Source organism: Achromobacter sp. ACM05, assembly GCF_019218915.1.
Taxonomy (GTDB): Bacteria; Pseudomonadota; Gammaproteobacteria; order Burkholderiales; family Burkholderiaceae_B; genus Achromobacter; species Achromobacter animicus.
This window is the reverse complement of record NZ_JAHUWQ010000001.1, coordinates 169,146-226,816: the sequence shown is the minus strand read 5'-3', so window position 1 is coordinate 226,816 and position 57,671 is coordinate 169,146. Positions and strand designations below refer to the sequence as shown.

The following is a 57,671-nucleotide window of genomic DNA, read 5'->3' as shown; positions in this document are numbered from 1 at the left end:
CGTTCTGGCAAGAGGCGCGCGACGCTGGTGGGGGCATCCGATGTTGGAGTAGACATGAATGCCCCCCTTACGCCCGCCGTCCGCGCGGCGCTTGAATCCGTCCAGCTCGACGACAAATACACCCTGCAATCCGGCCGCGCGTGGATGAGCGGCATCCATGCGCTGGTGCGGCTGCCCATGATGCAGCGCGTGCGCGACGCGCAGGCAGGGCTGAACACGGCGGGCTTCGTATCGGGCTATCGGGGTTCACCGCTGGGCGGCGTCGACCAGAACATGTGGAAGGCCGCCGCCCATCTGAAGGCGCACCACGTCGAGTTCCAACCCGGCATCAACGAAGACCTGGCGGCCACGGCGGTGTGGGGCACGCAGCAGGTGAACCTTTTTCCCGGCGCAAAGTACGACGGCGTGTTCGGCATGTGGTACGGCAAGGGTCCTGGCGTGGACCGTTGCGGCGACGTCTTCAAGCATGCGAATGCAGCCGGCACCGCGCTCCACGGCGGCGTGCTGGTGGTGGCGGGCGACGACCACCCCGCCAAGTCCTCGACGCTGCCGCACCAGAGCGATCACATCCTGAAGGCCTGCATGATTCCGGTGCTGTTCCCGTCCAGCGTGCAGGAAGTGCTGGATTTCGGCCTGCATGGCTGGGCGATGAGCCGCTACGCGGGCGTGTGGGTGGGCATGAAGTGCATCACCGACATCGTGGAGGTGTCGGCATCGGTTGACGTGGACCCTCACCGCGTGCGCATCGTGCTGCCCGAGGACTTCCAGCTGCCGCCGGACGGCCTGAACATCCGGCTGCCCGACACGCCGTTGCAGCAGGAAGCGCGTCTGCTGGACTACAAGCTGTACGCCGCGCTGGCCTATGCGCGCGCCAACGGGCTGAACCGCGAACTCTGGGACGTGCCACAGCGCGATGCGCGCTTCGGCATCATGACGTCCGGCAAGGCCTACCTGGACACGCGCCAGGCGCTCTCGGACCTGGGCCTGTCCGAAGACGTGTGCCGGCGCATCGGCCTGCGTCTTTTCAAGGTGGGCATGGTGTGGCCGCTGGAGTCCGCAGGCACGCAGCGGTTCGCCGAAGGGCTGGACGAGATCCTGGTCGTGGAGGAAAAGCGCCAGGTGCTGGAGTATCAGCTGAAGGAGGAGCTGTTCAGCTGGATCGGCAGCGGCAAGAAGATTCCGCGCGTGGTGGGCAAGTTCGACGACAAGGATGGCGGCGAGTGGTCCGTGCCGCAGGGCAACTGGCTGCTGCCGGCGCATTATGAATTCTCGCCTGCGATGGTCGCCAAGGCCATCGCGGCGCGCCTGTTGCGGTTCGCGTTGCCGGACGATGTGCGCGCGGGCATCGAGGCTCGCGTGGAGTTCATCCGTGCCCGCGAAGCGGCGTTGGCGCGACCGCGCGTGGTTGAAGAGCGCAAGCCCTGGTTCTGTTCAGGCTGTCCGCACAATACGTCGACACGCCTGCCGGAAGGTTCGCGCGGCATGGCGGGCATCGGCTGCCACTACATGGTGCGATGGATGGACCGCAGCACCGACGTCTTCACGCAGATGGGCGGCGAGGGCGTGCCGTGGCTGGGGCAGGCGCCGTTCACCGAGGAAAAGCACGTGTTCGCGAACCTGGGCGACGGCACCTACTTTCATTCGGGGCTGCTGGCGATTCGGGCAGCAGTGGCGGCCAAGGCGCCGATCACGTACAAGATCCTCTTCAACGACGCGGTGGCGATGACGGGCGGGCAGCCGGTGGACGGTCCCATCAGCGTGCCGATGATCACGCGCCAGGTGGCGGCCGAGGGCATCGAGAAGATCGTGGTGGTGACGGACGATCCCGGCAAGTATGTGGACGTGACCGACCTGGCGCGGGACGTGCCCGTGCGCCATCGCGACGAACTGGACGCGGTGATGCGCGAGCTGCGCGAGCATCCCGGCGTGTCGGTGCTGATCTACGACCAGACCTGCGCAACCGAAAAGCGCCGCCGACGCAAACGCAACGCCTATCCGGACCCGGCGCGCCGCGTGGTCATCAATGAACGGGTGTGCGAGGGCTGCGGGGATTGCTCGTCGAAGTCGAACTGTCTGTCGGTGGAGCCGCTGGAGACCGAGTTCGGGCGCAAGCGCAAGATCAACCAGTCGAGCTGCAACAAGGATTTCTCCTGTCTGAAGGGCTTTTGCCCGAGCCTGGTGACGGTGGAAGGCGGCAAGCTGAAGAAGCCGCCCGCGTTGGCGCAATCGGGCGACGCGCCGGACGAGGATGTGCCTGCGCCCCGGGTGCGTAGTCTGGACGTGCCTTATGGCGTGTTCATCGCGGGGGTGGGCGGCACGGGCGTGGTGACGATCGGGCAGCTGCTGGGCATGGCGGCGCACCTTGAGGGGAAGGGCTGTTCGGTGCTGGACATGGCGGGACTGGCGCAGAAGGGCGGCGCGGTGTTTTCGCACGTGGTGTTGGCGGGCTCGCCGGACCATCTGCTGAACACGCGCGTGGCGATGGGCGAGGCGGATCTGCTGCTGGCAGGCGACTTGGTGGTGGCGACGAGCGCAGAGGCGATGGCCCGCGTGAGTCCGGGACGCACGCATGTGCTGCTGAACAGCGATACGGCGCCGACGGCGGCATTCGTGTCGAACCCGGGCTGGACATTGCCGGGGGCGAACCTGACGGCAGATCTGCAGAGCGCCTGCGGCAAGGAGAATATTGACGCGGTGGATGCCGCAGCCATGGCGGTGGTGCTGCTTGGCGATGCGATCTATTCGAATCCGCTGATGATGGGCTACGCATTCCAGAAGGGCTGGATTCCGCTGTCGCGCGAGGCGCTGCTGCGGGCGATCGAGCTGAACGGCCAACAGGTGCCGAACAATCTCGCAGCCTTTGCGTGGGGACGGCGCGCGGCGCATGAACCCGCGGCGGTGGCGCGTTTGATGGCCAATGGGGGTGTGCCTGCCGCGCAGCCGGAAGACATCATCGAAATCACGCGGCCGCGGGCGGCAAGTCCGGTGGTGGATCTAAGGAAGCCGGCCAGTGAGTTGGCGCAGATGGTGGCGGTGCGCAAGGCGTTCCTGACGCAGTATCAGGACGCGGACTATGCCAAGCAGTACACGGATCTGGTGGACAAGGTGCTGCATGCAGAGCGGGAGGCGACGGGCACGAACCGGCTGGCGGTGGCGGTGGCGCGGTATTACTTCAAGCTGATGGCGTACAAGGACGAATACGAGGTGGCTCGGTTGTATTCGGATGGGGAGTTCTTGAAGCGGGTGGGCGAGCAGTTCGAGGGGGATTGGAAACTGCGCTTTCATCTGGCGCCGCCTTTGTTTGCACGGCGGGACAAGGATGGGCATCTGGTGAAGCGGTCTTATGGGCCGGGGATGCTGAAGGTGTTTCGGGTGTTGGCAAGAATGCGGGTCTTGCGGGGGTCTCGGTTTGATCCGTTCGGGTATACGAAGGAGCGGCGGGCTGAGCGGGAATTGATCAAGGAGTATCGGGAGACTGTGACGGCGATTCTGGGGAAGTTGAATCGCGGGAATCTGGATAAGGCGGTAGCGTTGGCTAGCGTGCCGGAGGAGATCCGCGGGTACGGGCATGTGAAGGAGGCGTCGATGGTGCGGGCCGAGGCGATGCGGGAGGAGTTGTTGAAGGGGTTTACTGCGAGGGTGGTGGCGATTGGGGTTCGGGCGGCTTGATGGTGCTTTATTGGTGTTGCCGGGCAGTGAGTGCTTGGGACGCCTCCCGGAGCCGTTGTAATGCCGGGGGTGGAGTTCTTGAGACGCCTCCCGGAGCCGTTGTAATGCCGGGGGTGGAGTTCTTGAGACGCCTCCCGGAGCCGTGGTAATGCCGAGGGTGGCGTTCTTGAGACGCCCGGCGCGTCGTGGGCCTGGGGTGGGCGGGGCTACGATTGCGGTCCGGAGCCTTCGCTCCGGACTGCCCCGTGCTCATCCTCGTTGCCGCCTGCGGCGGCTGCCTTCGGATTCCGCCGGGCGCAGCTACACGCCCCGCCCACCCCAGGCCCACGCCGCACCGGGCTTTACGGTTGAAGCTTTACGGGCGCTGGGACGGATTGGGTTCTTGAGGTTCTTGCACGCATTCGTGTGGGATAGAAGCAGCTTGCGGCGCCCGTCACCGTTCGGCCGCGCGGGCGGCCTCCGGTGACTTACGCGGCGTCTTGCGTCGTAGCGATGACGCTTCGCGTGTGGCGGCATGGTTTTTGAGTTTTGCCGCCATTGGCTACTTCAGAATAGCTCCGGCCAAAAGCGTGAAACCGAATGAGTAGGACTGCACCGCCAGCGGCCCGGTCCAAGTGGGAGTAAGTGTCACGTCGGCGAGCACTACAGCAGCCCCACCGAGGCCGACACCAAGGCGGAACAGCATGTCTTCTTTCTTGCCCTCTGCTATTAGCTTGGCTTGGCCCGCAGCGCGACAGACTTCATTCGTGAATTCGTCCAAATTTCGTAGAAAGTGTTCAGCGGAGCCGCCACCGTACTTGCCGATGTATGCATGCGCCTGGAGATCGAAGCCGTCTTTTACGACTTGAACGATGGCCGTGCTTGAGAGACCCGCTCGCTCCAGGACTAATACTTCAGGACTCAGAAACTCACCGAGAAAGCGTGCGAGGCTATGCCGTATGGCCGCGTTGGTTTCGCTGTGCTTTTCTGCGGCTGCCGCTACATCAGACACACGTTGGCGAAATGCTTGATCTCTGGTCAGTTCCTGAAGCCCATCGCAGCCCAGCTTGGTAGCGCGGATTGCTTCTTCTGTCGCAATGCTTCCTCGACGCGTGCGGAGTTCCTGAACGAAGTTTGTAGCTTTGATGAGCTTATCGTTGGCCAGTTGAACTTGCGCTTGCGCAAACGCGGCGTCCGATGCGAGAAGCGCAATCATCGACGCGATTAGTAGAAGGACTCGCATGCCATCTCCTTGACTAGACGGATGTTGAGCTCGCAGGCTAGGTGCGAAGAACCTTCGGCGACATCCCCAAAATTGAGGATGTGCGAGCGGCAACTTCTGATGCACCGCAGTCATCCGGCGGCTAGGTCCTATCGACCGCGAGGGGTCGAAAGCGATCATTGGAGTTGGCTCTGTACGTCCCTATGGACGGGCCTTGGCGGGGGTGCGCTTGCGCACGCCGGGTCCTATAGCTCCGGTCTTCCAACCTCGACTCGTGCCCGTCCTCCCCATTTTGAAAGTGGGGTGCGGGTTTGTTCGCCGCTATAGGAGATTGTCCATGACGCAGCACTCCCTTACCCAAGACCCCTGGTTCGTCGACGCTAATCCCGAACTTGGCCTCGTATCCCTCTCCCAGCTCTACAACATTGAGCGCGCCTGCTATGCCATCGCGCCGATCGCTCGCCTTGTCGGCAACAGCGCCTCCGAACCCGACGCCACCGGCGCGCAGCCGCTGGACGCATGGACCGTGGCCGCGTTGTTAGGCGGCGTGCTGTGTGAGCACATGGGCATCATGACTGAGGCCATGCTGGAAACGGCACGCGCCTACGCACAGGACGCGGATTGCGCTGACCCCACGCGTATAAGCGGCTCGGGCCTGCCGCGATGTGCAACAGGCTCTTCTACGAAGACGAACGGGCCAACATTGGCTCACCCGGGCCAAAGTTGGCCCGATTTTTTTTGTTTGTTTTCAAACCGTTGAAGAATCTCGAGCCACAAATGGCCCGAACTTTCGGTGAAAAAAACACTTTCGCTGCTTTTGCGCCGTTGAGATCGCCATGTTTGGCGGTGAAGCACGCGTAAGCAGTTGATAAGAAAGAACAACGGAAAAGACGCTTCCAAGTTGGCACAACGTTTGCATTGAGGCGATAGGTCATCACCACCGACTACTGCCACACTGCGCCAAGCAAAGGAACTTATGAGCGTGAGCACGACCTTGAGTTGGGCGATCCGCCATGCTGTCCCCAATCCTACGGGCACATGCAACGCCTGCGAACGCACTGGCCTGCCAATCCTTCCGTTGCGAACGGCCTACGCGCCTAAGCCCACCGCGACATCAAAGCGGCCGCTTGCCGGCGGCGGCGATCTGGCTGCCGTGCCGTTGCGGCTCGACCAGCCGCGTACCCTACGTGAAGGGTATCTCTATGTGCTGCTCGACAAGCGAGAGTGGCAGGCTTATCAGGTGACGCCCGAAGGGGCGCTGCGTCAGTTCAACCCATTTTCCATGCCGCGGGCAGCCCCAGAGCCGCTGAGCGAAAGATGTATCCACCGCGACCACGACGTTCCGGCTTCGTTCATCAACATCGACACCAAACTGTTTAAGACCGCGTGGATAGCGTTCTCCAGCGATCCGTGGTCCGACAGCGTATTGAATCGCTATCTCCACAGTTTCGCGGGCGAAAAGTCGCCAATGGCCGTCAGGTTTTACGAGCTTGACTTGCAGACTGCGCGGAACGATCCCGCGAGTGTAGGCATCGCAATGACGGAGCAGAGCCTTCAGGTCGATCAGCACGTGCTGGAATACGCTACGCCCACGATCGGCGATTTTGTCAGCGCGCACGGATTTTGCTCGCGCAATCATCGCTTGAACGCGCTTGAAGGTTTCGTCCGGACTCAGACACAGCGCGAGCAATTGCCGAATGGCGTGTTGGCGTTGGTCCTGCCGGACCCGGTCGGGATGGTCCAGGAAATCAATCATCAGCGCCTGGGTTGGCTAAGGGAGCGGCAGGCTTATGAGGCAGACCCGCTCAACAACTACAAATTCTTCACGTCCGAAAGCCTGAAGCGCCTGCGTGAACTCTGCAAGGTGGCCGCGGACAACGCCATTGCCCACAGTCCCTATGCTTACCACAGTGGAACGGCGGGGCCGCCGGTTTTCGGCGACCCCGCTCGCGAGCGAGCCGAACAGGTCGAGCACAAGGCAGGGAAGCTGCTTGCGCGGCTCGATGAGCGATACGACGAAGTGGCGCGCGCCAGTTGGGAGAAAGCGTTCGAAGCGCACAAGGCGCGGTTGCAGACGCAAGTGGACAGGCTGGCCGAACTCTACGCAGACCAGATCCTCAACAACCCGATGTTCCGCTCGGCGGAGCAGTATGACTACGATGCGCAAAATGCGTACTCAGTATTGGGTTACATCCGCACGATGGAGCTGTGCCTGAGCGGCGGCATCACCGAAGCAACGCCTAAACCAGATTCCGAGGGCAACATTCAACCCGTCACCGGACCGTCGGCGCGCGCGTGGGAAGCCTGGGTCATGGATGGTCAGAGCATCGTCTTCAAGACCCTGCTGGCGCTCGACAAAAGCCTGATGCAAAGTCTGGTGCCCACGTTCGGCAATCAGGGCGAACTGGATTGGAACGACTTCGGGAAGCTCTACGCCCCGGTCACCAAGATCATTAACAGTAGCGACCTGGGCGACAAACTCATCTGGCCTAACGTCCAGGACGCGATCGCCAGTGTGCTGGCGGCTTACAACGGTGCGGTGAGCCGACTGGAACTGAAGGTTGATGGTGGCGTGCGCAACGTCGCCACGCGCGTGAACAGCGCATCGCTCTTGCTGTACTCGCGCACATACATGACCCAGGTCGCCGTTCAGATGAAGCTGGGTGAGTTTTACACATTGATGTGCAAGCAGATCGGGGAAGACCGAAACAGGCTTTCGGCCGCCATCGCGCAGGCGACCGGAAAGGCGCACAAGCAGGTGCGGTCGGTGCTGACTGCTGGTGTCCTCAGCCTGGCCCTGAGCGATCCGAAACTCGCGGAACAGATGGTTGAAGTGGTGTTGTGGGTCGAAGGAAACGCGAATGACTTGCGAAAGCGCTTTGGCGACGTCGTCAAGGATGCCACCCCGCAAACAGGGGAGGTTATCGGAGACGCCACGCGCCGGGCCGGCGGAGCGCTAAGCGAACTCAAAGTGCTCGCCGGCACGCTGGAGCCGGGGGCGCGCAAGGTGTTAGCTGGTCTTCAGCTTAGCGCGTCGCGGGCTGCCGACCTCGCGCGGACCGGATTGAGGGGCGCGCACAGTGCTGCCGCGATTGCCCGCGGAACGGTCGGAAGCGCTGAACTGTTAGTCGCCATAGGGGCCACATATCTGCTGTCCCACGGGCTGCGTAAATCGGTTGAAGCCGTGGATGCCACCTTTGGAGCCAAACACGTGGAAGCCGTGCTGGCGGTGTATTCGGCGTCGATCGGAGTTTTGGGGGGAAGTATTGAGGTGGTGGGACTGGCGTTGAAGGGCAGTGCCGAACAGGCGCGGAAGGTCCTGCGCGCGCCTGCGACCGGGAGCGGTGCAATCAGCCGGATCGCGAATGCTGGTAAAGCTCTGGCGCGATTTGGAGCTTTACTGAGTGCGGTATCTGGTTTCGTCGATGCAATCGCGTCATTCAAATCTGCAAGAAATGCTCGCAATTTGGGAGGCCGACCGGAGGTTGGATATTACACAGCGGCCGCGTTTTTTGGAGCGAGCGCAGCTGCGTCGGGATACGCCATTTACGCAAGCTCCGCAGCCATTCTAAGCTCGACATGGGTGCTTGGACCCGTCGGTTGGGCAATTCTTTTCGGCTTGATCGCATATATAGCCGAGAGAATCGGAGAGGAAGCAGAATCTTCGCCATTGGAGAGGTGGGTCTACTGCAGCCACTTTGGTAAATCCGATTCCGGTAAATTTACCGACGCCAGTACTGCGGTTGCTGCGTTGAATGCAGCTGTTTTGGGAATCGATGCACATGTGATTTTTGATTCTGAGATCCGCTTGGTGCATTACGAAGGGTTGGCTGCAGCCATGGGAGGCATGGAGGCTGGCCCCGCAGTTATCCCGCGCTTGAAATATCGAATAGTTCTTCCGCGATACGACTCGGTCAGGGCTGCGTACTCATGGAAACTTCAAGTCAACCGCTATCGGGGGGACGAAGTGCTCGCGTCGGGCAATTACCCTCACGATGCTGCAAAAAAGGAAGAAGTGATCCTTCCATGCAATCCGTTGGATTACCGCCCGGATAGCACCATTCCGACAGTCAAGGAAAAACTGCTGACTCTCGCTGATGAGAGTAAGTCGAGTTTCCTTGTCATCGAGGGGGATATCGAACTTTCGGTAGGGCACGATATTGATGTGGCAGTCATCAGCGTCGAGTACCTCCCCAATGTTATCGATCCCGAGATGATTGCCAAAGTGGAATGTATAGAAGCAAAGTAATGATGAAAAAAAATGCACGTTTGGATAATCCAACAAAAGGGTGGCGAGCCGACCTGCCTCTGCCGAATACATTGCCTGGTGCACCACTGCCTCTGTTAGGTCGCTGCCCGAACTTCGTGGACGATATCTATCTGGAACTTAGCGGCTCCCGCAATTTGAATCGCACAGTCATATTCATTTTTGCTTTTTCGATGTTCCTAATAGCAGTATTTATCGTAAAGATATTTTTCTTCGATCTTGGCGGCGGCGCATTTTCGAGCCACCCGTTTCTGTTCATGCTGACGACGGCCTTGTCAATTGGGACACTGGTTGCCGGAATAGGAATATTCCGCTCTGGCGCGGCCCCCCCTCGCGATGAGCCGATCCGCTTTAATCGCAAGCGTCGCAAGGTCTACGTTTATCGCTTTCACAACGGCAACCTAGTAAGCGGCAAAGGTACGGGCGTATGCCCCGTGATTTTTAACTGGGAAGATCTGCGCGCCGAAGCCTGGAGCCGAATGAGCCCAAGCCCGAGCGGCGTCCCGATTTTTGCTTGGGGCGTCGATATTGCAGTGGTTGCACAAGGTTCCAATCACGTTATTGATCGCTTCCAATTGGCCGGCAGCAATGCCGATGGGGAACATATGTGGGCCATGGCGCGCGCGTTCATGAACCAGGGACCCGGGTCGTTGCCAAAGTATTCGAACCTACCGCGTGATTGGAATAATCACATCCCGGCGTGTGATCCTGGGCTGCGACTGGCACCAAAAGTGCATTGGCCGATTGATATGGACGTTGAGTCGAAGACGGCGCCGTAGAACGCGTTTGTTCAGCTTCCGAATCTTGATCGAGTGGTCTCGCGGCATTGATCGCTTCCAATTAGCTGGCAGCAACGCCTACGGCGAACACATGTGGGCAATGGCGCGCGCGTTCATGAGCCTGGGACCGGAAGCATTACCCCAATATCCAAACCCTTCCCGTGATTGGAACAAAGATGTGCCGCTCTATCACTTGACCCTGCGTTTAGCGCCCAAGGTGGGGTGGCCGGATGATATGGACGTCGAATCGCGCACGGGACCGCAACTCGCCTTTGGTTGGCGCCGAAGTCAAAGTGCCGACGATGTGCCGTTGGAGCCACGCATCTACTGTCGCAGGGGTTGCGCCAATCGGTTGAGGCCGTGGATGGGCTCTCGGCCGAGATGCGGCGAAGATTCTCCGCGCACCGGTGACGGGTGCCGGTGCGACCACAATACGGCATCGACGTGTCGCCCGAGTTCACCAAATCGCTGATCGATGGGGACACGGGTGAAGGCCTGGCGCAGCACAAGGCCATCTATCTGGGCGCCAGACACCAACGCCAAACCAACAACCGATGCCTTACTTAGCGGCCCCTGCCGACCACCCCTTAGACAACTCCACTGCCTGCCGCCACCGCTTCATCCGCGCATCTCTCACGGACTGAGGCCACGCAGGCGTGAACGTGCGTTCAGCCTGCCACTTCGATGCAAATTCATCCGGACCCGACCAGAAGCCTACAGCCAGGCCGGCGAGGCCCGCTGCGCCGAGTGCAGTCGATTCGGGAACCCGGGGGCGGACAACCGGAACGCCCAGAATGTCAGCCTGCATCTGCATCAGCAGGTCATTGCGGGCGGCGCCGCCGTCGACGCGCAATTCCGTCAAAGCGATGCCGCTGTCCGCATTCATGCACGTCAGCAGTTCAGCGCTTTGCAGGGCGATGGATTCCAGCGTCGCACGCGCAATGTGGGCACGGGTGGTGCCGCGGGTCAGCCCGACGAGGGTCCCGCGAGCATAGGGGTCCCAATGGGGCGCGCCCAGACCAGCAAACGCCGGGACCATGAAAACGTCGTCCGTGTCCGAGACGCTGGCGGCCAGGGATTCGATTTCTTCCGAGCGCTGGATGATGCCCAGCCCGTCGCGCAGCCATTGAACCGCAGCGCCGGCTACGAAGACGCCGCCTTCCAGCATGTACGCCGGCTTCCACTTGTCGTGCCCCGCTTGAGGCAGGCCCCAGCCGACCGTGGACAGCAGGTTGTTGCGCGATTCGACGGGCTTGTCGCCCACGTTCATCAGCATGAAGCAGCCGGTGCCGTAGGTGTTCTTGGCCATGCCCGGCGTGAAGCAGGCCTGACCGAAGGTCGCGGCCTGCTGGTCACCCGCCACGCCCGCGATGGGCACGGAGCCGCCCAGCCATTCCGGCAGCGCCTCGCCGACGATGGCGCTGCTGGGCGCGATCTGCGGCAGGACGTTGCGCGGGATGTTGAGCAGCGCCAGGATGTCGTCGTTCCAGTCCTGCGTGTGCAGGTCGAACAGCATCGTGCGCGATGCATTGCTGGGGTCGGTGCTGTGGACGGCGCCGCCCGTCAGTTGCCAGATCAGCCAGGTGTCGATGGTGCCGAAGGCCAGTTCGCCGCGTTCGGCCAGGCGGCGGGCGCCGGGCACGTGGTCCAGCAGCCAGGCCAGTTTGGTGCCGGAAAAGTAGGCGTCGACGACCAGGCCCGTGCGCGCCTGCAGGAAGTCGCCGTGGCCGTCCTGGCGGAGCTGGTCGCACATCGGGGCCGTGCGGCGGTCCTGCCAGACGATGGCGCGGGCCAGCGGGCGGCCGGTGGCGCGTTCCCAGATGAGCGTGGTCTCGCGCTGGTTCGTGATGCCGATGGCGGCGATGTCTGCCGCCGCCGCGCCGGCGTTGCGCAAGGCTTCGCGGGCGACGTCGAGCTGGCTGTGCCAGATCTCGTTGGCGTCGTGCTCGACCCAGCCCGGACGCGGATAGTGCTGGCGGAATTCACGTTGGCCGACGCCGCGGACCACGCCGTCGCGGTCGAACACGATGGCCCGGGAGCTGGTCGTGCCCTGGTCCAGGGCTAGGACAAATTCATTCGTCGTCACTGTTTTTCGCGCCGTTCAGGTGTGCCCCGGCCAGCGGGTCGAGGCGTCTAAAGGAGAAAGTCGATGCCATGCACAGCAGGCCGATGACGATGAAGCCGGCAACCACATCGCTGATGGCCAGCGTTTCGGCGCCGCGCAGCGACATGCTGATGTTCAACGTGACCGCGGCCACCCCGACGCCCAGCGTGATGCCCAATTGCTGGGCCATGGCCGAAAAGCTGCTGGCGCGGCTCATCTTGGCGGGCGGGATGTCGGCATAGGTTAGCGTATTTACCCCCGTGAACTGCAACGACCGGAAGAAGCCGCCCACCAGCAGGATGGCGATCATCAGCCATACGGGCGTGGCCGGATTGAAGGCGCCGCAGACGATGATGAAACCGCCCGTCAGTAGCGCATTCAAGGTCAGCACGCGGCGAAAGCCGAAGCGTTGCACGATGGGCGTGGCCACGAACTTCATCAGCAGCGCGCCGGCGGCGCTGGCGAAAGTGATGAGGCCGGCCGAGAACGGCGAAAGGCCAAAACCCACCTGCAGCAGCATGGCCAGGAGGAACGGCGTGGCGCCGACCGCGAAGCGGCACAGGTTGCCGCCCAGCGTGGAGATGGCGAACGTGGGAATCCGCATCAGGGACAGATCGATGATGGGATGTTCGGTGCGCCGTGCGTGCACGCCGTACAGCAGTCCGCACACGATGCCCACGGCGATCAGGCCGAGCAGCATGGGCAGCGGCATCACGTCGCGGCCGATGGCCTCGAAGCCGGTGACCAGGGTGGCCAGGCAGCCGGCGCTAAGCAGAAAGCCGATCCAATCGAGCCGCGGCGTGCCGGTTTCGCGGATTTCGGTGACGTACCGCAGCACCAGGAAGATGCCCAGGAACCCGATCGGGATGTTGATCAGGAAGATCCAGTGCCACGACATGTACGTGACCATGAAACCGCCCAGCGGCGGTCCGATCACCGGTCCCAGCAGTGCCGGGATCGACAGGAAGGACATGGCCTTGAGCAGATCCTGCTTGGGGACGGTGCGCAGGAGGATGATGCGGCCCACCGGCACCATCATCGCGCCGGCCATGCCCTGGACGATCCGGGCCAATACGAGTTGGGGAAGGTCTTGCGAGATGGCGCAGGCGACGGAACTGAGGGTGAACAGGCCGATTGCGGTAATGAACACGCGCCGGGCGCCGTAGCGGTCCGCCGCCCAGCCGCTGATGGGCACGAAGACGGCGACGGCCAACAGGTACGAGGTGATGGCCACATTGAGCCGCACCGGGGTGGATCCCAGGGCCCTTGCCATGGCGGGCAGGGCGGTCGCCACGACCGTCGCGTCCAGCATCTGCATAAACAGCGCGCAGCCAACGATGAAGGGGATCATGCGCGCCGCGCGCACCGCATCCGGGGTTGACGGTGGAGCGGGATTGGCTGCGGCGGCGGATTCTGCGGACATGTCGGGCGGGCTGCGGTGGAAGCCTGACGATTGTAACGCCGGGGATATGGCCGCCGTGAAGTAAACTCGAGACATCTGCAACCTAATGAAATTGGCGTCATGGCGACCAACTACGAATCCGAGATCACCCAGTTCCTCAAGGACTTCAAGAAATCCCACCCTGGCACCGAAGAGCGCCAGCGCGAGGGACGCGCCCGCCTCTGGGACAAACCGCAGGATCAAGAGCTGCTCGAAGGCTTCCGCGCGGCACGCGTGGCGCAAAGGCCGTACGTGTATCAGGCCGACTGATACCGTTCTCGGCAAACATGGTCCAGAACCCCTCGGTGCCAGGCGATGCCCTGGCCAAGCTAGTGGAACCGTCCGTCGACAGCACGCCCGACACCATCGATAGCGTGGCGTTTGCGCGTCTGTACGGCGAGCCGCTGTTCCAGATGCCGACGGACCTGTACATCCCGCCCGATGCGCTGGAAGTCTTCCTCGAGGCGTTCGAAGGGCCGCTGGACCTGTTGCTTTACCTGATCCGCAAGCAGAACTTCAACGTTCTGGACATCCCCATGGCGGATGTCACGCGGCAATATCTGTCGTATGTGGACCAGATCCGCATCACCAATCTCGAACTGGCCGCCGAATACCTCCTGATGGCGGCCATGCTCATCGAGATCAAGTCGCGCATGCTGCTGCCGGTCAAGAAGACCGACACCGGCGAAGAGCCCGAAGATCCCCGCGCCGAACTGGTCCGCCGCCTGCTTGAGTACGAGCAGATGAAGCTGGCCGCCCAGAAGCTCGACAAGATGCCGCAACTGGGGCGCGATTTCGTCAGCAGCCAGGCCGTGGCCGACCTCAGCGTCGAGCGCGCGCTGCCCGACGTCAGCGTGGACGACCTGCGCGCGGCCTGGGCCGACATCATGAAGCGGGCCAAGCTCAACCAGCATCACCACATCACGCGCGAGCAGCTGTCCGTGCGCGATCACATGACGCACATCCTGCGCCGCCTGAACGACGTGCGTTTCATGGAATTCGGCGACCTCTTCATGGAGCGCGTCCGCGAGGGTGCACCCGCCGCGGTCGTGGTCGTGCATTTCATCGCCATGCTCGAACTGGCGCGCGAATCGCTGCTGGAAATCACGCAGGCCGAGCCCTATGCGCCCATCTACGTCCGCCTGGCGTACACCAGCGTGGCAGCCGTCGCGGCCTGATCCTGACCGGGCTCCTGCCCACCCCGGAGATTCCCTTGAAAGTCGTACACACCATCCAGGAATTGCGCGATCACCTGCGCGGACAGAACCGCGTGTCGTTCGTGCCCACCATGGGCAACCTGCATGAAGGCCACCTGTCGCTGATGAAGCTGGCGCGCCAGCATGGCGATCCCGTCGTGGCCAGCATCTTCGTGAATCGCCTGCAGTTCGGCCCGAACGAGGATTTCGACCAGTATCCGCGCACCCTGGCTGCCGACATCGAAAAGCTCGAAGCGGCACGCGACGTCTACGTGCTGTTCGCGCCGAACGAGCGCGAGATGTATCCCGAGCCGCAGAATTTCCGCATCCAGCCGCCCGATGACCTGGGCGACATCCTGGAAGGCGAGTTCCGTCCCGGGTTTTTTGCCGGTGTCAGCACCGTCGTGCTGAAACTGTTTTCCTGCGTGCAGCCGCGTGTGGCGGTGTTCGGGAAGAAGGACTACCAACAGCTCATGGTGGTGCGCAACATGTGCCGCCAGTTCCAGTTGCCCGTCGAGGTGCTGGCGCACGAAACCGTGCGGGCGGACGATGGCCTGGCGCTGTCGTCGCGCAACCGCTACCTGACTGACGGCGAGCGCGCCGAGGCGCCGGCGTTGTACGCCGAGCTTCAGGAGATCGGCCGCCGCCTGGCCCAGGGCGAGCGCGATGCTGCTGCGTTGGAGAACGACGCGGCCCAGCGGCTGACGCAGCGCGGCTGGAAGGTCGACTACGTGGCCCTGCGCCGCCAGCGCGATTTGAAGCGCCCCGAGGCCGCCGACTTGCAGGCGGGCGAACCCGTCGTCGTGCTGGCCGCGGCCAAGCTGGGCGCCACGCGACTGATCGACAATCTGGAATTGGTCTACACGGCCTGAAGCGGCGGGGCGGTGACATCCGGTCGCGCGATGCGGGGCGCTCGGTGCAAGGCGCCCGGTACAGGCGCTTAATAGGGCGATTGAGGCGAGGCGTTTTCATCAGCCCCTAGCAGAATTGCCAGCTTACGGCGGCCCGGCCGACGGGGCAGACTGTTTGCAATCCTACATTGCAAACGAGCTTCCATGCCCTTTCCTCACCCCGAACTCGACGCCGCCCTTTCAGCCCTGACCGTCCGCGAACGCCAGATTGTTGACTACGTGGCGGCTGGGCGCGCCAACAAGGTCATTGCCATCGACCTGGGCATTTCCCTGCGCACGGTCGAAGCCCACCGCGCCCGCATCTTCGCCAAACTCGGCGCCCGCAACGCCATGCAACTTGCCTGCCGGCTGTGTGCCCACGGGCAGTCCGGCGCATCGCCCGTTCCGGGCGCGCACTGGCCGTCCCGCACTATGCCGCCTTTCGTCCTCCCTGGCGCGCCGGCCCAGGCATTGCACGAGCCCGCCAGCGAATACGGCGACTGCCCGGCAAAGCCCGATGTTCCTCCCTGATGGCGATTTGGTGCCTGCGGTCTGGTGCGCACACGTAAGGCAAGCCGTGCTTCGCATCCAAAACCCTCCGCCATAGCGTGCTGCCGTGGGGGCAGCCGTATTCCGCCGTGCGTGCCCTTTCACCGGGTCCAATGGCTGCCAGCAAAAGAATTCGGGCCTGACGAACAAGGTGTTCGTCAGGCCCGGATGGGGTGCTGCGGTGTTCGCCCTGCGGCGCTCAAGCGCCGTGGGCGGACATCCCTTCGATCAAGGGCACTTGGGCGCTGCGGCGCTGGCCAGTTCGTCGATCGGGTCCAGATCCGGCTGGCGGGTCAGGTTGTAGTTCAGGTTGGGGGTCTGGCCGCCAATGGAGCGCACGCGCAGCACGTTGTTGGCTGCGACCACGAATTCCACGCGGACATTGCCTTGGCCGTCCATCAGGATGACGCGCGGCGGGCGTTCTTCGGTGGCGTCCCAGCAGCCTTGCTCGGAAACAGGCGGGCCCTTCTTGGGATCGTTGTCCAGGTAGGCGGTGCGGCCGCGCCAGCGGCCATTGGGCGCCAGCGTCAGCGTCACGCGCTGGGCCGTGCACTGCATGGCGGGCGAAAAACACGGCAGCGTGCCCATGTAGGTTTGCGGCTGCGGAACGAGGCTATGGGTGATGCCGTTGGCCGCAGGGGCAGGGGCCACGGGGGCGGGCGCCGAGCCGCCGGCGCCGCCGGAGCCACCGGCACCGCTTTCTGCGCCTTCGGGCACGGACTGGCCGTCTTCGGTGGTCTGGCCGGCAGCAACCGCCTGCTGATTCTGGTTCTGTTGACGGCGCGCGTCGGGCTTGAGCTCGATCTGCACTTGCGACGGGGCGCGGATGACGGTGCGGTAGCCGGCGCCGGAACCTTGGTACTGGGCGTCGGTCACGGTGCTTTCGGCCGGCAGGTCGTAATAGCCTTCAGCTTTCTGCTTGGCGCAGCCGGTTGCGGCGATCACGGTGCCCGCTAGCAGCAGCCCCATGACGCTGAGTTTGCGGGAGCGGGAAACGATTTCTACGCGCGCGGCCATGGCAGCTTATCCGTGAATTGAGTCTGTCTCCGATTTTACGCACTTATGCGAAGATTCGATACGTTCCCCTTAGCCGTTCCCGGGCATCCCGGCACTTTATGCACAAATTACGACACGGCCGCGCGCGGCTCCTCATTCCTTGCGCCATCGCCGGTTTGTCGGATGGGCAGGCGCGTCCGGACCGCAAGGGGCGATGACGCCGATGTGGCACGTCTTTGATCTACCCTTTGGCGTCTTCATCGGCGTGGCGGCGCTGGCGGGCCTGTTCGTGGGCAACTGGCTGACGGTGCTGACCCATCGGCTGCCGCGCATGATGGAGCGCGAATGGCAGGCGCAGTGCCTGGACGCCGCCGGCAAGCCGCGGCCCGCCGGACACTATGGCCTGCTGTCGCCGGCCTCGCAATGCCCGGCCTGCGAGGCGCCCATCGAAAGAATGGCCCGGATTCCCGTGCTCGGCTGGCTGCTGCTGCGCGGCCGGTGCGCGGCGTGCCACGCGCCCATCGGCTGGCGCTATCCCGTCATTGAACTCCTGACCTGCGCGCTGTTCGCCGCCTGCGCGCTGCGCTTTGGCGCAACGCCGATCGCGTTGGCGGCCATGGGCTTGTCGGCCATGCTGGTGGCGCTGGCATGGATCGACTTCGAAACGACGTTGCTGCCCGACGTTCTGACGCAGCCGCTGGTGTGGGCGGGCCTGCTGCTGAACCTGTTTGATGCGTTCACCAGCGTGCAGACGGCGGTGGTCGGCGCGGCAGCCGGGTATCTCTTCCTGTGGGTTATCTTTCATGTGTTCCGCCTGTTGACCGGGCGCGAAGGCATGGGGCAAGGCGACTTCAAGCTGCTGGCCGCGCTGGGCGCGTGGTTTGGTGTCGAGGCCTTGCCGATGTTGCTGCTCAGTGCGTCGCTGGTGGGCGTGCTGATCGGCGGAACGCTGACGCTCACCGGCCGCGCCAGCCGCGGCCAGCCCTTGCCCTTCGGGCCGTACCTGGCGCTGGCCGGCCTGGTCATGCTGCTGCTGGGCGGCGAACAAGGCATGTGGCAGTTCATGAACTAGGGACGGCCAGTCAGGACGGCCGGGCAGGACGGCCAGTTGGGACGGCCTGTCAGGACGGCCTGTCAGGACGATCGGCTAGCCGAGGGCCGCCGGCATCGACGGCCATGCAACGGCACTAAGCAAGAGACAAAGGAAAGGCAGCATGTTCAACATTGGTCTGACGGGCGGCATCGGCTCGGGCAAGTCCCGCGTGGCGGACATGCTGGCGGAGTGGGGCGCGGCGTTGGTCGACACCGACGAGATCGCGCGATCGCTCACCGCCGCCGGCGGCGCTGCCATGCCCGCGATCGAACACGAATTTGGACCGCAGGCGTTGACGCCCGACGGCGCGCTGGACCGCGCGTGGATGCGCACGCAGGCGTTCGCCGATCCGCAGGTGCGGCGGCGGCTGGAGGCCGTGCTGCATCCGGCCATCGGCCGCGAAACGCAGCGGCAGGCGGCGGCCGCGCGCGGATCGTATCTGGTCTTTGTGGTGCCGCTATTGGTTGAGTCCCTGGACCGTTGGCGTGACCGCGTGGATCGTATCTGCGTGGTCGATTGCGATCCCGAAACGCAGGTCGCTCGCGTGCAGCAGCGCAGCGGGCTGACGGAGCAGGACATCAGGCGTATCATGGCGGCACAGGCTGCGCGGGCACGCCGGTTGGAGGTCGCGGACGACGTCATACTCAACGACGCAACGACAACACCGGAACAGTTGCGCGCGCGGGCGTTGACCCTGCATGACCGCTGGCTGGCGCTGGCGACCACCACGGGCCGGTAAGCCAGCGGCTGCCGGCACCCCTGAAAATTCTTGGCCCGCCGGCCAACCACTTGATAGGGCCTGTAAAAAAGCGTGATCGTTTACGAATATCCCTTCAACGAGCGCATCCGTGCTTATCTGCGGCTGGAATACCTGTTCGACAGGCTCTTCTTCTTTGCTCGCGAGGGTGACTCACGCCAGCATCAGGTTGCCGTCACCTCCCTTTTCGATCTGCTCGACGCGTGCGAACGCACCGACGTGAAAGGCGCGGTCCTGCAAGACCTTGAACGCCAGCGCTTGGCGCTGGTCGGGCTGCGCGATCATCCCGGCGTGGCGCAGGACGCGCTGGAAGGCATGCTGCGCGAAATGGAAAAGGTGGCCAGTGCCCTGGCTGCCCCTGGCAAGACCGGCCAGTCGCTGCGCGAGAACGAATGGCTGACCAGCCTGCGCGGACGTCTGTCGGTGCCCGGCAGCGCCACGCAGGTCGACATGCCTTCGTACTATGCCTGGCAGAACAAGCCCGAGGCCGCGCGCTGCGCGGACCTGCAGGCGTGGGTGTCCCCCTTCATTCCCCTTTACGATGGCCTGACCCTGGCGCTGCGCCTGTTGCGCGAGTCCGGACGCAAAATCGACATCGTGGCCGAGCAGGGCGCCTACCAGCAGATGCTGGGCGGCAAGCAGTTCCAGCTGCTGCGCGTCTGGGTGGACCCCACCCACGGCGTCTTCCCCGAGATCAGCGCCAATAAGTACATGATCTGGATACGTTTTTCCACCCAGGACGGGGAGTTCAAACCCCAGCAGGTGGCCCGTGATGTGTCATTCCAGATGACCCTCTGTAGCTCTTAGGCTGAAGTTACGCAGGGTTTCGCTGCCCGGATTCCTGTTGCGGGTAGTTTCAGCATGACGGTCATCAGGGCCGAAATCGGGACGGTCTAGTAGACAATACGGCTTTCCTTCCGAGTGTGCCGGAACCGTTTCCATGTCCGATAGCCGTCCTGTATCCCCACCCTCCCGCTGGAGCCGTCGCCGCGTGGTCGGCTTGGGTCTGCTGCTCCTCGTTGTGGCGGCGATCGCGTGGTTGGTGCTCCGGCCCTCGGCCAAGCAGGGTGGTCCCGGCGGACGTGCCGGCGGCCGGCCTCCCATGGCGGCCATGGCCAACCTGCCGGTGCCGGTGCGGATCGCCACCGCCGCCCAGCAGGACATCGACATCTTCCTGCGCTCGCTGGGCACCGTCACCGCCTACAACACCGTCACCGTCCGAAGCCGCGTCAGCGGCGAACTCGTCGACGTCGCCTTCCAGGAAGGGCAGCAGGTCAAGGCCGGCGACCTGCTCGCGCAGGTGGACCCGCGTGCGTTCCAGGTGGCCTTGGACCAGGCGCGCGGCACGCAGATGCAGAACCTGGCCCAGCTGGAAAACGCCCGCCGCGACCTGCAGCGCTACCAGGCCCTCTTCAAGCAGGATTCCATTGCCCGCCAACAGGTCGACACGCAGGCCGCGCTGGTGCGCCAGTACGAAGGCACGGTCAAGAGCGATCAGGCCAATGTCGACAACGCCAAGCTGCAACTCGATTACGCGCGCATCACCGCGCCGATCAGCGGCCGTCTGGGTCTGCGCCAGGTGGACCGCGGCAATCTCGTGTCCAGCGCGGACACCAACGGTCTGGTCGTCATCACCCAGACTCAGCCGATTTCCGTCGTCTTCACCCTGCCTGAGACGCAGTTGCCCGAAGTGCGCGCGGAACTCGCCGCCGGCAAGACGTTGACGGTCGACGCCTACGACCGCGCCGACACCCGCCGCATCGCGACCGGCACGCTCGAAACGCTGGACAACCAGATCGACGTGACCACCGGCACGCTCAAGCTCAAGGCCCGCTTCGACAACGCCGACGATGCGCTTTTCCCCAACCAGTTCGTCAACGTGCGCCTGCACGTCCTGACCCGCAAAGACGTGACCGCCATTCCGACGGCGGCGGTCCAGCAGGGTTCGGCCGGCGCCTTCGTCTTCCTGGTGCAGGACGACAACACGATCGCGGTGCGCCAGGTCAAGCTGGGCGCCATCAACAGCGGCATGGTCGCCGTGAACGAAGGCTTGAAGCCGGGTGACCGCGTCGTCACGGAAGGCACCGACCGCCTGCGCGCTGGCGCCAAGGTGGAAATCCTGGGCGGCGCCGAAGTCATTCCCGCCACCCGCGACAAGACGCTGGGCGCGGGGGCGCCGGCCGGCACCACGCCCGCGTCCAAGTAAGCCGAGAACGCCGTGAGCCCGTCGCGCCTTTTCATCCTGCGCCCCGTGGCCACCACCCTGTCGATGGTGGCCATCCTGATCGCGGGCCTCATCGCCTACCGTTTCCTGCCGGTTTCGGCGCTGCCCGAAGTCGACTATCCAACGATTCAGGTCGTGACGCTGTATCCCGGCGCCAGTCCCGACGTCATGACGTCGCTGGTCACGTCACCATTGGAGCGCCAGTTCGGCCAGATGCCCGGCCTGAACCAGATGTCGTCCACCAGTTCGGGCGGCGCCTCGGTCATCACCCTGCAATTCAACCTGACGCTGCCGCTGGACGTGGCCGAACAGCAGGTGCAGGCGGCCATCAACGCCGCGTCGAACCTGCTGCCGTCCGACCTGCCGGTGCCCCCGACCTACAACAAGGTCAACCCGGCCGACGCGGCGGTGCTGACGCTGGCGATCACGTCGCCTACCATGCCGCTGCCGCAGGTGCGCGACCTGGTCGATACGCGCGTGGCGCAGCGGCTGTCGCAGATCCCGGGCGTGGGTCTGGTCAGCGTTGCGGGCGGGCAGCGCCCCGCCGTGCGGGTCCAGGTGAATCCGCAGGCGCTGGCAGCCAATGGCCTGTCGCTGGCCGACCTGCGTACCGCCATCGTCGGCGCCAACGTCAACCAGCCCAAGGGCAACCTGGACGGTCCGCAGCGCTCCACCACCATCAACGCAAATGACCAGCTCAAGTCGCCCACCGACTACAACAGCCTGATCATCGCGTACAAGAACGGTGCGCCGTTGCGGCTGGCCGACGTGGCGCGCGCGGTTGAAGGCGCCGAAGACACCCGCCAGGCCGCGTGGGCCGGCGACAAACCCGCCATCCTGTTGAACATCCAGCGCCAGCCCGGCGCCAACGTAATCGACGTGGTCGACCGTATCCAGGCGCTGATGCCGCAGTTGCGCGCCGCGCTGCCCGCCACGCTGGACGTGACGGTGGTGTCGGACCGCACGCAGACCATCCGCGACTCGGTCGCCGACGTGCAGTTTGAAATGCTGCTGGCCGTCGGGCTGGTGGTCATGGTCACGTTCATCTTCCTGCGCAGCCTGACGGCCACGCTGATTCCCAGCGTCGTCGTGCCGCTGTCGCTGGTGGGCACGTTCGGGATCATGTATCTGTCCGGATTCTCGATCAACAACCTGACGCTGATGGCGCTGACCATTGCCACCGGCTTCGTGGTGGACGACGCCATCGTCATGATCGAGAACATCGCCCGCCACATCGAAGAAGGCGAAAAGCCGATGCAGGCCGCACTGAAAGGCGCGTCGCAGATCGGCTTCACGCTGATCTCGCTGACCCTCTCGCTGATCGCCGTGCTGATTCCGCTGCTGTTCATGACGGAGGTCGTGGGCCGGCTGTTCCGCGAATTTGCGATCACGCTGGCGGTGGCCATCCTGATTTCCCTGGTGGTGTCGCTGACGCTGACCCCGATGATGTGCGCGCGCCTGCTGCGCGCCGAATCCGAAACGAAGCACGGGCGTTTTCATCAGGCCACGGGCGCCTTCATCGACCGCATCATCGCCGGCTATGACCGCATGTTGCAGGTCGTGCTGCGCCATCAGACGCTGACGCTGATCGTGGCGGTGGCCACCTTTGCGCTGACCGTGCTGCTTTACCTGGTGGTGCCCAAAGGCTTCTTCCCGCAGCAGGACACCGGCCTCATCCAGGCCATCACGCAGGCGCCGCAGTCCATTTCGTTCACCGCCATGTCCCAGCGCCAGCAGGCGGCGGCCCGCTTGGTGTTGGAAGATCCCGACGTGCAGGCCGTGTCGTCCTTCATCGGGGTGGACGGCAGCAACGCCACGCTCAGCGCCGGCCGCATGCAGATTTCGCTCAAGCCCCAGGCCGAGCGCAATGGCGATCTGCGCACCGTCATGGCCCGCCTGCAGGAAAGCCTGAACAAGCAGGACGGCCTGACCGTCTACATGCAGCCGGTGCAGGACCTGACCATCGAAGACCGCGTCAGCCGCACGCAGTACCAGATGACGCTGTCCAATCCCGACCTGAAAGTGCTGAGCGAGTGGACGCCCAAGCTGGTCGAGCGTCTGCGCGCCGTGCCGGGCCTGATGGACGTGGCAGACGACCTGCAGGACGACGGCCTGCAGACCTGGGTGGAGATCGACCGCGACGCGGCCTCGCGGCTGGGCATCACCGCCGCCGTCATCGACGAGACGCTGTACAACGCCTTCGGCCAGCGGCTGATCTCCACGATCTTCACGCAGTCCAACCAGTACCGCGTGGTGCTCGAAGTCCTGCCGCAATTCCAGATGTCGCCCAGCGCGCTGGGGCAGATCCACGTGCCCACCTCCACGGGCGCGCAGGTGCCGCTGTCTTCCGTTGCGCACATCAGCGAAGGCCGGACGGTGCTGGCCGTGAACCGGCTTGACCAGTTCCCGATGGTGACCGTGTCGTTCAACCTGGCGCCCGGCGCCTCGTTGTCCGACGCTGTGGAAAACATCAAGGCTGCCGAAGCCGAAATCGGCATGCCGTCCAGTGTCGAAACGCGCTTTCAGGGCGCGGCGCTGGCGTTCCAGAATTCGCTGTCCAGCACGCTGTGGCTGATTCTGGCGGCCGTGGTCACGATGTACATCGTGCTGGGCGTGCTCTATGAAAGCTACATCCACCCCATCACCATCCTGTCCACGCTGCCATCCGCAGGCGTGGGGGCGTTGCTGGCGCTGCTGATCAGCGGCACGGAACTGGACATGATCGGCATCATCGGGATCATCCTGCTGATCGGCATCGTCAAGAAGAACGCGATCATGATGATCGACTTCGCGCTGGACGCCGAACGCAAGCGGGGACTCGCGCCGCGCGAGGCCATCCACGAGGCCGCGCTGCTGCGCTTCCGGCCCATCCTGATGACCACGCTGGCCGCGCTGTTCGGCGCCTTGCCGCTGATGCTGTCCACCGGCACCGGCGCTGAACTGCGCCAGCCGCTGGGCCTGGTGATGGTCGGCGGCCTGCTGTTGTCGCAGGTGCTGACGCTGTTCACCACGCCGGTCATCTACCTGATGTTCGATCGCATGTCCCGCCGTTGGCGCGGCGCGGGTGCGCCGTCCGCCGGAGACGCGCGATGATCCTGTCGGCCCCCTTTATCGTCCGGCCGGTGGCGACCACGCTGCTGAGCCTGGCGGTCGTAATGGCCGGCATGCTTGCGTTCTTTCTGTTGCCCGTGGCGCCGCTGCCGCAGGTGGACATCCCCACTATTTCCGTGTCGGCCAGCCTGCCGGGCGCCAGTCCCGAGACCATGGCCTCCAGCGTCGCCACGCCGCTGGAACGTTCGCTGGGCAGCATTGCGGGCGTCACGGAAATGACGTCGCGCAGCTCGCAGGGGTCCACGCGCATCACGCTGCAGTTCGACCTGTCGCGCGACATCAATGGCGCGGCGCGCGACGTGCAGGCCGCGATCAACGCGGCGCGTTCGCTTTTGCCGACCGGCCTGCGCAGCAATCCCACCTATAACAAGTCCAATCCGTCGGACGCGCCGATCCTGACGCTGGCGCTGACGTCCGACACGCTCAGCCAGGGCCAGCTGTACGACCTGGCCTCTACCATCGTGGCGCAGAAGCTGTCGCAGGTGGACGGGGTGGGCGAGGTCACGGTGGGCGGCAGCTCGCTGCCGGCGGTGCGCGTGACGGTGCTGCCCGGGGCGCTGGCCAACCAGGGCGTGTCGCTGGACGAACTGCGCGCCACGCTGGCCAACGCCAATGCCAACCGCCCCAAGGGCGTGCTTGAAAACGACCGCTACCACTGGCAGATCATGGTCAGCGACCAGCTCAGCCGGGCCGAGGAATACCGGCCGCTGATCGTCGCCTGGCGCGACGGCCGACCGGTGCGCGTGTCCGATGTGGCCAAGGTGGAAGACTCGGTCGAAGACCTGTATCAGACCGGCTTTTTCAACGACCGCAACGCCATCCTGATGGTCGTGCGGCGGCAGGCCGACGCCAACATCATCGAAGCCGTGGACGCCGTGCGCGCGCAGTTGCCCGTGCTGCAGGCGCTGATGCCCGCCGACGTCAACATGACGGTTGCGCAGGACCGCACCCCCAGCATCCGCGCGTCGCTGCACGAGGCCGAGCTGACGCTCATCATCGCCGTCGGGCTGGTGGTGCTGGTGGTGCTGCTGTTCCTGCGGCGCTGGCGCGCGGCCATCATTCCCAGCGTCGCGGTGCCGGTGTCGCTGATCGGCACGTTCTGCATCATGTACCTGTGCGGCTACACGCTGAACACGATCTCGCTGATGGCGCTGATCGTCGCCACGGGGTTCGTGGTGGACGACGCGATCGTGGTGCTTGAAAACATCATGCGCCACGTCGAGAACGGGATGTCGCCGATGCGCGCCGCCTTGCGCGGCTCGCGCGAGGTCGGTTTCACGGTGCTGTCGATGAGCCTGTCGCTGGTGGCGGTGTTCATTCCCATCCTGCTGATGGGCGGGGTGGTGGGGCGTCTGTTCCGCGAGTTTGCCGTCACCTTGTCCGCCGCCATCCTGGTGTCGCTGGTGGTGTCGTTGACGCTCACGCCCATGATGTGCGCGCGCCTGCTGCGGCCCGAACCCAAGGATCCCAAGCCGCCGGGCCGGCTGGCGCGCTGGACCGAGCGCGGCTTTCAGTCCATGCAGGACGGCTATCGCCGCTCGCTGGGCTGGGCGCTGGCGCACGGCCGCCTGATGATGCTGACGCTGGCGATCGCCGTGGGCCTGAACGTCTATCTGTACACCGTGGTGCCCAAGGGCTTTTTCCCGCAGCAGGACACGGGTCAGCTGCTGGGCTTTTTCCGTGTCGACCAGGGCACATCGTTCCAGGCCACGCTGCCCAAGCTTGAAGCGCTGCGCAAGGTGGTGCTGGACGATCCGGCCGTGCAAAGCATGACCGGATACGCGGGCGGGCGCGGCGGCAGCAACAGCAGCTTCATGCAGATCCAGCTCAAGCCGCTGGGTGAGCGCAAGGTTTCGGCCGACGTCGTCATCAATCGCCTGCGCGCCAAGCTGCAGAACATGCCCGGCGCGCGCCTGTTTCTCGTGTCGCAGCAGGACATCCGCATCGGTGGCCGCCAAAGCCAGGGTTCGTACGACTACACGCTGATGTCGGGCGATCTGCAACTGCTGCGCACCTGGATGCCCAAGGTGCAGCAGGCGATGGCCAAGATTCCGGAGATCACCGACGTGGACGCCGACGTCGAGGACCGCGGCCGCGAGATCAACCTGGTCATCGACCGCGAAGCCGCGACGCGGCTGGGCATCAGCATGGCCACCATTTCCACGGTGCTGAACAACTCGTTCAGCCAGCGCCAGGTGTCGGTCATGTACGGGCCGCTCAACCAGTATCACGTGGTGCTGGGCGTGGACCCGAAGTTCGCGCAGGACATCGAATCGCTGCGCCAGGTCGAGGTCATCACCGCGGACGGCGCCCGCGTGCCGCTGTCGGCGTTCACCAAGCTTGAAAACGCGAACGCGCCGCTCAGCGTGAGTCACCAGGGCCTGTTCGTGGCCGACACCATCTCGTTCAGCCTGGCGCCCGGCGTGTCGCTGGGGCAGGCGACCACCGCGATCGACAATGCCGTGGCGCGCCTGGGCTTGCCATCTGACCAGATCCAGGCGGGCTTTCAGGGCACCGCCGCCGCGTTGCAGCAGACGCTGGCGCAGCAACCCTGGCTGATCCTGGCCGCGCTGGTCACCATGTACATCGTGCTGGGCATTTTGTACGAAAGCTTCATCCACCCGCTCACCATCCTGTCCACGCTGCCGTCGGCGGGGCTGGGCGCGCTGCTTGCGTTGCTGCTGGTGCGATACGACTTCACGCTGATTGCGCTGATCGGCGTGTTCCTCTTGATCGGCATCGTCAAGAAGAACGCGATCATGATGGTGGATTTTGCGCTGGACGCCCAACGCCACCACGGCATGACGCCGCGCGACGCGATCTTTCAGGCGTGCCTGACGCGGTTCCGTCCGATCATGATGACGACGATGGCGGCCATCTTCGGCGCGCTGCCGCTGGTGCTGGCCACCGGCGCCGGCGTCGAGATGCGCCAGCCGCTTGGCATTACCATCGTGGGCGGCCTGGTGCTGAGCCAGATCCTCACGCTGTACACCACGCCCGTGGTCTATCTTTATCTGGACCGCTTCCGCCTGTGGGCCGCGCGCCGGCGCGCTTCGCGGGGCGGGAATTCCGCTTCCATAGAACACACATGATCCGTACCAAGCCGTATTCCTCCGCCACTCTTGGCCGCGCCGCGGCCACGCTCGCGCTTTGCGCGCTGCTGGGCGCCTGCGCGGTCGGGCCCGACTATCAGCGCCCGGCGCTGGACGTGGGCGTGGCCTACAAGGAAGGCCAGGTCGAGGTGCCCGGCTGGAAGCCGGCCCAGCCGCGCGACGACGCCGACCGCGGCGCGTGGTGGAAGGTCTATGACGACGCCACGCTGAATGGCTTGGTGGACCGGCTGAACACGTCCAACCAGACCATCGCGCAGGCCGAGGCGAACTACCGTCAGGCGCTCGGTCTGGTGCGCGGCGCGCGTTCGGGCTTCTACCCCACCGTGGGCGCGGGGGCGGGCATGACCCGAGGCGGCAATGGCGGGCAGAGCGGTTCCTCGACGGCTTCAGGCAGCAACGTGTCCAACCAGTATTCGCTGACGGGCAGCGTCAGCTGGGAATTGGACGTCTGGGGCCGGGTGCGCCGCAGCGTCGAGTCCTCTGAAGCCAGCGCCGCCGCCAGCCTGGCCGACCTGGGCGCGACCCGCCTGAGCGCGCAGGCCGCGCTGGTGCAGACCTATCTGCAACTGCGCGTGCTGGACGAACAGAAGCGCCTGCTTGACGCCACCGTGGCCGCGTACGAAAAGTCATTGCAGCTCACGCAGAACCGCTACGAAGTCGGCGTCGCGGGACAGGCCGACGTGGCCGTCGCGCGCACGCAGCTTGAAAGCACCCGCGCGCAGTCCATCGACCTGGATTGGCAGCGCGGTCAGTACGAGCACGCGATCGCGGTGCTGATGGGCCAGGCGCCTTCGCAGTTCAGCCTGCCGCCCGCGGTGTTCACGTTGCGGCTTCCGCAGATTCCGGTGGGCCTGCCCTCCGAGCTGCTCGAGCGCCGTCCCGACGTGGCCGCCGCCGAACGCCGCGCCGCGGCCGCCAACGCGCAGATCGGCGTGGCGCAGGCCGCGTGGTTCCCCAGCCTGACGCTGTCGGCCGACGGCGGTTTTCGCAATGGCGAATTCGCTGAGCTGCTGACGGCGCCCGCCCGTTTCTGGTCGCTGGGGCCGGCCCTGGCGTTGACGATCTTCGACGGCGGCGCGCGCGAGGCCCAGGTCGAGCAGGCCCGCGCATCGTACGACTCGCAGGCCGCGGCTTATCGCCAGGCGGCGTTGACCGGTCTGCGCGAGGTCGAGGACTACCTGATCCAGCTGCGCGTGATGGAGCAGGAGCAGATCGTGCAGCGCCGCGCGCTGGAATCGGCGCGCGAATCGCTGCGCCTGATCCAGAACCAGTACAAGGCGGGCTTGGTCGACTACCTGAGCGTGGCCGTGGTGGACGCCACGGCGCTCAGCAGCGAGCGCAATGCGCTGAGCCTGCTGGGCAACCGGCTGGTGGCCAGCGTCAATCTGATCGTTGCGCTGGGTGGCGGTTGGGAAGGACTGCCGGTCGAGACGGCGCGTGCTGACGGCGCCGGGCCGGCCGTGACGCAGACGTCCGCCGCGCAAACACCTGCCGCGCAAACGCCTGCCGCGCAAACGCCGGCGCAGTAACCTGGCGCGGGGCCGGCGCCCCTGCGCCAGGCGGTGGCCTTACAAGCCAACCGCCTTCAGATCCGGCCGCTGGCGGTGCCATTCGGTGACCGCCTGGAATGCGATGCCGATCTTGCCCAGCACGCCTTCCGCGTTGGGCTTGCCCAGCAACTGCACGCCTAGCGGCAAGCCGTCGCTGGTGAAGCCCGCGGGCAGCGCCAACCCGGCTGCATTCATGTAATTGCCCGGGCGGGTGAACGCCGCAAGCGGAGTGGCCGCTTCGTCCACCTCGGTCAGCGGACGCGCGCCGAACGGGGCGGCTGGCGTGAGCACGGCGTCGAACTCCTGCATCCAGTCCAGCCAGTCGCGGCGCGCCTGCGCGTGCGCCTGCAATGCCGCGATGTAGTCGGCGGCCGAGATCCCCTTGCCCGACAGCACGCGCGCGCGCACATACTGGCCGATGGGCTTGGCAGGGTCCTCGATGTAGCCGCGATGCAGCGCGTAGGCTTCGGCCGAGATGATCTGGCCGTTGCGCTGCATCATCTCGCGAAAGTCGAAGGGAAGGGGCGTCTCGGCCACATCCGCACCCAGCGCGGCGAGCACGCGGCGCGCGTCGTCCAGCGCCGACAGCGCGTCGGCGTCCACGGCGATGGGATGCTGTGCCGTCGGCATCACCGCGATGCGTACGCCGCGCAGAGGCTGCGCGCCGCCGGCCGGCTCCCGGTAGTCGAACGCGGGGATGCCGAACGTCAACGGGTCCTGAGTGTCGTGGCCGGCCATCAGTGCGGTCAGCAGCATCGCGTCGCGGGCGTCGCGGGTCAGCGGGCCCAACGTGTCCAGCGTCGTCGACAGCGCCACTGCGCCGTGCAGGCTGATGAGACCGCGCGTGGTCTTCAGGCCCGTGATGCCGTTCAGGGCGGCCGGGATCCGGACCGATCCACCGGTGTCCGATCCCAGGGCGGCAGGCGTCAGGCCGGCCGCCACGGCGACGCCGGATCCGCTGGATGAGCCGCCGGGCACGCGCGCACGCTCCAGGTCCCAGGGGTTGCGCGGCGTGCCCATGACAGGATTCGTGCCCCAGCCGCCGAAGGCGAATTCCACCATATGCGTCTTGCCCAGCATCACCATCCCCGCGTCCAGCAGCCGCGTGACTGCGGTGGCGGTGACGCCGCTGCGGCGTTCGCGCCAGGCCTCGGACCCCGCCGTGGTGATGTGGCCCTGGATGTCGCACAAATCCTTGACCGCCACCGGCACGCCGTCCAGCGGGCTGAGCAGCCCGTAGCCCGCGCGCCGCCGCGCGTCGGCGGCTTCGGCCAGCCGCAGTGCACCCGCGTTGTCCACGCTGATGAAAGCGCCCAGCGTGGGATTTGCCCGGTCGATGCGGTCCAGGAAGTGGCGCGTCAATTCCACCGAGCTGTAGCGGCCCTGCGCCAGGCCATCCGCCAGGTCGGCCAGGGTGGCAAATGCGATGTCAGACATGGATTCCCTCGATGCGATGCCATGCGTCTGTCAGCCAGGCGCATGCAACCCCGTCCGCGTGATGGCGGCCGGTCTCGGCATGTAGGGTGCATCGGCGCGGGGGTTTGGTCTATGCGCGCTTTCCCGCGCGAGTCAAAAACAAAACGGCCCATGCGGGGCATGGGCCGTCGGACGGCCAGGCGAAGTGCGATGCGCGTCAGAGCACGCCGCGGATCCCGGCGATGCCGTGCGCGCCGTGGCGCAAGGCTTGCGAGACGGTCTGGGTGGATTGGCCTCCCAGCGCGAACACCGGTATGCCGGCATCCCGGTTGCCTTCCACAAACCCTTCCCAGCCCAGCGTCGGCGCGCCGGGATGGCTGGGCGTTTCCAGCACTGGGCCCAGCACGGCGAAGTCCGCGCCCAGTTCGCGGGCGTGGACGACCTGGGCGTTGTCATGCGCGGAGACGCCGACCAGCGCATTGCGGGGCAATTCCGGACGGGCGGTCAGGCGCAGCGCGTCTGCCGTGCGCAGGTGCACGCCGTCGGCTTCTTTCCACCATGCAACGGGATGGATGCTGTTGACCAGCACGCGCGCGCCGGCGGCGCGGCAGCGCTTGATGACCTGTTGCAGCACTTCGTGCAGCGAACTGGCGCCCACGCCGTCCGGCCATTGCGGTTCACGGAACTGCACCAGCTTCACGCCGCGCGCCAGCGCGGCGTCCAGGCGGCCGAGGAACGGCGCGATGCCCGCGCGCGAGCCAATGGCGCTGATGCCGTAGGTGGTGGGCAGTTGCAGCCAGCGCAGCGGGGGCAGGGTGGCGGGCAGCAGGTCGCCCACCGAGGCCGCATTGGCAGGATCCACCCATTCGAGCCGCTGATTTTCCAGGCTTTGGGGCTCGCCTTCCCAGCCGGTGACGTGGCAGAAGGCCAGGCGCACCGTGGTGTGCGGGTAGGCATGCACGTACGTGACCCACGGGCGCGACTGCGTGACGCGGATGCCGATTTCTTCTTGAAGCTCGCGGGCCAGCGCCTGCAGCACGGTCTCGCCGGGTTCGAGCTTGCCGCCCGGCAGTTCCCACCAGCCGGACCACGGCTTGCCTTCGGGCCGCTGGCCCAGCAGAAGCTTGCCGTCCGGGCGCAGGATCAGGCCGGCGGCGACGTCGACGATCTTTTCAGACATGGCGGGCCGCCCAGTCGCGTGCGAACTGATACGCCACGCGGCCCGAACGCGAGCCGCGTTCGATGGTCCATTGCAGCGCCTCGGTGCGCGAGGGTTCGATGTGCTGCTCAGGGCAGCCCAGCTCGCGCAGCCAGTGATACACGATGTCCAGGTAGTCGTCCTGCTTGAACGGGTAGAACGACAGCCACAGACCGAAGCGCTCGGACAGCGAGATCTTTTCCTCGACGGTTTCGCCGGGGTGGATTTCGCCGTCGGGCTGGTGCTTGGCCTGCAGGTTTTCGCTCATGTATTCCGGCATCAGGTGGCGCCGGTTGGACGTGGCGTAGATGAGGACGTTGTCGCCCGAGGCCGACACCGAACCGTCCAGCACCGATTTGAGCGCCTTGTAGCCGGCCTCGCCTTCTTCAAAGGACAGGTCGTCGCAGAACACGATGAAGCGTTCGGGCCGCGCCGCCACCAGTTCGACGATGTCGGCCAGGTCGCCGAGGTCGGACTTGTCGACTTCGATCAGGCGCAGGCCGCGGTCGCCGTAGGCGGCCAGCATGGCTTTGACCAGCGAGCTTTTGCCGGTGCCGCGTGCGCCGGTCATGAGCACGTTGTTGGCGGGCTTCTTTTCAAGGAACTGCAGCGTGTTGCGGTCGATGGTGGCCTTCTGGCGCTCGATGTGCTGCAGGTCCTGCATGTCGATGCGCGCCACGTGGCGCACGGCGTCCAGCCAGCCGCGCGCGCCGCGCTTGCGCCAGCGGAACGCGTGGGCGGTCCAGTCGATGTCGGGCGGGGCGGGAGGCAGGAAGGCCTCCAGCTGCGCCAGCACGCGTTCGGCGCGCTGGATCAGCGTGGTGAACTCGGTAGCCGTCATGGTCGATCAGGAACGGTAGTCGGCGTTGATCGACACGTACTCGTGCGAGAAGTCGCAGGTGTAGACCGTGTCGCTGACCTGGCCGCGGCCCAGCGCAATGCGCACCGAGATCTCGGCCTGCTTCATCACGCGCTGGCCGTCGGCTTCCTGGTAGTCGGGGTTGCGGCCGCCGTTCTTGGCAACCAGCACGTCGTCCAGCCACAGGCGGATGTTGGACACGTCCAGGTCGTCGATGCCGGCGTAGCCGACCGCGGCCAGGATGCGGCCCAGGTTGGGGTCGGATGCGAAGAACGCGGTCTTGACCAGCGGCGAGTGCGCCACGGCATACGCGACCTTCAGGGCTTCCTCGGTGGTGCCGGCTTCTTCGACGCGGATCGTCATGAACTTGGTGGCGCCTTCGGCGTCGCGCACGATCTTGGTGGCCAGTTCCAGCGCGGCGGCGGTCAGGGCCTCGCGCACGGCGGCGTAGGCGGCGTCGGATTCGCTGTTGACGTTGACGTCCGACTTGCCGGTGGCGGCGATGATGAAGGAGTCATTGGTGGAGGTGTCGCCGTCGACCGTGATGCGGTTGAACGAGGCATCGGCGATTTCCACGGCCAGCTTGCGCAGGAGCGGCTGGGCAATGCCGGCATCGGTGGCCAGGAAGCTGAGCATGGTGGCCATGTTGGGACGGATCATGCCCGCGCCCTTGCTGATGCCGGTGAAGGTGACCGTCTTGCCGTCGATCTGCACCTTGGCGGACGAAATCTTGGGCAGCGTGTCGGTGGTCATGATGCCGTGGGCGGCGCTGGACCAGTGGTCGGCGGCCAGGTCGGCGATGGCGGCGGGCAGGCCGGCGGTCAGGCGGTCGAGCGGCAGGGGTTCCAGGATGACGCCGGTGGAGAACGGCAGGATCTGCGCGGCGGGCACGCCCAGCAGCTTGCCCAGTGCATCGCACGTGTCCTTGGCTTTCTTCAGGCCTTCTTCGCCGGTGCCGGCGTTGGCGTTGCCCGTGTTGATGACCAGCGCGCTGATCGGGCCGCCGGCGGCCAGGTGGGCCTGGCAGACCTGCACCGGGGCGGCGCAGAAGCGGTTACGCGTGAAGACGCCCGCCACGCTGGTGCCTTCGGCCAGGCGGAACACCGTCAGGTCGCGCCGGTTGGCCTTGCGGATGCCGGCCTCGGTGACGCCGATTTCTACGCCGGCAACAGGAAAAATTTCGGACTCGGAGGGGATCTGCAGATTAACGGCCATGACTTCGTCTCTTGGTGTGAGCGGGACGGAACCGCCGCCAGGCACGGCGGCGCGCGGGAAAGGTTCGTATTATCCCACCGGATCCGGCGGGGGTGGCCGGTCCCCTCGGCAACCCGAGGGGAGGCGGCCCCAGGCGCCGGCCTCAGGGAGCCATGCGCATGGCGGCCACGTCCAGCACGCCGGCTTCGCGGTTGCTCAGCACGCTGCGCACCGTGCCGTCGGGCGCCTGCAGCACCGACTTGCCGGTCGGGACGTCTTCGCCGCCCGCCCGGCGCGCCGAGCGCCCGCGGGACGGCGAGAACAGCAGATCGCCAGGCTGCGCGCCCTGCAGGCGCGGGTTGGCGGCCAGTACGCGCGTGCCCGGCGGGTAGGTCATTTCGCCCAGGACGGTGTCGCGCGCCGCCAGACCCTCGAAGCCCAGCATCCGGCGCTGCGCGTCCAGTTGCAGGTCGACCTTCAGCAAGGGGATCCCGGCGACGGTCAGGGCGTCGCTGCCTTCGGTGCGCAGCAGCCAGCGGGGCGCCGTGCCGGTCTTGTCCAGCGGCGTGCCGCGGGCGGCGGGGTCGACCTTCAACCAGGCGCCCGCGGGCACCGGTTGCTGGTCCAGCGTATTGCCGATGGCAAGGTGGCAGCTGGAAAACTGCGGATGCCCGCCTTGCACCACGAATTCGATGCGATGGCCGTGCGCGCAGAGCCAGCCTTCCAGCGCCTGGTCCCGCGCGATCTCGGCGGACAGGGTTTCGGGCTGCTTGGGCGTGGCGGGGTAACGGAACAGGCGCGTCGCGGCGACGCCGTTAATGTCTGCCGGGTGGGATTCGGGAAAGACGGCCCGGTCGAACGATGCCAGTTCACCGGGCGTGGCAAGCCGAAGCGTGGTGCCGGTGGGCATCTGGACGCCGGCCAGTTGCGTGGGTTGTGACAGCACCGTCTTGCGCGCGTCGTCGGCCTGCGCTTCGCGCTGGACCGAGAACCACTGGCTGAACTGCTGATACGGGAAGATGGCGCCGATGACGGCCAGCACGGCCATCAGGACGGTGCCGGCGCGCCGGTGGCCGGACAGCCAGTCTCGCGCGCCGGGCGAGGTGGCCAGGGCGGCCAGCCAGGTGAACAGCGTGGCGAGGCAGGCGAGCGAAGCCGCCATCAGCACATAGAAATTACCGCCAGGAAGAGAAACCGGAATCATGGCGGCAATTATGCGCCAATCCGGCAGGCCGGACCGTCGCGAAAAAGTCCTGGTCCGCCCTCAGTCGCGGGCCGCCGCCGAGCGCGTGGCCACCACCTGCAGCTTCAGTTCGCCCAGCGCCTGGAACAGGGCGTTGCGGCTGGCCTCGGGCAGTTCGGCAAACATGGATTTGACCCAGGTCTCGTGGGCGCGGGCCATGCGCGCAAAGCTCTTCTTGCCTTGCGGCGTCAGCTTGATGAGCGAGCTGCGGCGGTCGGACTCGACCTTGGTCCGCACCACCAGGCCTTCTTTTTCGAGCTGGTCGGTGATCCCGGTGATATTGCCGTTGGTGACCATCATGTGGCGCGACAGCTCGCCCATCTTCATGCCCTTGGGGGCGCGCTGCAACTGCGCCATCAGGTCGAAACGCGGCAGGGTGGTGTCGAAGTCGTTGCGCAGGCGGCTGCGGATCTCGCCTTCGATGAGGTTGGCGCAGGTCAGCATGCGCAGCCACAGGCGCAGCGCGTGATGGTCGTCGGGCGCGGCGCGGGATTCCAGGTCGGGGGTATCGGTCATGGCTCGGAAGATTACCGGGAATGCGGGGGTGAAGAGGGCGCCAGACCCATCTGTTCGAAGATGGCTTGGGTCAGCGGGCTGTTCGGATCGTTGAGCGTCAGGACAATATCAAAATGATTGGTGCCTGGCATTGGTACATACCTACCGGGAAAACCGCGCGCCCGCCATGCGGCCAGATAATCATCGCTCTGGCGCTTGAATTCGTCGGTTTCGGATTCTCCGTAGCTGACCACCAGCGGGCAGCCCGCCTGCGGCAAATGCAGGGCGGGGCTGTTGCGGATGGCATCGGCTTCGCTCATGCGCATCCATTCGTTGATGTGGGTGTGCACCAGCGGGCGCAGGTCGAACAGGCCCGACAGGGGCGCGGCGCCCCTGACGACGCCGGGCGGCACGTCGTAGCTGGCATGCCAGCCGCCGGCCAGCAGGGCGCCGACCAGATGACCACCCGCCGAGCTGCCGCAGATGTGGATGCGCGACGGGTCGCCGCCGTACTCGGCGATGTGGTGGTGAATCCAGGCCAGCGCGCGCCGGTTCTGATCCACGATACGGTCCAGCGTGACGGCGGGGGCCAGCGAATAATTCACCGACACCACCACCGCGCCCGCCTGCGTGAACGCGGGCGCCATGTTGCTGGATTCGTTTTTGGACAAGAGGCGCCAGTAGCCGCCGTGAATGAACACGAAGACGGGCGCGCCGGACTTGCCGGCCGCGGCTGGAAATATGTCCAGCAGTTCATCCGGATGATCGCCAAAAGGCACGTCCAGCGCGCATTCCAGCGTGCTGCGCGCCGTGGCGCTGTCCTCGGCGTATTTCTTGAGTATCGGTTGGATGTCGGGTACTGTCGCGCGAGCGTTGTACTGGACGTCCAGTTCGGCGCGATCGTAGTTGCGGTAGAGGGTGACCATGGCGGCAGGTGGTAAAAACCCTAGACTTGTTTTGCCGATTACTTTAAACCTAAACTATGAACCACGCCAGTTTTCCCTGTGCTGCATAAGGGGATTGGGGCGTTGCAGAGCATACGTTCTGCAGGCACCGGCCTGACGGCGGCGACCATCGCGCCAGCGGGCCGGGCATAGAAGTCTTTCGCATCGCACTTTCAAAAAGAACACCCTCTGCGCGGGCTCGCGCACGGAGCACACCACCATGCGTTTGATCACTTCCTTCCTGGCTGCCGCCGCCCTGATTCCGGCCCTGGCACAGGCCGACACCGTCAAGGTCGGCATCGCCAACGACATCTCGGGCCCGTTCTCGGCGCTGGGCGCCGAAGCCCGCGACGGCTTCAACCTGGCCATCAAGCAACTGGGCAGCAAGCTGGGCGGCCAGCCCGCGGAATTCCTGCAAACCGACATGGGCGGCAATCCGGACCAGGCCCGCCAGCTCGTCACGCGCTACATCCAGCGCGAAAAGGTCGACTTCTTCACGGGGCCCATCGGCTCGAACGTCGCGCTGGCCGTCGGCCCCGCGCTGTTCGCCGCGAAGGTGCCCTACCTGTCCAACAACCCCGGTCCCAGCCAGTTCGCCGGCGCCCAGTGCAACAACTACTGGTTCGGCACGTCGTACCAGAACGATGCCTTCCACGAAGCGGCCGGCAAGGTCGCGGCCGACCGCGGCTTCAAGAAGATGTTCATCATGGCCCCGGACTACCCGGCCGGCAAGGATGCGCTGACCGGCTTCAAGCGCGGCTACAAGACCGCTCCGGGCGACGAGGTCTACACCAAGCTCGGCCAGATCGACTACGCCGCAGAGATCGCGCAGATCCGCGCCGCCAAGCCGGACGCCGTCTACATCTTCCTGCCGGGCGGCATGGGCATCAACTTCGTCAAGCAGTTCGTGTCCGCCGGCCTGTCGCAGAACGTCAAGCTGATCGGCCCGGGCTTCTCGGCCGACGAGGACGTGATCCAGGCCGTGGGCGACCCCATGCTGGGCATGTACAACACGGCGCAATGGGCGCATGACCTGGACGTGCCGCAGAACAAGGCCTTCGTCGAGGCCTTCCGCAAGGAATACAACGGCCGTTACCCGTCGGTGTACGCCGCCCAGGCGTATGACGTGATCATGGCCATGGACGCCGCCGTCAAGCAGGCCGGCGGCAAGGCCACCGACCGTGATGCCATCGTGAAGGCGCTGGAAAAGGCCGACTACCCCTCGGTGCGCGGCAGCTTCACCTACGGCAAGAACCACTACCCGATCCAGGCCTACTACCTGCGCGTCGTCGAGAAAGACGGCAGCGGCCGCATCACCAACAAGCTGGTGGGCAAGGTCTTCGACAAGTACCAGGACGTGTACGTAGGCGACTGCAAGCTCTGATCCCCCCGAAGCGCTGCGCGCTTCCCCCCAGGGGGCGTCGCAGCGGACCGGCGAAGCCGGATCCGCGCGACCCCGCTTGGGGGCGGCGGCTTGGGCGCGGGGATGCGTCGCTGATGCAGGTGGGATAGCTTTGGTGAATTGATCGCGGGGGCCCATCGGCGGCGCGCGGCAAGGGGGAAGTTTTCATGACGTTTACGCTGATCGTCGAGCAATTGCTGAACGGTCTGCAGTTTGGGTTGATGTTGTTTCTGATTGCGGCCGGGCTGACCCTGGTGTTCGGGATCATGGACATCATGAATCTGGCTCACGGCTCGCTCTATATGGCTGGCGCCTATGTCGCCGCCGAAACCATGCAACGCACCGGCTCGTTCACCGCCGCGGTTCTTGTGGCGGCGGTTGCCACGGGCATCGTCGGCATCGTGCTGGAGCTCTCGCTCATCCGCCGCCTGGCGCTGCGTGACCATCTGGCCCAGGTGCTGGGCACCTACGCTGTCATCCTTATTGCCAATGACCTGGTCAAGATGATCTGGGGTCCGGCGCCGGTCATGCTGAACATGCCCGCGATGCTGTCCGGTCCCGTGCGCCTGTTGCCCGACCTGATGTATCCCGCCTACCGCCTGATGATCATCGTCTTCGGCGTGGCCGCGGCCGCGGGCCTGTACTGGTTCGTGACGCGAACCCGTGCCGGCGTGCTGGTGCGGGCCGGGGCGTCGAACCGCCAGATGGCCACGCTGATGGGCGTGCGCGTGCCGCTGCTGTTCCTGGGCGTGTTCGTGCTGGGCGCCATGCTGGCCGCGGTGGCGGGTGCGCTGCTGGGGCCGATCACCTCGGTGCAGGTGGGCATGGGCGAAGAAATCCTGATCCTGGTGCTGGTGTGCATCGTCATCGGCGGCATCGGCTCGATCCGGGGCGCCTTCGTGGGCGCGCTTCTGGTCGGCATGGTCGACACCGCCGGCCGGGCGTTCCTGCCGATGCTGCTGCGCCAGGTGTTTTCGCCGGCCGTGGCATCCAGCGTCGGTCCGACGCTGGCGGCCATCGCCATCTACGTGTTGATGGCGGCAGTGCTGGTGTTCCGGCCCTCTGGCCTCTTTCCGGCGCGGGGCTGACCATGAAAACCAAGATCTGGACCGTGGTCCTGCTGGCCGCGCTGGCGGTGTTCCCGCTGGTCGCGCCCATGCTGGGCCTGGACTTCTACATTTCCTTCGTGCGGCGCGTGCTGATCTACGCGCTGGCGGCCACCAGCCTGAACCTCATCCTGGGGTATGGCGGCATGGTGGCCTTGGGTCACGCGGCGTTCTTCGGCGCGGGCGCCTATGCGGTGGGCATCCTGTCCATGTCGGGCGTCACGTCCGCGCTGGTGTCCTGGCCGGTGGCCATGCTGCTGGCGGGCGTGCTGGCCTGCATCACGGGCGCGATCTCGCTGCGCACACGAGGCGTGTACTTCATCATGATCACGCTGGCGTTCGCGCAGATGCTGTTCTACATCTTCATCTCGCTGCGCCAGTACGGCGGTGAGGATGGCCTGAACCTGCCGGGATATTCCACGCTGCCGGGCATCGACCTGGCCCACGATGTCAGCTTCTATTACCTGGTGCTGGCGCTGTTCGCGCTGCTGATGTGGGCCTTCGGTCACGTCGTCGCCTCGCGCTTCGGCATGGCGCTGCAGGGCATCCGCGAGAACGAATCGCGCATGGAGTCCATGGGCTATCCCGTGTACCGCATCAAGCTGATGGCGTTCACGCTGAGCGGCGCGGCGGCGGGGCTGGCCGGCGCGCTGCTGGCCAACCACAACCTCTTCATTTCGCCCAGCCTGATGCATTGGACCCAGTCGGCCAACCTGCTGATCATGGTGCTGGTGGGCGGCATCGGCCTGCGCTATGGCGGCGTGGCCGGTGCGGTCGTGATGCTGACGCTGGAAGAAGTGCTGCGCCTGTGGACCGAATACTGGCACCTGCCCCTGGGCGTGCTGCTGCTCTGCGTGGTGTTTGGCGCGCCGCGCGGCCTGGTCGGCCTGTTCGGGCCGCTGTTCAGCGGGCGCGCTGCGCCGCAATCCGGCAAGGTGGGCTCATGAGCAATCCGATGAATGCCACGACTGGCGCAGCCGCGAATAGGACGCAACCCGCGGGGACGCACCGCTTGGGGACACCCGCCCCGGGAACGCACGCCCTGCAGGCGCGCGGTCTGGTCCGGCGCTTTGGCGCGTTGGTGGCCACCGACAACGTATCGCTGTCGCTGGCGCCGGGCGAGATCCATGCCCTGATCGGCCCCAACGGCGCGGGCAAGTCCACGCTGATCCACCTGCTGTCGGGCACGCTGTCTGCCGACGCCGGCACGCTGGAAGTCGACGGCCGCGACGTCACCGCAATGAACGCGCACCAGCGCGTGGCGGCGGGCCTGTCGCGGTCCTACCAGATCACCAACATCTTCAAGCAGTCCAGCGTGCTGGATAACCTGGTGCTGGCCGTGCAGGCCCACGCCGGCAGCAGCTTCCGCTTCTGGAAGCCGCGCGCCGCGGAATCGGCGCTGTACGAACAGGCGCGCGAGCTGGCCCGCGAATGCGCCATCGACGCCAGCCTGCTCGACCGCGCCGCGGGCACGTTGCCGCACGGCGAACAGCGCAAGGTGGAATTCGCGCTGGCGCTTGCCGCCCGGCCCAAGGTGCTGCTGCTGGACGAACCCATGGCAGGCATGGGGCCCGACGAAACCGTCCGCCTGACCGAATTGATCGAATCCTTGCGGGGACGCGCCGCCATGCTGCTGGTTGAACACGACATGCAGGCGGTGTTCCGTCTGGCCGACCGCCTGTCCGTGCTGGTGTACGGGCGGGTGATTGCCTCGGGCACGCCGGACGAGATCCGCGCCAACCCCGAAGTGCGCCAGGCCTACCTGGGCGACGAGGAGACCGCATGATGCTGACCATCGAATCGGCCAAGAGCGGCTACGGCGCCAGCCAGGTGCTGTTTGGCGTGGACCTGGAGATCGGCGCGGGGCAGGTCGTGACGCTGCTGGGCCGCAACGGCATGGGCAAGACGACGCTGCTGCGCACGCTGTTCGGCCAGTTGCCGCTGCGCGGCGGCAAGATCCATTTTGCAGGGCAGGACATCAGCGGATGGAGTCCGGACCGCATCGCGCGGGCCGGCGTCGCCATCGTCCCGGAAGGGCGCCAGTGCTTTCCCAATCTGACGGTGCGCGAACACCTGACGGCCTTCGTGGCCGGGCGCAACCCGGAGATCGGCGAACCGTGGACGCCCGATCGCGTCTTTGAACTCTTCCCCCGGCTGGCTGAACGCGCCCGAAACATGGGCAACCAGTTGTCGGGCGGCGAGCAGCAGATGCTGGCCATCGGCCGCGCGCTGGTGACCAACCCCCGGCTGCTGATTCTGGACGAAGCCACCGAAGGGCTGGCGCCGAAAATCCGGGAAGAGATCTGGAACTGCCTGGCGCGTCTGCGTCAGGCCGGGCAGACGATCCTGGTGATTGACAAATATGTCGAAAGGTTACTCAGCCTGGCCGATCGCCATGTCATCCTGGAGCGCGGCAAAGTGGTGTGGACCGGCAACTCGCAGGCCCTGGACGCCGACCGCAGCCTCTGGGAACGCTATCTGGGCGTCTGACAACGTGTCGTAATAAAGCTGCAATTCGGACCTGCCAGGCGTAACAGCCGCTGATATAAAACGCAATAAATCACGATATATATTGCTGCGGTGAAACTTAAGGTGTCTCGAACGCATCCAGACGTTTGCACCTGTATCAATAAACCCCCCTGGCATCTACACTAGCCGCGCCGGTTGCCCGCACGGGGCGCAGGCGTTCAGGCTCATGGCTCAAAAGGCGGGGCGAAGCACGGGTACGGCGCCTCGTAAGGTCAGCGCGTCCTATCTGCGTCCCCTTTTTCGCGCGTGGCATCGCATCAAGTTGTCAGGAAGACTTTGCATGGCGAAATGGGGATTGCGCAGGAAATCACTGATGGCGCTGCTGTTGGCGTGCCTGGTCGCCTTGGCGCCGGCCGCGCTGATTGGCTGGCAGGTGCTGGACGGCGTCCGCGAGCACTTTGGCCGCGCCTTTTCCGACAACTTCACGCAACTGAACCGCCAGCGCATCCTGGCGCCGGTGTCGCGCGAACTGGCGCTGTCGCAGCGCCTGGCCGACAGCGAAGTCACGCGCCGCTGGCTCCGCAATGAAAACGATCCCGCCGCGCGCGAGCTGTTCTTCCGCGAGGCCGACGGCTACCGGCGCGATCTGCTCGGCGGCGCGTACTTCATCGCCAGCGCCAGTTCCGGCAACTACTACTTCAACGACGACAAGCCGCTGTCGGAGACGCCGCGCTACACGCTCAGCCCCAGCGCGGCCGACGACGGCTGGTTCTACGCCACGATCAAGTCGCCCGCCCGCTACAACATCAACGTCAACCCGGACCTGAAGCTCAAGACCACAAAGGTCTGGATCAACGTACAGATCCGCGACGGCGAGACGGTCATGGGCCTGACGGGGGCCGGTCTGGACGTGGGCGGGTTCCTGAAGGAATTCGTGAACAGCGGCCAGCCCGGGGTCACGCCCATCATCGTGGACGAGGAAGGCGCGATCCAGGCGCACATGAACCCCGCGCTGATCGCCTACAACTCGGGCGCGGGCGGGGCGGGCGGCAAGGGCATGGTCTTCAGCCTGCTGGATCAGGGCGAAGGCCGCGCCGAGCTGCTGTCGGCCATGCATGCCGCGCAGGCGGATCCGCAGTCGGTGCAGTCGGCCTGGGTCAAGATGGACGGCGTGCGCCAGCTGGTGTCGGTGGCGTACATGCCGGAGCTGCACTGGCACGTCCTGACGGTGGTCGACCTGGGCGCGGCCCGGGTGCTGGATACCGGCTGGCTGTGGCCGGCGGCCATCGGCCTGGTGCTGCTGTTTGCCGCGATGCTGCTGTGCTTCGGCTACGCCATCGAGCGCCTGATGCTGCGCCCCTTGCGCCGCCTGCAGCAGTCCGCGCGCGCAATCGCCGACGGCAGCTACGACGTGCGCCTGCCGCCGGGCGGCCAGGACGAGATCGGCGACCTGAGCCGCGCGTTCGGCGTGATGGCCGACAAGGTCCGCAAGCACACGGCCGAGCTGGAAACCAAGGTGCGCGAACGCACCTCGGAACTGGAAGACGCCAACCGCGCCATGGCCGCGGCGCACAAGAAGATCGGCGACTCCATCGACTACGCCAGCCTGATCCAGCGCGCGATCCTGCCGGATCGCCAACTGACGCAGTCGCTGGGCGCCCACCATTTTGTGCTGTGGAAGCCGCGCGATGTGGTTGGCGGCGATTTCTACGTGTTCCGCGAGGACGGCGCCAACTGCCTGCTGGGCATCATGGACTGCGCGGGCCACGGCGTGCCCGGCGCGCTGATGACGATGCTGGCGCGTGCGGCGATCGATCTGGCGATCACCGAGGTCGGACCGGGCGATCCCGCGGGCATTCTGACGCGTACCGACAACGCAATCCGGGCCATGCTGGCCGACGCGCAGCTGCCCCGGGCCTTGGCGACCAATACCGATGCGGGGCTGGTATATATTGACCGGCAAGCCGGCAGGCTGCTGTACGCAGGCGCGAAGATCAGCCTGTACGCAAGCGACGGCGAAAACCTGCATGAAGTGCCCGGCGGCCGGCGTGCGCTGGGCGACAAGCGTATGGGGGTTTACGAGAACAACGCGTTGCAGATGGAGCCGGGCTGGACGTATTACCTGGCGACCGACGGTTTTCTGGATCAGGCGGGCGGCGAGCACGGGTTCGGCTTTGGCAATACGCGCTTTGCGGACATGCTCAAGACACACGCGCGCCGGCCGTTAACCGAACAGGCGGCCGCGTTCAGCCAGGCGCTCGCCGAGTACCAAGGTGGCCGGCCCCAGCGCGACGACATCACCTTGCTGTCTTTCCGTTTCGAATAATCGTTATCAAGGCGGTACCCTCCATGAATGCCTCCGATCTTTACGCGTTGGGCGCGCGATTCGACCAGAACCGCACGTTGCTGTGTTTCAACGGGCCGATCTCGCGCAGCCTGATCGAGGAAATCGGCAATGCGCTGAAGAACTACCTGAACGCCGAGCACGTCCGGCCCGCTGAAGCCATGGACGTGTTCTCGGTCTACATCGAGATGATCCAGAACATCCGCCAGTACGCCGCGCAGAACGGCGACGCGGACGCCTCCGCCACGGTCGTGATCGGCCGCCGCGACGAAAGCCGCTACGTGGTGTCGGCGGGCAATCTGGTCAGCGCGGAAGACGGCCACAGCCTGGTCGCCCGCATCCAGGAACTGGCCGCGCTGGACAAGCCGGCCCTGAAAGCCGAATACAAGGCCCAACTGCACAAGCCGCGTACGCAGGGCGTCGCGTCGGGCGCGGGCCTGGGCCTCATTGACATCGCGCGCCGCGCCGGCGCGCCGCTGGAAGCCAGCCTGACCCCCGCTGCACAGCCGGGCAAGGCCTTCTTCAGCCTGAGCGTGGTGGTCTGAGGACGCGCGCTCAACAGGATTATTTTCGGAGTATTTGATGAAAGACCTGAACATTCCCGGGACCCAGTCCACGCCCGCCATCACCGCCGACGCTGCCGCCGGCGTGCTGGCGATGCGCGGCGACTCCTATCCCGAGAATTCCTTCGAGCTGTTCGGCCCGGTCATTGAATGGGTCGAGACGTACCTGCAGGATCGCGAAACGCCGCTGAAGCTGGAGCTGGAACTCCTGTACCTGAACACCAGCAGCATCAAGTCCGTCATGGACATCTTCGATGTGCTCGAAGCCGCGCACCGCAAGGGCCGCGAGGTCGGCGTCACCTGGTTCTACGACATGCGTAACGAGCGCGTGGGCGAACTGGCTGAAGAGTTCAAGGAAGACTGCACGTTCCCGTTCTCGGTGGTTGGCCGCCAATGAAACCGGGCGCCGCCGAACTGGATCAGCGTATCGCCGAGCTGCTGGCGGATCCGGCGCATGCCGGCCATCCGCTGCGCGACGCGCTGGAAGCGCTCTGGCGGCATACCGAGGAACAGATGGCGCGCATTCAGCGCGTCACGCAGCTTTCGGACGCCTATCAAAGCATGGCGCACGAACGTGAACTGGGCCTGTGCGACCAGTTCGACCGCCAGCTGCGCCGCCTGACCCGCATCGCGCGGATCTCGGATCACTACCAGAACATGATGCGCGACCTGAACCGCGCGCTCGAGGAAACGTCCAGCCGCGACCCCCTGACGGGCCTGTTGAACCGGCGCGCGCTGATGGAAATGATCAAGCAGGAAGTCCAGCGCGCTGCGCGCAGCGGCGACAGCTTTGTCGTCGCGATGCTGGACGTGGATCACTTCAAGGCCGTGAACGACCGATTCGGCCACGAGACGGGCGACCGCGCGCTGGTCGAACTGGCCGGCGTGCTGGGCGAAAGCCTGCGCGAATACGATCTGTGCGGCCGCTGGGGCGGTGAGGAATTCCTCGTGCTGCTGCCCCATACGGACCCGGACGCGGCGCAGGCGGTCATGGACCGCCTGGTGAGCGACGTGCGGGGGCTGGCGATGCCGGCCGGCGACGAAGTCCTGCGGCTGACGGTCAGTATCGGCATGGCGTATCACCAGTTGGGCGAAACGTTTTCGGAGACGCTCAGCCGGGCGGATCAGGCGTTGTATCTGGCCAAGCAGGACGGACGCGATCGCGTCGCCCTTGGTTTTCCGAGGCGCTGAATGAAACCGGAACAGCTGTTATCCGGGTTGGAGCCCCTTATGCTTGATTCTCATCTTGGCGGGTCGCAGTCGAACCCCCAAGGCGCCGCGTGGCATGTGGGCAATTATCTGACGTCGATGGACCGCGCCTTGCTGCTGTTCGATTTCGACGCAGCCGGCTCCTTGTTGAACGGCAATACCAATTTCCTGGCCGCGGTGGGTTACACCCGCGAAGAGGCGCTGACCCTGCGCCACGAGCTGCTGTGCGACAGCATGGACGAAGGCAAGGGTACGCGCAGCGGCGAACAGGTTTGGGACCGGCTGCGCCGCGGCCAGCACTTTTCGGGCACCTGCCGCTACCGCAAGAAGGACGGCAGCTCGCTGTGGATCGAAGCGACCTACCTGCCGCTGCTGAACGACGCGGGCGAGGTGGGCCGCGTGACGGTGATTTCGCGCAAGTCGATCGCGGACGCGGAGCGCCAGGAAGAAATCCGCCTGCTGATGCTGGGCATCAACGAAACGGGCAACGCGGTGGCGGTGTCGGGTTCCGATGGCCGCATCGTCTACGTGAACGACGGCTTTCAGCGGATGCTCGGCTTTTCCCGTAGCGATGCGCTGGACCAGGATCTGGGCGAACTGCTCTCTGGCGGCCGCGCGGACGGCGGCACGCGCGAGGAACTGCACCGTCGCGTGGCCTGTCGCGAGGGTTACCACAAGGACGTGCTGGTCTATGACCGCGGCGGCAAGCCGCTGTGGGTGTCGGTGATGGCCAACTCGGTGTTCGACGAGCGCGGGACGCTGGTCAACATCGTGGACGTGCTGACGGACATTACGCCAACGAAGGTGCACGAGGTGCTGCAGCGCCGGGTGCTGCAAGCGATGGTGAACGAGGCCTCGGTGGTCGAGGTCATGAACATGGTGTGCCGCGAGGTGGAGCGCCTGGCGCCGGAAGTGGCGGCGTCGGTGGTTCGCGTGGACGACGCGGGCCTGTTGCGCCCGCTGGCGGCGCCGAGCCTGCCGCAGGGCTATTCGGACGCGCTGGAAGGCGTACCGATCGGCCCGCAGGTGGGCGCCTGCGGGACGGCGGCGTTTCTGGGGCGCCCGGTGATCGTGCCGGACATTGCAACAGACCCGCTGTGGGACGATTACCGCCATCTGCCGCTGCCGGAAGAATACAAGGCGTGCTGGTCGTCGCCGATCAAGTCGAGCGATGGCCGGGTGATCGGGACGTTCGGTTTCTATTTCCGGGAACGCCGGCTGCCGGATGATTTCCATCACCGTCTGGTGGACGTGTGCGTGTACCTGTGCGCGCTGGCGCTGGAACGCGAGGAAGCGCGCGCCCGCATCCGGCAATTGGCGTTCTATGACGAACTGACGGGATTGCCGAACCGCAATCTGCTGTTGGCGCAGGCGGAACAGGCGATCGCGCGGGCGGAGCCGGAGCGTAAGCGGGTGGCGGTGCTGTTCCTGGATCTGGACCGCTTCAAGCAGGTGAACGATACGCTGGGCCACCCGATCGGGGACGCGCTGCTGCGGGATGTGGCGCAGCGTCTGCGCCGGTTGGCGCGGGCGACGGATATCGTGGGCCGGCTTTCCGGCGACGAGTTCGTGATGCTGATGCCGGAGTTCGAACATGGCCGCCTGACCGCGGCGGCGGAACATATCCTGGTGGCGCTGGCGCAGCCGTTCTCGGTGGGCGGCATTACGCTGAACCCGTCGGTGAGTATCGGCATCAGCGTGTTCCCGGAGAATGGCCGGGACATGGATACGTTGCTGCGCCATGCGGACATGGCGATGTACCAGGCGAAGACGGCGGGGCGCAATCGCATTTCGTTCTTCAGCGCGGAGATGAATCGTCAGGCGCAGGAGCGGTTGGCGCTGGAAGCGGCGCTGCGGGATGCGTTGGAAGCGAAGGCGTTGCGTTTGCATTACCAGCCGCAGGTGGGGTTGAAGAACGGCAGCCTGTATGGGGTGGAGGCGCTTGCGCGCTGGCGCCATCCGACGCTGGGGGATATTTCGCCGGCGCGCTTCGTGCCGCTGGCGGAAGAGTGTGGGCTGATCGGAGATCTGGGCGACTGGGCGTTGCGCGAGGCTTGCTCGCAATTGGCGATCTGGCGGAATAACGGTCTGAGAGTGCCTTCGGTGTCGGTGAACCTGTCGGCGACGAATTTCCACAATCTGAACCTGCCGCGGATGATTGCGGCGACGTTGGCTGAGTTCGGGTTGGCGCCTGCGGATTTGATGCTGGAGATTACCGAGGGCGTGGTTCTGGATGCCACGGCTGGGACGTTGCGCACGATTGCTGAACTGCATCGGTTGGGCGTACGGCTGTCGATGGATGACTTCGGGACTGGTTATTCCAGCCTGGGGCATTTGCGGCGCCTGATCGTTGACGAACTGAAGCTGGATCGCAGTTTCGTGCAAGGGTTGGAGAGCGATGATGCGGCTCGGGCGTTGACTAGCGCTGTGATTCGGATCGGGGAAAGCTTGAGTCTGCCGGTTGTGGCTGAAGGCGTTGAGAACGAAGAGCAGCGGCGGTTTCTGATCGAGCAAGGGTGTGCTGCGGGGCAGGGGTTTCTGTTTTCGCCGCCCTTGCCTGCTGGGGATCTTGAGGAGTGGTTGCGGGCTCGGGGGTGATTGGTTCTCTTCCTTTGCCGGGTTGAGTTCTTGAGGCGCTCGGCACGGTGGCGTCCCGGGGCGCGCGGGGCCACGATTGCGGTCCGGAGCCTTCGCTCCGGACTTCCCCGTCGTCATCTTCGTCCGCCTTCGGCTCCCTTCAGATTCCCTCGGGCTTATCGACGCCCCGCGCACCCCGGGACGCCACCGCACCGGACTCTGGCAATTCGAGTTTTCAGGCAGCGGGGGCGGTCGGCGTGCTTGGCATTTTTGCGCAGTTCCTTTCGGGCTCGGAGCATCTTGCGGTGCCCGTCTCCGTTCGGCCGCGCGGGCGGCCTCCGGAGACTTACGCGGCGTCTTGCGGCGTGGTGATGACGCTTCGCGAGTAGGTAGCGTTTGGGTGTCAGACACCAGTGGACTCGTAAGACTAAATCGGGTGTCAGACACCATGAAGCACTCCGGCCGCCATTCATCGTCACTTGAACTCACGTGCCCGATGGGCGGCGCGAACCGGTCGGCAGGCTGTGGCGAACCGTCGCCGCGCCGCCCATCACGGCCCTCCCCACGGTGATGCTGGAGCTTTAGAACCCCACTCCCCGCAAGCGCGCAAGCGACTACCTCCACGACGACCCACAACGCGTATGCCGATCGTGGCCGCCCGCGCGGCCGCGACTCGGCGGGCCCCGCAAGACTCGTCCCTGACCACTGCTCTAGCAGCGCCCCGAATCATGCACACCGCAGCTCCTCGGTGCGGGCGACAGGGGGCCGAGCGCCGTCGATGCGCCCGAGGGAATCTGAAGGGAGCCGAAGGCGGACGAAGATGACGACGGGGCAGTCCGGAGCGGAGGCTCCGGACCGCAATCGTGGGCGCTCGGCCCCCTGTTGCCCGTGCCGAGGGGCGGGAGAAGAACGCAGCAACCGCCAACCCAGAACCAACGGTCAAAGCGGCCTCAACGACACCCCGTACGCTCCTCTGCACCCACACCTATACCCCGCCTCTACACCCGACCTCCAATCGTCCCCATTTCCCCTCCCCTCCAGCATCACTAAATACTTTCCCTCATTTGCACACCCACCACTTCCGATATATATTTCAAGCCTAAACTATCCAGACCTAAATATCTGCGGCTTCCGCTCCAGCACCACAGAGCGACTGTCGCGTACTTGGAGCGTATACGGCAATGAAGATAGTCTGCATCGGCGGTGGTCCCGCCGGCCTGTATTTCGGTCTGCTCATGAAACTGCAGAACCCCGCCAACGAAGTCACCGTCATCGAACGCAATCGTCCGTATGACACTTTTGGCTGGGGCGTGGTCTTCTCCGACGCCACCATGCAGAATTTGCGTGAGGCCGATCCCGTATCGGCGCAGACCATTGGCGATGCGTTCAACCATTGGGATGACATCGACATCCATTTCAAGGGACGCAGCATCCGCAGCAGCGGCCACGGCTTCATCGGCATTGGGCGCAAGAAGCTCCTGAACATCCTGCAGGCGCGTTGCGAAGACGTGGGCGTGAAGCTCGTGTTCGAGAACTTCGTCCAGGACGACCAGGCCATCGCCCGCGAGTACGACGCCGATCTGGTCATTGCCTCGGACGGCATCAACAGCCAGATTCGCACCCGGTACGCCGATACATTCCATCCCGACATCGACCAGCGCCGCTGCCGCTTCGTGTGGCTGGGCACCAAGAAGGTCTTCGATGCCTTTACCTTTGCGTTCGTGCAGACCGAGCACGGCTGGTTCCAGGCGCATGCTTACCGGTACGAGGACGGCATGTCGACGTTTATCGTCGAGACGCCGGAGGAAACCTGGCAGGCTGCGGGCATCGAGCAGATGAGCCAGGAAGAGGGCATCGCCTATTGCGAGAAGCTGTTTGCGCCCTGGCTGGACGGCAATCCGCTGATCAGCAATGCGTCGCATCTGCGTGGTTCGGCGATCTGGATCCGTTTCCCGCGCGTCATCTGCAATACGTGGGTCCACTGGAACAAGCTGGACACCGCCCGTGGCGAGCGCCGCGTGCCGGTCGTGCTGATGGGCGATGCCGCGCACACGGCGCACTTTTCCATCGGGTCGGGCACGAAGCTGGCGCTGGAAGACGCTATCGAGCTGGCGCGTTGCCTGAGCGGCGCGGAAGGCAGCGTCGAGGCCGGACTGCATCATTACGAGGAAGTGCGCAGCGTCGAGGTGCTGAAGATTCAGAACGCCGCGCGCAACTCCACCGAATGGTTTGAGAACGTCGAGCGCTACGCCGACCTGGAGCCCGAGCAGTTCGCGTATTCGTTGCTGACCCGTTCGCAGCGCATTTCGCACGAGAACCTGCGCCTGCGCGATCCGGCGTGGCTGGAAGGCTTTGAGCGCTGGATCGCGGAACGCGCCGGCGCGGCCACGCCGGAGGGCCGGCGCCCGGCGATTCCGATGCTGACGCCTTATCAGGTGCGCGGCGTGCGGCTGAAGAATCGCATCCTGGTGTCGCCGATGGCCATGTATTCGTGCACGGACGGCGTGCCGGGGGATTTCCATCTGGTTCACCTGGGCGCGCGCGCCATGGGTGGCGCCGGCTTGGTGATGGTGGAAATGACCTGCGTGTCGCCGGATGGCCGCATCACGCCGGGGTGCCCGGGGCTGTGGAACGACGAGCAGCAGCAGGCGTTTGCCCGCATCGTGAACTTTGTGCACGGCAACAGCGATGCGCGCATCGGCATGCAGTTGGGTCATGCGGGCCGCAAGGGGTCGACGCAGCTCGGCTGGCAGAAGATCGATCATCCGCTGGCAGAGGGCAATTGGCCGCTGGTGTCGGCATCGGCCCTGCCGTACATCGAAGGCGTGTCGCAGACGCCGCGCGCCATGACGCGCGCGGATATGGACGAAGTGCGCGACAACTTCGTGGCGGCGGCGCGCCGCGCGGCGGCTGCGGGCTTCGACTGGCTGGAGCTGCACTGCGCGCACGGCTATCTGTTGTCCAGCTTTATTTCGCCGCTGACCAATCGGCGTGAGGATGAATACGGCGGCAGTCTGGAGAACCGGCTGCGCTTTCCGCTGGAGGTGTTCCATGCGGTGCGGGCGGTGTGGCCCGAGGACAAGCCGATGTCGGTGCGGATCTCGGCCAGCGATTGGGTGGAAGGCGGCATCACCGCGGACGATGCCGTCGAGATCGCGCGTCACTTCAAGGCGGCGGGCGCCGACATGATCGATTGCTCGTCCGGTCAGGTCAGCAAGGAAGAAAAGCCGGTGTACGGCCGCATGTTCCAGACGCCGTTTGCTGATCGCGTCCGCAACGAAGCCGGCATCCCCACGATTGCGGTGGGCGCCATTTTCGAGGCCGACCACGCCAACGGCATCATCGCCTCGGGCCGTGCGGACCTGTGCGCGCTGGCACGTCCCCATTTGGCTGACGCCTCCTGGACGCTGCGCGAAGCGGCGCGCGTGGGCTATGTTGATGTGTCGTGGCCTAGCCAGTATTTCGCCGGCAAGCGCCAGCTTGAGACCAACTTCGAACGCGCCGCCGCGCTGGCGCAACTGGATATCAAATGAACGCACAATCGCTACCGCTCGCCGGGCGTCACGCCCTGGTGACGGGGGGCGCGCGCGGCATCGGCCTGGCCGCCGCCCGGGCGCTGCTTCAGCGCGGCGCCCGCGTCACGCTGCTGGGCCGCGATGGTGGCGCGCTGGAGGCCGCGACCAACGAGCTGGCCCGGCTGGGTCAGGTGCAGGCGGTCAGCGCGGACATTGCCGACGAAGCCTCGGTGCGCGCGGCCTTCGCGCAGGCCGAAGCGGAGTTTGGCCCGGCGCTGATCCTGGTGAACAACGCGGGGCAGGCGGTCAGCCAGCGTTTTGACCGCACGGACGCCGCGCTGTGGAACCAGATGCTGGCCGTCAACCTGACGGGCACCTTCCATTGCATCCAGGCGGCGTTGCCGGGGATGCTGCAGGAAAAGTGGGGCCGTGTGATCAACGTGGCCAGCACCGCAGGGCTGATCGGCTATGGGTATGTAAGCGCCTACTGCGCTGCAAAGCACGGCGTGATCGGGCTGACCCGGTCGCTGGCGCTGGAAACGGCGCAGAAGGGCGTGACGGTCAACGCAGTCTGCCCGGGCTATACCGAGACCGACATCGTGCGCGGCGCCGTCGCCAACATTGTCGAGAAGACCGGCATGACGCCGGAAGCCGCCCGCCTGAAACTGGCGGAGCGCAACCCGCAGGGCCGCCTGGTGCAGCCCGAGGAAGTGGCCGAGACGGTCGCGTGGCTGGCGCTGCCGGCCTCCGCTTCGATCAACGGCCAGGCGATCGCCGTCGACGGCGGCGAAGTGATGACCGGCTGAGGCCGGCGTTCCATCCACCCAGCATTCATGAACGGAGACACCATGAGCACCCAGCCCGAAGAGCACACCATGAAGCATCACAAGCGTCCCATCGCCGGCTACCAGGCGAAGACGTTCCTGTGGCAGGTGTCGGACGACGGCAAGGTCGGCACCATTACGCTGAACCGTCCCGAGCGCAAGAATCCGCTGACGTTTGATTCGTACGCGGAACTGCGCGATTTCTTCCGGTCGCTGGTGTATGCCACCGACATCAAGGTGGTGGTGGTGACGGGCGCGGGCGGCAATTTCTGCTCGGGCGGCGACGTGCACGAGATCATCGGCCCGCTCACGAAGATGAGCATGCCGGAACTGCTGGATTTCACGCGCATGACGGGTGATCTGGTCAAGGCCATGCGCGCTTGCCCGCAACCCATCGTGGCGGCCGTGGACGGCGTGTGCGCGGGCGCGGGGGCGATGGTGGCGCTGGCGTCGGATATGCGCTTGGGCACGCCCGCCGCGCGGACCGCGTTCCTCTTTACCCGCGTGGGGCTGGCGGGGGCCGACATGGGCGCGTGCACGTTGCTGCCGCGCATGATCGGTCAGGGCCGTGCTTCGGAACTGCTGTACACCGGCCGCGCGATGACGGCCGACGAGGGCGCGAGCTGGGGGTTTTTCAATGCGCTGCACGAGTCCGGCAAGCTGCTGGAAGCGGCGCAGACGCTGGCGGCCCAACTGGCCGCAGGTCCGACCTTCGCACACGGCGTGACCAAGAAGCTGCTGCACCAGGAATGGAACATGGGTGTGGACGAAGCCATCGAGGCCGAAGCCGAGGCGCAGGCCATCTGCATGCAGACGCGCGATTTCCATCGCGCCTACGAGGCCTTCGTGGCCAAGCAGAAGCCCGTCTTTGAGGGGAACTGATGATGCGCGACGCAAGCTGGCTGGACTGGCCCTTTTTCGACGACGCGCATCGCAAGCTGGCGCATGACGTGGACGCCTGGTGCGAGCAGTCGCTGGGCGACGTGGACCATCACGACGCAGATGCGGCATGCAAGAAGCTGGTCAAGGCCATGGGCCAGGCCGGGTGGCTGCGTTACGCGGTGGCAGGCGGCCCGGGCGGGGCTTGGGGCGGCGCGCTGCCGGAGGTGGACTCCCGCGCGGTATGCATCCTGCGCGAGACGTTTGCCCGGCATGAAGGATTGGCGGACTTTGCGTTTGCGATGCAGGGCCTGGGCAGCGGCGCGATTTCGCTGATGGGCTCGGATGCGCTGCGCCAGCATTACCTGCCGCGCGTGGCGCGCGGCGAGGCGATTGCGGCCTTTGCGCTGTCGGAGCCCGATGCGGGCTCGGACGTGGCGGCGCTGGCCTGCGAGGCGAAGCTGGACGGCGATCACTATGTGCTGAATGGCGCCAAGACGTGGATTTCGAACGGCGGTATTGCGGACTTCTATGTGGTGTTCGCGCGCACAGGCGAAGCGCCGGGCGCGCGGGGCATCAGCGCGTTCGTGGTGGATGCAGACACGCCGGGGTTCGAGGTGGCCGAGCGCATCGACCTGATCGCGCCGCATCCGCTGGCGACCATTACGTTCGACAACTGCCGCATCCCGGTGACGCACCGGTTGGGCGACGCGGGGCAAGGTTTCAAGCTGGCCATGATGACGCTGGACATCTTCCGCGCGTCGGTGGCGGCAGCGGCGCTGGGGTTTGCGCGCCGGGCGCTGGATGAGGGATTGGCGCGCGCCAAGTCGCGCCGCATGTTCGGCCAGACGCTGGCCGACCTGCAACTGACGCAAGCCGCGTTGGGCGACATGGCAACCGCCATCGACGCCTCGGCGCTGCTGACGTACCGCGCCGCGTGGATGCGCGACGTGCAGAAGCTACGCACCACGCGCGAAGCGGCGATGGCCAAGATGACGGCGACGGAGTCGGCGCAGACGGTGATCGACCGGGCGCTGCAGATGTTCGGCGGCGCTGGCGTGGTGTCGGGGATGCCGGTGGAGAAGCTTTACAGGGAAATCAGAGCGCTGCGTATCTACGAAGGCGCCACGGAAGTGCAGAAGTTGATCATCGCCCGTGAATTGCTGAAGGCATAAAGGGCCATCGAGCGCCTGCTTTTTGCAACGTAAACCGCATCGCACAGCCAAGGGGAATTTTCATGGAAGTATCCGCCCACATCGACACCTTTGCCCGGGACAACCTGCCCCCGGGCGAACAATGGCCTGAGTTCCTGCTGGACGGCCCCGACGTGGCCTATCCAAAGCGTTTCAATTGCGCAGTGGAATTGGTGGACGCGATGGTCGGCCAAGGCCACGGCGATCGCGTGGCGCTACGCTGGCGCCAGGACGGCAAGCCGGCAACGATGACCTACGGCGAACTGGCCGCGCTGACGAACCGCATCGCGCGCGTGCTGACCGAGGACATGAAGCTGGTGCCGGGTAACCGCCTGCTGCTGCGCGGCCCGAACAATCCGATGATGGCGGCCTCGTGGCTGGCGGCGATCAAGGCGGGGCTGGTGACGGTGCCGACGATGCCGCTGCTGCGTTCGAAGGAACTGAAGCAGATCATCGAGAAGGCGCAGATCCAGGCGGTGCTGTGCGACGTGCGCCTGAAGGACGAGGCGCAGTTCTGCGCGCAGCCGGATCACGAGAACCACTGCCCGGGTCTGGCGCAGGTGATGTACTTCAACGATTCGGCGGCCGATGCCCTGGACGCGCTGGCGGCCGGCAAGCCTGACACGTTCGAGGCGTGCGATACGGCGGCGGACGATGTGTGCCTGATCGCGTTCACCAGCGGCACGACGGGCTCGCCGAAGGGCTGCATGCATTTTCATCGCGATGTGCTGGCGATGTGCGACCTTTTCCCGAAGCATGTGATCAAGCCGGGGCCGGACGACATTTTCTGCGGCACGCCGCCGCTGGCGTTCACGTTCGGGTTGGGCGGGTTGTTGTGCTTCCCGCTGCGAGTGGGCGCGAGCACGGTGCTGGCCGAGAAGCTGTCGCCGGAAAGCCTCTTGGAACTGATCCAGGAGTTCCGCGCGACGATCGTGTTCACGGCCCCGACCTTCTACCGCCAGATGGCGGCGCTGGTGGGCAAGTTCGATCTGTCGTCGCTGAAGAAGAGCGTGTCGGCGGGCGAAGCGCTGCCGGATGCGACGCGTCAGCTCTGGAAGGACGCAACGGGGATCGAGATGATCGACGGCATCGGCGGCACGGAGATGATCCACGTGTTCGTGTCGAGCCCGCCGGAGTCGGTGCGCCGTGGTGCGATCGGCCGCGTGGTGCCGGGGTACGTGGCGCAGATCGTTGACGATGAGATGAAGCCGGTGCCGAACGGGACGGTGGGCCGGTTGGCGATCAAGGGGCCGACGGGCTGCCGCTATCTGGCGGATGAGCGCCAGCGCCGGTTCGTGCAAGACGGCTGGAATCTGCCGGGCGATACGTTCGTGCAAGATGACGACGGCTATCTGTTCTACCAAGCGCGCAACGACGACATGATCGTGTCGGCGGGCTACAACATCGCGGGTCCGGAAGTCGAGGACGCGCTGCTGCGCCATGAGGCGGTGGCGGAGTGCGGGGTGGTGGGCGCGATGGACGACGAGCGCGGTCAGGTGGTGAAGGCGTTTGTGGTGCTGAAGCCGGGGTTTGCGCCAAGCGCGGAGCTGGTGACGGCGATGCAGACATTCGTGAAGGCGAATATTGCGCCCTACAAATATCCGCGCGCGATCGAGTTCGTGGATACGTTGCCGCGGACCGAGACGGGCAAGTTGCAGCGGTTTGCGCTGCGCAAGATGGCATAGGCATTGCAGGCATCAAGGAAACATCATGGCAGCACCCATCACGACGGCTCCTTTCGTGAGCCAGGTAGAAGTCCGATTCCGCCATTGCGACCCGGCGGGGATCGTGTTCTATCCGCGCTATTTCGAGATGATCAATGATTTCGTCGAGGAGTGGTTCGACAAGGGAATGGGGTTGCCGTTTCATGCGCTGCATGTGGAGCGGCACATCGGTACGCCGATGGCGTCGGTGACGTGCGATTTCAGCGCGCCGAGCCGGTGGCACGAGAAACTGCGGCAGACGCTGTCGGTGCAGCGCATTGGCGGTGCATCGTTCAAGGCGCTGGTGCGGTTTGAAGGGCCGGACGGGCAGTTGCGGCTGTCGGCGACGCTGACGATCGTGACGGTGGATCTGCGGACGATGAAGTCGATGCCGCTGCCTGCGGATCTGCGGGAACGCATGCAGCATTTTCTGGCAACCGCGGCATAAGCGGGCGCCACCCTGTGGTTTGTTTATTTGATCAATAGGATGAGACGTTATGAAGATTCTGCAACCGCCGGATTGGATGGCGCCCCGGGGCTATTCGAATGGTGTGCTGACCGAGATGCAGGTGGGCAGCAAGATCGTGTTTGTGGGCGGACAGGTGGGATGGAACGGGCAGCAGCAGTTCGAGTCTGATGACTTTGCGGACCAGGTGCGTCAAGCGCTGCTGAACATCGTGCAGATTCTTGCCGAGGGTGGGGCGAAGCCTGAGCATATCGTGCGGATGACTTGGTATGTGACGGACAGGAAGGAGTACGTTGCGGCGTATCCGGGCATTGGTAAACACTACCGTGAGTTGATTGGCCGGCATTTTCCGGCGATGACGGCGGTGGAGGTTGCCGCTCTGGTGGAGGATCGCGCGAAGGTTGAAATTGAAGTGACTGCGGTGGTGCCTGCGCAGTAGGGGTTTATTCGGTTTGACGGTGTATCGAAGGTTCGCCGCATTTGCTTCCCGGCCGGCACCGGGGGGCGAGGGCGGCGGGCCTTCGGTGCTTGTGGGGCGGATTTTCTTGTGAGCATGCCGCTGAAGTCAGGTGTCTGACACCCGCATGAGAAAGTTGTCATTGCGCGGCGGTATTCGCCGGGTGTCTGACACCGTGCGCAGTGCGTTGGGCTGTTAGCTCGAGGTCTGACACTGGCCGATGGTGCGTCGGTCGCGGTTTTTAAGACGCCCGGCGCGTCGTCGGTCTGGGGCGCGCGGGGCTACGATTGCGGTCCGGAGCCTTCGCTCCGGACTGCCCCTTCGTCATCTTCGTTGTCGCCTTCGGCGACTGCCTTCAGATTCCCTCGGGCGCATCTACACGCCCCGCGCGCCCCAGACCGCCGCCACGCCGGGCTCGGGAGGTTTCAGCTTGTCGGGCGGCGGGGGGGATTGAGTTCTTGAGGTTCTTGGCTGCGGTTGCTCGGGCATGAAGCGTCTTGCGGTGCCCGCCCCACGTCGGCCGCGCGGGCGGCCTGGTGGGGCTTACGCAGCGTCTCGCGTCCACGGGCCTGCGCTGCGCGCTTGCGGCGCGCCTAGGGCTGATTCCGGTGTCGGACGCCTATCGCAGGCACGTAGGACAGATTCCGGTGTCAGACACCTCCATAAGCGCTTAAG

At 65.4% G+C, this 57,671-nt stretch carries 44 protein-coding genes and 1 pseudogene; 34 read left to right on the top strand and 11 right to left on the bottom strand.

Translation table 11 applies throughout. The features are described from left to right. The first annotated feature begins 54 nt into the window (after nt 1-54). On the top strand, nt 55-3,669 hold the full coding sequence (locus KW836_RS01035) for an indolepyruvate ferredoxin oxidoreductase family protein (protein WP_218342227.1): 3,615 nt from the start codon (nt 55-57) through the stop codon (nt 3,667-3,669). A gap of 541 nt (nt 3,670-4,210) precedes the next feature. Here the strand turns inward: KW836_RS01035 and KW836_RS01030 are convergent. Then, complete coding sequence (locus KW836_RS01030) at nt 4,211-4,891, bottom strand: hypothetical protein (RefSeq protein WP_218342226.1); 681 nt, start codon at nt 4,889-4,891, stop codon at nt 4,211-4,213. 316 nt (nt 4,892-5,207) lie between these two features. Between KW836_RS01030 and KW836_RS01025 the strand changes: the two genes are divergently transcribed. The 5 genes from KW836_RS01025 (at nt 5,208) to KW836_RS01010 (ending at nt 10,483) form a co-directional block, all read left to right on the top strand. After that, a complete protein-coding gene (locus KW836_RS01025; protein ID WP_370632969.1) occupies nt 5,208-5,630 on the top strand; it encodes a hypothetical protein in 423 nt (140 codons plus the stop codon). 222 nt (nt 5,631-5,852) lie between these two features. Next, nucleotides 5,853-9,119: a T6SS effector BTH_I2691 family protein gene (locus KW836_RS01020; RefSeq protein ID WP_218342225.1), complete on the top strand. Its 3,267-nt coding sequence runs from the start codon at nt 5,853-5,855 to the stop codon at nt 9,117-9,119. Then, nucleotides 9,119-9,916, top strand: coding sequence for a DUF6708 domain-containing protein (locus tag KW836_RS27775; protein WP_254594339.1), 798 nt, complete (start codon nt 9,119-9,121; stop codon nt 9,914-9,916). The genes KW836_RS01020 and KW836_RS27775 overlap by 1 nt, the downstream gene beginning before the upstream one ends. Further along, nucleotides 9,813-10,388 (top strand): DUF6708 domain-containing protein, encoded by a 576-nt coding sequence (locus KW836_RS28095; protein ID WP_370632968.1) that lies wholly within the window; start codon nt 9,813-9,815, stop codon nt 10,386-10,388. The genes KW836_RS27775 and KW836_RS28095 overlap by 104 nt, the downstream gene beginning before the upstream one ends. After that, nucleotides 10,337-10,483, top strand: coding sequence for a hypothetical protein (locus KW836_RS01010; RefSeq protein ID WP_218342224.1), 147 nt, complete (start codon nt 10,337-10,339; stop codon nt 10,481-10,483). The genes KW836_RS28095 and KW836_RS01010 overlap by 52 nt, the downstream gene beginning before the upstream one ends. On the opposite strand, the gene glpK is transcribed toward KW836_RS01010, so the two are convergent. Beyond that, on the bottom strand, nt 10,476-12,002 hold the full coding sequence (gene glpK, locus KW836_RS01005; RefSeq protein ID WP_218342223.1) for a glycerol kinase GlpK: 1,527 nt from the start codon (nt 12,000-12,002) through the stop codon (nt 10,476-10,478). The two genes, KW836_RS01010 and glpK, sit on opposite strands and share 8 nt — an antisense overlap. Further along, nucleotides 11,989-13,443, bottom strand: coding sequence for a DHA2 family efflux MFS transporter permease subunit (locus KW836_RS01000; protein WP_175139036.1), 1,455 nt, complete (start codon nt 13,441-13,443; stop codon nt 11,989-11,991). The genes glpK and KW836_RS01000 overlap by 14 nt, the downstream gene beginning before the upstream one ends. A 99-nt stretch (nt 13,444-13,542) precedes the next feature. Between KW836_RS01000 and KW836_RS00995 the strand changes: the two genes are divergently transcribed. The 4 genes from KW836_RS00995 to KW836_RS28045 all read left to right on the top strand — a co-directional run bounded on the left by KW836_RS00995 (nt 13,543) and on the right by KW836_RS28045 (nt 16,078). Then, nucleotides 13,543-13,731, top strand: coding sequence for a DUF3460 family protein (locus tag KW836_RS00995; RefSeq protein WP_056564661.1), 189 nt, complete (start codon nt 13,543-13,545; stop codon nt 13,729-13,731). A gap of 17 nt (nt 13,732-13,748) precedes the next feature. Beyond that, entirely contained in the window at nt 13,749-14,639 is an 891-nt protein-coding gene (locus KW836_RS00990) for a ScpA family protein (RefSeq protein WP_063956906.1), read from the top strand. Nucleotides 14,640-14,674: 35 nt separating this feature from the next. Then, nucleotides 14,675-15,529 carry a pantoate--beta-alanine ligase gene (panC, locus tag KW836_RS00985; protein WP_175125960.1) on the top strand — a complete coding sequence of 285 codons (855 nt, stop codon included), beginning with the start codon at nt 14,675-14,677 and terminating at the stop codon, nt 15,527-15,529. A 183-nt stretch (nt 15,530-15,712) separates the two neighbouring features. Further along, on the top strand, nt 15,713-16,078 hold the full coding sequence (locus KW836_RS28045; protein WP_218342222.1) for a response regulator transcription factor: 366 nt from the start codon (nt 15,713-15,715) through the stop codon (nt 16,076-16,078). A 246-nt stretch (nt 16,079-16,324) separates the two neighbouring features. Here KW836_RS28045 and KW836_RS00975 read toward each other — a convergent pair whose 3' ends face one another. After that, complete coding sequence (locus tag KW836_RS00975) at nt 16,325-17,113, bottom strand: copper resistance protein NlpE N-terminal domain-containing protein (RefSeq protein WP_175139033.1); 789 nt, start codon at nt 17,111-17,113, stop codon at nt 16,325-16,327. Between the two features lie 202 nt (nt 17,114-17,315). Between KW836_RS00975 and KW836_RS00970 the strand changes: the two genes are divergently transcribed. The 7 genes and pseudogenes from KW836_RS00970 (at nt 17,316) to KW836_RS00940 (ending at nt 28,919) form a co-directional block, all read left to right on the top strand. Beyond that, nucleotides 17,316-18,164 carry an A24 family peptidase gene (locus KW836_RS00970; protein ID WP_218343231.1) on the top strand — a complete coding sequence of 283 codons (849 nt, stop codon included), beginning with the start codon at nt 17,316-17,318 and terminating at the stop codon, nt 18,162-18,164. A gap of 142 nt (nt 18,165-18,306) precedes the next feature. Further along, nucleotides 18,307-19,000: pseudogene (gene coaE / locus KW836_RS00965) on the top strand (dephospho-CoA kinase). Then, the gene (gene zapD / locus KW836_RS00960; RefSeq protein WP_218342221.1) at nt 18,997-19,749 is read left to right on the top strand and encodes a cell division protein ZapD; all 753 of its coding nucleotides are present in this window, start codon (nt 18,997-18,999) and stop codon (nt 19,747-19,749) included. The pseudogene coaE and the gene zapD overlap by 4 nt, the downstream one beginning before the upstream one ends. Nucleotides 19,750-19,882: 133 nt before the next feature. Next, nucleotides 19,883-21,148, top strand: a complete 1,266-nt coding sequence (locus tag KW836_RS00955) for an MdtA/MuxA family multidrug efflux RND transporter periplasmic adaptor subunit (protein WP_218342220.1) — start codon at nt 19,883-19,885, stop codon at nt 21,146-21,148. A 12-nt stretch (nt 21,149-21,160) separates the two neighbouring features. After that, on the top strand, nt 21,161-24,259 hold the full coding sequence (locus KW836_RS00950; RefSeq protein WP_218342219.1) for an MdtB/MuxB family multidrug efflux RND transporter permease subunit: 3,099 nt from the start codon (nt 21,161-21,163) through the stop codon (nt 24,257-24,259). Continuing rightward, entirely contained in the window at nt 24,256-27,369 is a 3,114-nt protein-coding gene (locus tag KW836_RS00945; RefSeq protein WP_218342218.1) for a multidrug efflux RND transporter permease subunit, read from the top strand. Before KW836_RS00950 ends, KW836_RS00945 begins: the two co-directional genes overlap by 4 nt. Then, complete coding sequence (locus KW836_RS00940) at nt 27,366-28,919, top strand: efflux transporter outer membrane subunit (RefSeq protein WP_218342217.1); 1,554 nt, start codon at nt 27,366-27,368, stop codon at nt 28,917-28,919. Before KW836_RS00945 ends, KW836_RS00940 begins: the two co-directional genes overlap by 4 nt. 39 nt (nt 28,920-28,958) lie before the next feature. Here KW836_RS00940 and KW836_RS00935 read toward each other — a convergent pair whose 3' ends face one another. The 7 genes from KW836_RS00935 to KW836_RS00905 form a co-directional block, all read right to left on the bottom strand. Continuing rightward, nucleotides 28,959-30,377, bottom strand: a complete 1,419-nt coding sequence (locus tag KW836_RS00935) for an amidase (protein ID WP_218342216.1) — start codon at nt 30,375-30,377, stop codon at nt 28,959-28,961. 196 nt (nt 30,378-30,573) lie between these two features. Next, entirely contained in the window at nt 30,574-31,536 is a 963-nt protein-coding gene (locus tag KW836_RS00930) for a Nudix family hydrolase (RefSeq protein ID WP_175125951.1), read from the bottom strand. Next, nucleotides 31,529-32,395: an ATP-binding protein gene (locus tag KW836_RS00925; protein ID WP_175186021.1), complete on the bottom strand. Its 867-nt coding sequence runs from the start codon at nt 32,393-32,395 to the stop codon at nt 31,529-31,531. The genes KW836_RS00930 and KW836_RS00925 overlap by 8 nt, the downstream gene beginning before the upstream one ends. Nucleotides 32,396-32,401: 6 nt before the next feature. Then, nucleotides 32,402-33,628 carry a bifunctional glutamate N-acetyltransferase/amino-acid acetyltransferase ArgJ gene (argJ, locus tag KW836_RS00920; protein ID WP_218342215.1) on the bottom strand — a complete coding sequence of 409 codons (1,227 nt, stop codon included), beginning with the start codon at nt 33,626-33,628 and terminating at the stop codon, nt 32,402-32,404. 142 nt (nt 33,629-33,770) lie between these two features. After that, a complete protein-coding gene (locus KW836_RS00915) occupies nt 33,771-34,811 on the bottom strand; it encodes a hypothetical protein (protein WP_218342214.1) in 1,041 nt (346 codons plus the stop codon). A 60-nt stretch (nt 34,812-34,871) separates the two neighbouring features. Continuing rightward, nucleotides 34,872-35,366, bottom strand: coding sequence for a MarR family winged helix-turn-helix transcriptional regulator (locus KW836_RS00910; RefSeq protein WP_218342213.1), 495 nt, complete (start codon nt 35,364-35,366; stop codon nt 34,872-34,874). 11 nt (nt 35,367-35,377) lie between these two features. Beyond that, nucleotides 35,378-36,271 (bottom strand): alpha/beta hydrolase, encoded by an 894-nt coding sequence (locus KW836_RS00905; protein ID WP_175125946.1) that lies wholly within the window; start codon nt 36,269-36,271, stop codon nt 35,378-35,380. A 238-nt stretch (nt 36,272-36,509) separates the two neighbouring features. Between KW836_RS00905 and KW836_RS00900 the strand changes: the two genes are divergently transcribed. The 17 genes from KW836_RS00900 (at nt 36,510) to KW836_RS00820 (ending at nt 56,978) form a co-directional block, all read left to right on the top strand. After that, complete coding sequence (locus KW836_RS00900; protein WP_175125945.1) at nt 36,510-37,673, top strand: ABC transporter substrate-binding protein; 1,164 nt, start codon at nt 36,510-36,512, stop codon at nt 37,671-37,673. A gap of 185 nt (nt 37,674-37,858) precedes the next feature. Beyond that, on the top strand, nt 37,859-38,779 hold the full coding sequence (locus KW836_RS00895; protein ID WP_063953921.1) for a branched-chain amino acid ABC transporter permease: 921 nt from the start codon (nt 37,859-37,861) through the stop codon (nt 38,777-38,779). Nucleotides 38,780-38,781: 2 nt separating this feature from the next. Further along, entirely contained in the window at nt 38,782-39,744 is a 963-nt protein-coding gene (locus KW836_RS00890) for a branched-chain amino acid ABC transporter permease (protein WP_175125944.1), read from the top strand. Continuing rightward, a complete protein-coding gene (locus KW836_RS00885) occupies nt 39,741-40,583 on the top strand; it encodes an ABC transporter ATP-binding protein (RefSeq protein ID WP_255595046.1) in 843 nt (280 codons plus the stop codon). Before KW836_RS00890 ends, KW836_RS00885 begins: the two co-directional genes overlap by 4 nt. Beyond that, nucleotides 40,583-41,287 (top strand): ABC transporter ATP-binding protein, encoded by a 705-nt coding sequence (locus KW836_RS00880; RefSeq protein WP_175139050.1) that lies wholly within the window; start codon nt 40,583-40,585, stop codon nt 41,285-41,287. The genes KW836_RS00885 and KW836_RS00880 overlap by 1 nt, the downstream gene beginning before the upstream one ends. Before the next feature lie 319 nt (nt 41,288-41,606). Further along, nucleotides 41,607-43,592: a biofilm regulation protein phosphatase SiaA gene (gene siaA, locus KW836_RS00875; RefSeq protein ID WP_217481068.1), complete on the top strand. Its 1,986-nt coding sequence runs from the start codon at nt 41,607-41,609 to the stop codon at nt 43,590-43,592. 23 nt (nt 43,593-43,615) lie between these two features. Continuing rightward, the gene (gene siaB, locus KW836_RS00870) at nt 43,616-44,155 is read left to right on the top strand and encodes a biofilm regulation protein kinase SiaB (protein ID WP_056564586.1); all 540 of its coding nucleotides are present in this window, start codon (nt 43,616-43,618) and stop codon (nt 44,153-44,155) included. Between the two features lie 37 nt (nt 44,156-44,192). Beyond that, nucleotides 44,193-44,570 (top strand): biofilm regulation phosphoprotein SiaC, encoded by a 378-nt coding sequence (gene siaC, locus KW836_RS00865; RefSeq protein WP_218342211.1) that lies wholly within the window; start codon nt 44,193-44,195, stop codon nt 44,568-44,570. Then, complete coding sequence (gene siaD / locus KW836_RS00860; protein WP_175125940.1) at nt 44,567-45,364, top strand: biofilm regulation diguanylate cyclase SiaD; 798 nt, start codon at nt 44,567-44,569, stop codon at nt 45,362-45,364. The genes siaC and siaD overlap by 4 nt, the downstream gene beginning before the upstream one ends. Nucleotides 45,365-45,403: 39 nt before the next feature. After that, on the top strand, nt 45,404-47,980 hold the full coding sequence (locus KW836_RS00855; RefSeq protein ID WP_239216081.1) for an EAL domain-containing protein: 2,577 nt from the start codon (nt 45,404-45,406) through the stop codon (nt 47,978-47,980). A gap of 1,160 nt (nt 47,981-49,140) precedes the next feature. Beyond that, on the top strand, nt 49,141-51,492 hold the full coding sequence (locus KW836_RS00850) for a bifunctional salicylyl-CoA 5-hydroxylase/oxidoreductase (RefSeq protein WP_218342210.1): 2,352 nt from the start codon (nt 49,141-49,143) through the stop codon (nt 51,490-51,492). Next, entirely contained in the window at nt 51,489-52,280 is a 792-nt protein-coding gene (locus tag KW836_RS00845) for an SDR family NAD(P)-dependent oxidoreductase (RefSeq protein ID WP_218342209.1), read from the top strand. The genes KW836_RS00850 and KW836_RS00845 overlap by 4 nt, the downstream gene beginning before the upstream one ends. A gap of 42 nt (nt 52,281-52,322) precedes the next feature. Then, complete coding sequence (locus KW836_RS00840) at nt 52,323-53,180, top strand: enoyl-CoA hydratase family protein (RefSeq protein WP_175125936.1); 858 nt, start codon at nt 52,323-52,325, stop codon at nt 53,178-53,180. A gap of 2 nt (nt 53,181-53,182) precedes the next feature. Beyond that, a complete protein-coding gene (locus tag KW836_RS00835) occupies nt 53,183-54,352 on the top strand; it encodes an acyl-CoA dehydrogenase family protein (protein ID WP_191578247.1) in 1,170 nt (389 codons plus the stop codon). A gap of 62 nt (nt 54,353-54,414) precedes the next feature. Then, a complete protein-coding gene (locus KW836_RS00830) occupies nt 54,415-56,055 on the top strand; it encodes an AMP-binding protein (RefSeq protein WP_218342208.1) in 1,641 nt (546 codons plus the stop codon). A gap of 25 nt (nt 56,056-56,080) precedes the next feature. After that, nucleotides 56,081-56,521, top strand: a complete 441-nt coding sequence (locus KW836_RS00825) for a thioesterase family protein (RefSeq protein WP_191578240.1) — start codon at nt 56,081-56,083, stop codon at nt 56,519-56,521. Between the two features lie 49 nt (nt 56,522-56,570). Continuing rightward, nucleotides 56,571-56,978 (top strand): RidA family protein, encoded by a 408-nt coding sequence (locus KW836_RS00820; protein WP_175125933.1) that lies wholly within the window; start codon nt 56,571-56,573, stop codon nt 56,976-56,978. Nucleotides 56,979-57,671 lie beyond the last annotated feature (693 nt).

What these genes read in the sequence shown, in the direction of transcription:
- KW836_RS01035 (WP_218342227.1), top strand. Translation starts at nt 55, where the DNA reads ATGAATGCCCCCCTTACGCCCGCCGTCCGCGCGGCGCTTGAATCCGTC.
- KW836_RS00835 (WP_191578247.1), top strand. Translation starts at nt 53,183, where the DNA reads ATGCGCGACGCAAGCTGGCTGGACTGGCCCTTTTTCGACGACGCGCAT.
- KW836_RS00885 (WP_255595046.1), top strand. Translation starts at nt 39,741, where the DNA reads ATGAGCAATCCGATGAATGCCACGACTGGCGCAGCCGCGAATAGGACG.
- KW836_RS00935 (WP_218342216.1), bottom strand. Translation starts at nt 30,377, where the DNA reads ATGTCTGACATCGCATTTGCCACCCTGGCCGACCTGGCGGATGGCCTG.
- KW836_RS00975 (WP_175139033.1), bottom strand. Translation starts at nt 17,113, where the DNA reads ATGGCCGCGCGCGTAGAAATCGTTTCCCGCTCCCGCAAACTCAGCGTC.
- KW836_RS00855 (WP_239216081.1), top strand. Translation starts at nt 45,404, where the DNA reads ATGCTTGATTCTCATCTTGGCGGGTCGCAGTCGAACCCCCAAGGCGCC.
- KW836_RS00930 (WP_175125951.1), bottom strand. Translation starts at nt 31,536, where the DNA reads ATGTCTGAAAAGATCGTCGACGTCGCCGCCGGCCTGATCCTGCGCCCG.
- KW836_RS00990 (WP_063956906.1), top strand. Translation starts at nt 13,749, where the DNA reads ATGGTCCAGAACCCCTCGGTGCCAGGCGATGCCCTGGCCAAGCTAGTG.
- KW836_RS00880 (WP_175139050.1), top strand. Translation starts at nt 40,583, where the DNA reads ATGCTGACCATCGAATCGGCCAAGAGCGGCTACGGCGCCAGCCAGGTG.
- siaC (WP_218342211.1), top strand. Translation starts at nt 44,193, where the DNA reads ATGAAAGACCTGAACATTCCCGGGACCCAGTCCACGCCCGCCATCACC.
- argJ (WP_218342215.1), bottom strand. Translation starts at nt 33,628, where the DNA reads ATGGCCGTTAATCTGCAGATCCCCTCCGAGTCCGAAATTTTTCCTGTT.
- KW836_RS00910 (WP_218342213.1), bottom strand. Translation starts at nt 35,366, where the DNA reads ATGACCGATACCCCCGACCTGGAATCCCGCGCCGCGCCCGACGACCAT.
- KW836_RS00890 (WP_175125944.1), top strand. Translation starts at nt 38,782, where the DNA reads ATGAAAACCAAGATCTGGACCGTGGTCCTGCTGGCCGCGCTGGCGGTG.
- KW836_RS00995 (WP_056564661.1), top strand. Translation starts at nt 13,543, where the DNA reads ATGGCGACCAACTACGAATCCGAGATCACCCAGTTCCTCAAGGACTTC.
- KW836_RS00840 (WP_175125936.1), top strand. Translation starts at nt 52,323, where the DNA reads ATGAGCACCCAGCCCGAAGAGCACACCATGAAGCATCACAAGCGTCCC.
- siaB (WP_056564586.1), top strand. Translation starts at nt 43,616, where the DNA reads ATGAATGCCTCCGATCTTTACGCGTTGGGCGCGCGATTCGACCAGAAC.
- KW836_RS00955 (WP_218342220.1), top strand. Translation starts at nt 19,883, where the DNA reads ATGTCCGATAGCCGTCCTGTATCCCCACCCTCCCGCTGGAGCCGTCGC.
- KW836_RS00970 (WP_218343231.1), top strand. Translation starts at nt 17,316, where the DNA reads ATGTGGCACGTCTTTGATCTACCCTTTGGCGTCTTCATCGGCGTGGCG.
- KW836_RS01025 (WP_370632969.1), top strand. Translation starts at nt 5,208, where the DNA reads ATGACGCAGCACTCCCTTACCCAAGACCCCTGGTTCGTCGACGCTAAT.
- KW836_RS00915 (WP_218342214.1), bottom strand. Translation starts at nt 34,811, where the DNA reads ATGATTCCGGTTTCTCTTCCTGGCGGTAATTTCTATGTGCTGATGGCG.
- KW836_RS00945 (WP_218342218.1), top strand. Translation starts at nt 24,256, where the DNA reads ATGATCCTGTCGGCCCCCTTTATCGTCCGGCCGGTGGCGACCACGCTG.
- siaD (WP_175125940.1), top strand. Translation starts at nt 44,567, where the DNA reads ATGAAACCGGGCGCCGCCGAACTGGATCAGCGTATCGCCGAGCTGCTG.
- KW836_RS00940 (WP_218342217.1), top strand. Translation starts at nt 27,366, where the DNA reads ATGATCCGTACCAAGCCGTATTCCTCCGCCACTCTTGGCCGCGCCGCG.
- KW836_RS00845 (WP_218342209.1), top strand. Translation starts at nt 51,489, where the DNA reads ATGAACGCACAATCGCTACCGCTCGCCGGGCGTCACGCCCTGGTGACG.
- KW836_RS01030 (WP_218342226.1), bottom strand. Translation starts at nt 4,891, where the DNA reads ATGCGAGTCCTTCTACTAATCGCGTCGATGATTGCGCTTCTCGCATCG.
- KW836_RS00905 (WP_175125946.1), bottom strand. Translation starts at nt 36,271, where the DNA reads ATGGTCACCCTCTACCGCAACTACGATCGCGCCGAACTGGACGTCCAG.
- KW836_RS00820 (WP_175125933.1), top strand. Translation starts at nt 56,571, where the DNA reads ATGAAGATTCTGCAACCGCCGGATTGGATGGCGCCCCGGGGCTATTCG.
- KW836_RS28045 (WP_218342222.1), top strand. Translation starts at nt 15,713, where the DNA reads ATGCCCTTTCCTCACCCCGAACTCGACGCCGCCCTTTCAGCCCTGACC.
- KW836_RS00900 (WP_175125945.1), top strand. Translation starts at nt 36,510, where the DNA reads ATGCGTTTGATCACTTCCTTCCTGGCTGCCGCCGCCCTGATTCCGGCC.
- KW836_RS00895 (WP_063953921.1), top strand. Translation starts at nt 37,859, where the DNA reads ATGACGTTTACGCTGATCGTCGAGCAATTGCTGAACGGTCTGCAGTTT.
- KW836_RS01000 (WP_175139036.1), bottom strand. Translation starts at nt 13,443, where the DNA reads ATGTCCGCAGAATCCGCCGCCGCAGCCAATCCCGCTCCACCGTCAACC.
- KW836_RS00825 (WP_191578240.1), top strand. Translation starts at nt 56,081, where the DNA reads ATGGCAGCACCCATCACGACGGCTCCTTTCGTGAGCCAGGTAGAAGTC.
- KW836_RS27775 (WP_254594339.1), top strand. Translation starts at nt 9,119, where the DNA reads ATGATGAAAAAAAATGCACGTTTGGATAATCCAACAAAAGGGTGGCGA.
- KW836_RS00850 (WP_218342210.1), top strand. Translation starts at nt 49,141, where the DNA reads ATGAAGATAGTCTGCATCGGCGGTGGTCCCGCCGGCCTGTATTTCGGT.
- siaA (WP_217481068.1), top strand. Translation starts at nt 41,607, where the DNA reads ATGGCGAAATGGGGATTGCGCAGGAAATCACTGATGGCGCTGCTGTTG.
- KW836_RS00925 (WP_175186021.1), bottom strand. Translation starts at nt 32,395, where the DNA reads ATGACGGCTACCGAGTTCACCACGCTGATCCAGCGCGCCGAACGCGTG.
- KW836_RS00830 (WP_218342208.1), top strand. Translation starts at nt 54,415, where the DNA reads ATGGAAGTATCCGCCCACATCGACACCTTTGCCCGGGACAACCTGCCC.